Genomic DNA, 57671 nt, shown 5'->3' on the forward strand with positions numbered 1-57671 from the left:
TTTCTTCGTCGATTACATTGTACTAAAGTGAGCTATATATGGCTCTTATTTTATTACACAATTATATGGACATATTCAATTTATCGACCTGGAATAATCCCAATTATCATAATAGCGCCATACTACCACTCTATAAACTTCAAATATTAATTTATCCAATAAATCCACTAAAACTTTCATTACAACTTATCTACGACTTTTATACGATGTCAATTTACTTTTCTATTTACACTTTTATAGATATAATTAATATAAATTTAAGAAGGAAGTTGCATGACATGTTATTTCAAGACATTATAAATTGGTTCACTTATGAAAATATTACTGAATTAATTGAAACGTTTAGATCTTTCGGGATATTTATTGCGTTTTTATTACCATTTATTGAAGCATTTATTCCATTTTTACCTATTATTTTGTTCGTTATAGCTAATGTAAATGCATATGGTTTATTTTTAGGATTTATAATTTCGTGGGCTGGAACTGTTGCGGGAAGTTACCTTGTCTTTTTATTTTTAAGATTAATTTCTAAAAAGCCATTTATGAAAAAAATTGTTGAACAACCAAGAGTTGTAAAGTTTATTCACTGGATTGATGATCACGGGTTTGGTCCATTGTTTATTTTACTATGTTTCCCATTCACACCTGGTGCATTAGTAAATATGGTGAGTGCTTTTTCAAATATTAGTAAGCAAGTGTATTTAATAGCATTGATTTTATCAAAAGCGATTATGATATTTACTTTGAGTTTCATCGGGGCAGACATAAATTCCTTTTTTGAAAGTCCTAAAAAGAGTATAATAGTATTCGTGATTATATTTATGCTATGGTTAGTAGGTAAAGGATTTGAAAAATATTTTGACAAACGATTGAAAAACAGGAGTTAGCGATGAAAAAATTATTCGAATGGGCAATTGCAATTATTATCGCGTTAGTATTATTATTTATAGTGAGAACTTTTTTATTTATAGGTTATATTGTTGATGGTGATTCAATGGAGCCAACTTTCCATGATGAAGACAGATTAATTGTTAACAAACTTGTTAAAAATATTGGACAGATAGATAATGGAGATGTTATTGTTTTTCATGCTAATAGAGAGTCTGACTTTATAAAAAGAGTAATTGGTTTACCAGGTGACACTGTTGAAATGAAAAACAACAAATTGTATATTAATGGTACACAAGTTAACGAGCGTTATTTAAATGATAATATAAAAACGGATGATTTCAGTACTAGAACAATTCAAGGTTCTAAAAGTGACGTTATTCCTAACAATGAATACTTAGTATTAGGAGATAATCGCGGTAATAGTAGGGACTCAAGAGAAATTGGGTTTGTTCACGAGAAAGATATTGTTGGAGAAGTTAATTTAAGATATTATCCATTTGATAAAATAGATGTAAATTTCGATAAATAATAATAATGAGGTGGCATTTTTGAAAAAAGAGATATTTGAATGGGTCGTAGCAATTGCAGTCGCAGTTGTATGTGTATTATTAATACAGAAATTCTTATTTGTAACTTATACAGTTTCTGGTGATTCGATGCATCCAACTTTAAAAAATGGTGAAAAAGTAATTGTAAATAAAATTGGATACAAAGTTGGAAATATTGATAACGGAGATGTCATTGTATTTCATGCAAATGAAAATGATGATTACGTAAAGCGTGTTATCGGTAAACCAGGTGATACAGTAAAGTATGATAATGATCAATTATATGTAAATGATAAAAAAGTACCAGAAGAATACTTAAAAGCAAATAAAGCAAATAAATCTCGTGATTTACTAACTGAGAATTTTGAAGTTAAAGACCTCGTTAATTCAAACGGCGTTAATAAAATTCCAAAAGGTGAGTATCTAGTACTTGGAGATAATCGTGAAGTAAGTAAAGATGGCCGTTCATTTGGACTAATTAATGAAGATGTCATTGTCGGTGAAGTAGCACTTAGATTCTGGCCAATCAATCAATTCCATTATGATTTTGACCCATCTACAAATTAGTAATATAAATAGGTTGAACACCTCACTTAAAATTAAGTGAGGTGTTCTTTTTATGTTAAAATATATACATGAGAAATTGCCAAGGAGGTCGAATTAATGCAACTAAATGTATGGACTGGTCGAAGTGGCACCGGAAAAACTAAACAAATGATTGAACAAATGACAGAAGCTATGATAGAGAACCCATTAGGTGACCCAATTATCTTTTTAACACCTACTCAAAATACGTTCCAATATGAACAAGCATTTGTTCGAAATCCAAAATTAAAAGGAAGTATAAGAACCTCAGTATTTGGCTTCGAAAGACTAAGCTGGAGAGTCTTGAGTGATGAGGGCGGTTTAATAGAACAGCAAATATCTGATGAGGCATTAGAAATGCTTACTTATCATTTATTACATACACACAAACAACAATTAAATTTATATCAATCTACAATTCAACATTATGGATTTAGTCATAAGATGATGAATGAAATTAAAGATTTCAAAAAATATAATGTACAACCAGAAGATATCTCAGTATATATTGAAAATAATGATAATATACCAAAAAGAATGAAAGATAAATTAAGTGATATTGAAACGATTTATAAAGCATTAGAAGGGCAACTCGATGGTCGCTATGTGCAAGCTGAAGATGTATTGTACAAATTAATAGAGAAAATTCCAAATTCTGATTATATCAAACAAGCTGATATTTATATTGATGGATTCCATAACTTTTCAACTTTAGAATATCGTGTTATTGAAACACTTGTAAAATACAGTAGGTCTGTAACGATAGGATTAACGACCGACGGGGATAAAGATCCGTTTAGTTTATTTAGAAAGACTTCTGAAACATTAAGTCATATAGAAGAAGTTGCGCAATCATTACATACTACAATAAATAAAAAGCATTTTAGTAATGCTACAAGATTTAACAATAACCAAGACTTAAAACATTTAGAAAGTCAGTTTGATGCGTTATTACCAAACAAAATTGATAGTAAAAATTTAAAGGTTATTGAAGCATCAAACATGAGAGAAGAAGTTCAATATGTAGCTAGAGAAATCTTGAGACGATCTCGTGAAGACAATTTATCATTTAAAGATATTGCCATACTTTATCGTGATCCGAACTATGAACAGCTAATTGAAACAGTTTTACCTCATTTTAATATTGCTTTTAATCATGATGCTAAAAAGAAAATGGCATATCATCCTTTTATAGAATGTTTAAGGTCAATGTTAGAAGTGATTCAATCAGGTTGGAGATTTGAACCTGTCATGAGAATGCTGAAAACAGGTATATTAACGAGTCATATACCAAACGATTCTTATTTAATTGATATTCTTGAGAATTATGCTTTTGAAAGAGGTATATCAGGTAAAAGATGGACTAATCCAGAATTTTTCACTATTGAATCATTTGAAAAATTAGGAAAAAAATCGTTGAGAAAAGAAGAAGATACTTTTGTTGAAGAAGATATTAATACAATTAAAAGTGTAATCAACTTAAAAGATTATATAGTTAGTCGAATTGAAAAGTTAAACAATGCTTTATCTGAAAGTAAAACAGTTGAAGACTTTACGGTTAGATTATATGAAGTGATAGAGAAATTTGAATTACCAACTCATCTAATGACGATGAGAGATGAGTTAGAAATAAAGAGTCAATTTGAAGAAGCTGAACAAATAGACCAAGTGTGGGAAGGTACAATTCGAATATTTGATGACATTGTAGAAGTATTAGGAGATGTTACTTTATCACTTAATGAGTATATTGAAATTCTTGATCGCGGTTTAGATGAATTAGAATTTTCAATGATACCTCAAACATTAGACGAAGTAACAGTTGGTAATATGGATTTAGCTAAAGTAGATAATAAAGAAACAGTATTTTTATTAGGTATGAACGATGGTGTCTTACCAAGTGTATCCAATCAAATGCTTTTACTTACAGATGATGAGAAAAAGGAATTGGTAGAAACAAGTGGATTGGAACTCAGTCCGACAAGTGATATTTTACAAATGGATGAAGCGTTTGTATGTTATATTGCGATGACACGTGCTAAAAGAGAAGTCGTATTTACGTATAGCCTTATGTCTGACAGTGGAGAAGTAAGAGAAAAAAGTCCATTTATCAATACAATTCAATCATTATTTACAAATTTAGAAGTTAAATCACTTAAATCAAGTATTGAGAATAATCCTATTCAACTTTTAGAACATGAACATCAAAGTCAAATGCATATATTTGAACACTTAAACGATTGGTTAAATGATGAAATCGTTAATGATATTTGGTTAGATGCTTACTATGCAGCTCAAGATATACATTATTTAGACAATACAATTCAATTTTTAACATCAGCTTTAACTTATAAAAACGACACAGTTCAGCTTAATACAGAAGTATCAGAACAATTATATGGTAAAAAAATAAACGCAAGTGTTTCAAGATTTGAAACATACAATCAATGCCCATTTAAACATTATGTATCACATGGATTAAGGTTGAACGAACGATCTAAATATCAAATTCAGAGTGTAGATATTGGTAATATATTCCATCAAACTTTAAAATATATATCTGATGAGGTTAACGGAGATTTTAGTAAATTGTCAGCTCAAACGATGACAAAATTAATTAATGAAGCCATTGATGAAAGTTTGCCTAAAATTCAGTTTGATGTATTACACCGAACAGCACACTACAGATATTTAAAATTAAGAATACAAAATATACTTAAATCAACATTAGAAGCAATGAAATATCAAACAGGTCATTCAAAATTTAAAGCCTATCAATTTGAATTGAATTTTGGTGCTACATCTAAGCATCAATTGAAAACAACGCCGCTTGCGACTAAACGTCAAATACCGATTAATATAAGAGGGCAAATAGATAGATTAGACGTTTATAAAGGAAAAGATAAAGACTATGTTTCAATAATTGACTATAAATCGTCTGAAACCAATCTAGATTTAACAAAAGTTATGTACGGAATGCAAATGCAAATGTTTACTTATCTAGATGTTGTATTACAAAACAAGACAATTTTAAATCTACAAGATGAAGTGTCGCCAGGGGCACTATTATACTTCCATGTACATGAGCCAGAAATAAAAGCAAAAAGCTGGGGAGAAATTCCTGAAACTGATGATATATATCAACATACAATTGAAAAGTTTAAAATGGATGGTTATGTTAACAAAAATCCTGAAGTAGTAGATGCACTAGATGATAAATTAAATGAACAACTTAAATCGGATATGATACCAGTTGCAAGAAAGAAAAATGGAGATTTATACAGCTATAGTAAAGCATTGGACGAAGATTTATTCTATAAATTAATGAACAAAAATAGAAATAATTTTGTTGAAACGGCTACACAAATTATGGATGGTCATACAGAAGTTACACCTATGAGATATCAAAAGAAACTACCTTGTCAATTTTGTGAATATAAGTCAGTATGTCATATTGATCCTATTACAGATACTGACCAATATAGAGAAATAGACCATACTTTAAGTAAAGATGAATTGATTAATATGTTAAGAGAGGAGGAAGAAGAATAATGTCATTACCTGTTAAGCCATTTGATGCACAATGGACAGACGATCAGTGGAAAGCTATTTATACTGAAGGAAGAGATATTCTAGTTGCTGCAGCTGCAGGAAGCGGTAAAACTGCTGTATTAGTTGAGCGTATTATTCAAAAAATCATGCGTAATAAACAAGATGTGAATAAATTACTTGTTGTAACATTTACGAATGCGAGTGCTAGAGAAATGAAAGCAAGAGTGAATGCTGCTATTCAACAAGAAAGTTTAAAATATCCTGAAGATGAACATTTAAAATCCCAAAGAATAAAAATTCATCAAGCACAAATATCTACACTTCACAGTTTTTGTTTATCATTAATTAAATCACATTATGATGAAATAGATATAGATCCAAACTTTAGAACAGCAAATGAAGTAGAAGGTATCGTACTTTTAGAACAAGCAATTGATGATGTATTAGAAATGTATTATGAAAAAAATGAACAACCGTTTTTAGATATAGTTGAACATTTGTCAAACGACCGATCTGATGAGCCATTAAGAGATACTCTGAAACGGTTATATCGATTTAGTATTGCACATGCCAATCCAATTGCCTGGTTAAATCATTTAGATAAACCATATAAAGAGATAGATATAAAACATCCATATTTCAATATGTTGAATCAATTAATCAATCGTAAATTAGATAGTGCTATGCATGCTTTATATCAATCATTGGATTGTTATCAACATTTGAATGACGTCGACAAGCATATGACTTATCTTGAAGGTGAAAGAATTTGGATTGAACAAGTTATAAATGGAACTAAATCACTTGATAATCTCCATCTAGATGTCGCTTTAAAAAAATTGCCAACTAATACTGCCAAAATTAAAAGTCAAAATGAAGGTGACGAGCAGTTATTAGAACTTGGAAAGAATTATCATAAAGATTATATTGACCATTTAAAAGCGTTATCAGAAGGTTATTTAAGTCGTGATAGAGAAGAGTTAGTTCAAGATATGCATGAGATGCATCCAAGAGTAAGGGTAATTGCTGACATTACAAAAGACATCATTAAGTATTTCAAAAGTTTAAAACAGAATAAACGTATTATCGATTTTTCTGATTATGAACATTTAGCTTTAGAAATTTTAACTGATGATGAAGGTAAACCATCAGAGATTGCACTCCAATATAGAGAGTTATTCGATGAAATATTAGTAGATGAATATCAAGATACTAACAGAGTACAAGAAGCAATTATAAGCTGCATTAAACGTGGTGAAGAATATAATGGTAATTTATTTATGGTTGGAGATGTAAAACAATCCATTTATAAATTTAGACAAGCAGAACCAGAATTATTTATAGAAAAATATAAACGCTTTAATCAGGCAAAGCATGTATCAGGAGAAGTCATCGATTTATCTAAAAACTTTAGATCTAGAAGAGAAGTATTAGATAATACGAATTATATATTCACACACATGATGGATGAAACTGTTGGTGAAATTGAATATAATGATGAAGCCAAATTGTATTATGGCGCTGATTATGATGAGCAAAACACACCATTAGAAATGGATGTTTTAGTTCAAGATTCATTTGAAGAGGAAGACAATAATCTTATAGAAGCGAAATGTATCGTAGATAAAGTTCAACATATTCTTGATAATAAACAAGTATATGATAGAAAAACACAAAGCTATCGTCCGGCCACTTTTAAAGATATTGTCATTTTGGAAAGAAGTTATAGTAACGCAATGCATTTACAGCAACAATTTAAAGATGCCAATATACCTTTTTATGTCGAATCGAAGAAAGGTTATTTCGAACAAAATGAAATTCGCTTAATGCTTTCATTTTTACGAGTTATCGATAATCCTTTACAAGATAAATATTTAGTAGGTTTAATGCGTTCAATTGCTTTTCAATTTAAAGAAGATGAGTTAGCAGAAATTAGAAATAAAGCACCACAAGAAATTTATTATTTCGATTCAATATATAAATATATAGCTGATTCTGAAGCAGATACACAACTAGTTGAAAAGCTTAATAATTTCTTAAAACAACTGAAAAGTTACCAGTCTTATAGTAAGGCTGTTCCTGTTTGGCAATTGCTAGATAAATTATACAACGATTACTATTTAATTTCTTATTTCAGTGGACTTACTGGTGGCGTACAAAGAAGACAAAATTTATACGGATTATTAAATAAAGCAATTCAGTTTGAAGCGTCTAGTTTACGAGGGATTTTTCAATTTATAAGGTTTATAGATGAGTTAATAGAACGTGGCCAAGATTTTGGTCAAGAAAGTGTTATTGGTCCGAATGATGATGTCGTACGTATGATGACAATTCATAGTAGTAAAGGATTAGAGTTTCCATTTGTTATATATTCTGGTATTACAAGAGAATTTAATCGTGCAGATTTAAGAAATCATGTTATATTAAACAATCGCTATGGTATGGCTTTATCTTATTTTAATATTGATAAGGCATTAACATACCCAACGTTAGCGTCTATTATCTTTAAAAATATAAATGAAACTGAAATGATATCTGAGGAAATGCGTTTAATTTACGTCGCACTAACAAGAGCTAAAGAAGGTTTATATCTAGTTGGTCGAGTTAAAAATGAAAAAGCAGTCGAAAATTTAGGATTAGTAAATGCAGATAAATTTGAAATGATTGATCCTGAATATAGAGTGAAAGCTAAATCAGCATTTGATCTCATTTCTACTATTTTGTCTAAGTCAAAATCTCATGGCTTATCAAATGCAATTACATTTAATTCAACTCATAATGAATCATTCAATATCAATATCATTAGAGAAGAAGAAAGCAATGAAGAAGATGATGTATTAAATGACAAACCTACTATTGAAACACTATTAAATTATAAACCATCAGATAAAAAAGATGAGATATACAATCAAATGGTGTACTCATATCCTAATGAGAGCCTATTAAATATAGCAGCAAAACAGTCAGTATCAGAAATTAAGAGACAGCGAGAAACTGAAGAAGCGGGAACAGATTATCAAATCGTAAGACAATATCAGCTAGGTACAAAATCATATGACAAACCTAAGTTCTTATCTAATCAAAAGAGACAAAGTGCTGAAATAGGTACTTTAATGCATGCAGTGATGCAACATCTCCCTTTGAAAAGCGGTGGCTTAAATATTGACCAACTAAAAGATCTTGTGAATGAACTCATAGAGAAGGACATTTTACCAGATGACACGTTAGATGATATCGACTTATCACTTATTCAAGGATTTATTCAATCAGACTTATATACTCGATTAGTAAATGCTGATAAAGTGTTTAGAGAAGTGCCTTTCGTAGTTGGTCAAGATGATATTGATCAAGGATTAACTTTTAATGTTTCTGAGGATGACAATAAACCTATCATTCAAGGGATGATTGACTGTATATTTGTTGAAGGAGATAAAGTTTCTTTCATCGATTATAAAACAGATACATTTATTGTACGAAGAGGTAAGACTGAAGAAGAAGTGGCAGAAACAATGAAGCAAAAATACGAAGTACAAATGCAATATTATAAAAATACTTTGGAAACAATTTTACAACAACCAGTTGAAGGGTATTTATATTTCTTTCAATATGGCACGAAACACATCAAGGAGAATAATTAATGGCAAAACAAAGAATATTTAGTATTGATGCATTAAGAGGATTTAGTTTATTAGGCATATTACTTATGAACATCTTAACATTTGCTTTTCCATATCAAATCATCAATCCATTTGAATTTTTTCAACAACAAGATGGTGCATTATTTAAAATAAGCTCACTTTTTATTATTGCATCATTTTATCCAATATTTGCATTTTTATTTGGGTATGGCTTATCCATAATGTATCAAAATAGTATAGAAAAAGAACTGAATTATTATCCAATGATAATAAGAAGATTGTCATTTTTATTACTAATTGGAATGATCCATGGCATATTTATATTTTACGGTGATATTTTAGCTACATATGCATTGTTAGGATTTATTGCGATTATTTTCGTGAGACTAAAGCCACAACATTCGTTAGTTGCGCTAACTATTGGTTTTGGTATTTTAATTCTTTTGTATATTTTACCTATGGTTTTATTACAAGATGCTACTCAAGTTGAAAATTTTGTAGGGTTACAAGAATTAGAAAGAGTCAATAATATATTAGCAAGTGCAGACTATTTATCAATTATAGGTGTTAACTTGAAGTACTTTGGCATGAATGTAGCAAATACTATTTTAGTTGGTCCTTTTAGTATATTACCAATTATGTTATTCGGAATATATGCACATCAAATAAATTGGTTGAATAAAATTCGTAATCATAAAAATTTATACACAGTAATTGGACTCGTTATTTTTATTTTAGGATTAGCAATTAAAATGATTCAAATCGTCTTAGAAGGATCAATGACATCTCAATTAATTAGTCAATTGCTTGGTGGGCCAATTGTTGCGCTAAGTTATATTATCTTTTTTGTACTACTATGTGAAGATGCAACAGCCAGAAAAGTGTTAAATCCGCTACAATATATTGGTAAATTAAGTTTAACGACTTATTTAACACAAAGTATAATTTGTATCTTTATCTTCTATGGTATTGGGCTGAACTATTATGGTAAATTACCAGTACTCACAATATACACAATTGCTATTGTTATATATTTAGTTCAATTGTTATTGAGTTATTTATATTTAAAGAAATTCAAACAAGGTCCAATAGAGAAATTGTGGAGAAAAGTGACATATTTAAAATAATAGTTTGAAAATAATGCGATTTATCAAAAAATTCGTTATAATTAAGGATAAGAACAAGAAGGAGCTGACAGAGTGGATGAAATTTTTAACTTTTAAATACAAAGATATTACTTCTTATGGTGTGAAAGTAAAACGCGAAGAAGCAGTTTGGGACTTACGTAAAGTTTTCGCAGACTTTGGAGAAGAGGCATTCAATCCTAAAACATTACTAGAAGGCTTACAATTTAATATTAACGTTGACTTTCAAGAGGCAGTTCGTAAAGCAGTAGTCAAAGTAGAAGAAACTGCTGAAAAAGACGATTATAAATATAGCTTCGAAGATATCGAATTTTTACCACCTGTAACACCTACAAATAATGTTATAGCTTTTGGTCGTAATTACAAAAAACATGCTGAAGAATTAAATAATAAAGTTAATAGACTATATGTATTTACTAAAGCAGCATCTTCATTAACAGGAGATAATGCAACAATTCCTAATCACAAAGACGTAACTGACAAATTAGATTATGAAGGTGAACTAGGTGTTGTAATTGGTAAATCAGGAGAGAAAATACCACGCGGTCTAGCATTAGATTACGTATATGGTTATACAATTATCAATGATATTACAGATAGAAATGCTCAAAAAGAACATGATCAAGCATTTTTATCAAAATCATTAACTGGTGGTTGCCCAATGGGACCTTATATCGTAACAAAAGATGAATTACCTTTACCAGAAGACGTTAATATTGTGACAAAAGTTAACAATGAAATTCGTCAAGATGGTAACACTAACGAAATGATATTAAAAATTGATGAACTAATTGCTGAAATTTCTAAATATGTTGCTTTACATCCAGGAGATGTTATCGCTACAGGTACACCAGCTGGAGTTGGAGCGGGTATGAACCCAGCTCAATTTTTACAACCTGGAGATGAAGTAAAAGTAACAATCGATGGAATAGGTACTTTAACTACTTTCATTAGCGAAAAATAATAGTATTAGTAGAATATTAAGTTGATGAGCTGGAGATAATGAAACTTTTTGAATAAATTAGATTTCAGTCTCTTACTCATCTTCTTTTTGTCGTTATATTAATAAAATTTTGAATAAATTGTGAAATATAAGCAAACATGATTATTTGGTATGTAAAAAAGGCTTATTCTAATAATGCATATGTTATAATGCTATTGGAAAACAAATATTATTATTTAGGGGGAACTGAATATGATACATTTCCATATTTTTAGCTGGTTAGTAACGATTATTCTATTTTTCGTAGTTTATATGAAAGTTACAAACAAATCAGTTCATATGGTATTAAGGTTATTCATGGTGCTTACATTAATTTCTGGTTTTGTTATTTTTATACAAGCCATGGGTATTAATGGTATGTTATATGGCATCAAATTTATTCTTGGACTGGCAGTTATTGGATTAATTGAAATGACAATTGCTAAGAAGAAAAAGAATAAAAATAGCCAAGGATTTTTCATTGCAACAATAGTTGTTATGGTATTAACAATTTTATTAGGTAGTTATTTACCAATGGGCGTATTACATTTTGGTTAATTACTAACGTTAACAAATCCATTCATAACTTTATTCAATAAAGTTATGAATGTTTTTTTATGTGAAATAATTTATGACAATTTCATGTAGTTCTATCAGTAAAGTAAACGTTTTAGTATAATAGAGATAATTGGGTAATAAAGAGGGTTGAATATATGAATAAATGGACAAAGTTAGTAATAGCAGTAATTTTGATGGCACCACTTTTTAATGGTTATGCTTTTGCGAAAGATAAGGAATTTGAAGATGTGAAATATCCTAGAATATATAGTCTAGTTGTCGATCGTTTTATGAATGGTAATAATGATAATAATAAAATGATTAAAAACAATGACAAATCTGAAAATTTACCACTTGGGGGAGATTTCCAAGGGATTAAATCTAAATTAGATTATATTCATGATATGGGCTTCAACACAGTACATATTTCTCCAGTCTTTTCACACGAACAAAATGACTTTTTAGGCTATAAAGTCAATAATTACGATGAAATTGATAAAGTATTAGGTGGGGAAAAGGCTTTTAAATCACTCATTAAAGAAGTGCATAAAAAGGACATGAAAATTATAGTTGATATGCCTACTACTTATACTGATACATTTAAGCAATCAGTTAACGGTGATTTAAATAGCGTGCAAAAGTCATATTTTAAAAATGACAAATTTATAGATTTAAAAAATAATGAAAACCAAGGTATTTATAAATCTAAAGTTAAAAAATTTATAGATCAATATGAAGTTGATGGAATATCAATGAATATTGTACAGGATGGCATAGATGCTCAAGCATTTTTACCTGAAGGTATAGATACTTATGGCATCATTAACAAAGACGGCATTGATGCCAAGAACTTTAAACATTTATCTACTAACAAGAAACGTACTGCTCTTCAAGATGCGTTTAAAACGGTAAATACAAACATTCCATCATATAAAGAAGATGGAGAGGTACTTTTAGCTGATACATGGTTTACAGAAAGATTTACTAAGCATGCAGCTGATGAAAATATGTTTCCAGGAACACGTATCAAACAATTAATGACTTATATGTGGGGATATAAAGGTCCTATAATGATGAATTATGGTACTGAAATAGCAGTTAATGGTTCTAATATCGAAACGATAAATCAACTACAGAATTTCAGAACCGATAAAGAAGTAATTGATTATTTAGAAAAAATTTCAGATACATTCAAACAATATCAAGAATTATTTGAAGGAGAAGTGAAAGTTCTACCTCATAATAAAGGAACTAATGTATTTTATTATGATACGAACACGATTGATTATATATTGAATGTTAATGACTCAAGTAATTCAAAAAAAGTAACGTTAACAGACAAAGTAATTGAAAAAAACAAAATGCTCTCAGGGTTAATTTTGGGAGATAATATAAAGAAAAAGAATAATCAATATGATTTAATCACTGATAGAGAAGAAAGTGAATTATATGCAGTGATTAACGAACGAGGATTAAATAATAGTTACTTTATTGCAGCTATTTTAGTGGTATTATTATTCGGATTATTTATATTCCTTGTTTCAAGAAGAAGCAAAAGACAAAGAAATAAATCTTAAACATAGAAAAGGCTGAGACAATTAAATTGTCTCAGCCTTTTAGTTATAGAGTATCTATATTCACACAAGTTGGTAGAAGTGCAAGCAAGGGTATCTATGTTCATACAAGTTGGTAGAAGTGTAAGTATGGGTATCTATATTTACACAAGTAGGTAGAAGTGTGAGTATGAGTATCTATATTCACACAAGTAGGTAGAAGTGTGAGTATGGGTATCTATATTTACACAAGTCTATAGAAGTGTAAGTAAGAGTATCTATATTCACACAAGTAGGTAGAAGTGTAAGTATGAGTATCTATATTCACACAAGTAGGTAGAAGTGTGAGTATGGGTATCTATATTTACACAAGTAGGTAGAAGTGTAAATATGGGCATCTATATTCACACAATTTGGTAGAAGTGTAAGTATGAGTATCTATGTTCACACAAGTTGGTAGAAGTGTAAATATGGGCATCTATATTCACACAAGTTGGTAGAAGTGTGAGTATGGGTATCTATATTTACACAAGTCTATAGAAGTGTAAGTAAGAGTATCTATATTCACACAAGTAGGTAGAAGTGTAAGTATGAGTATCTATATTCACACAAGTAGGTAGAAGTGTGAGTATGGGTATCTATATTTACACAAGTAGGTAGAAGTGTAAATATGGGCATCTATATTCACACAATTTGGTAGAAGTGTAAGTATGAGTATCTATGTTCACACAAGTTGGTAGAAGTGTAAATATGGGCATCTATATTCACACAAGTTGGTAGAAGTGTGAGTATGGGTATCTATATTTACACAAGTCTATAGAAGTGTAAGTAAGAGTATCTATATTCACACAAGTTGGTAGAAGTGTAAGTAAGATTATCTATGTTCACAAAAACCTATAGAAGTGTGAAATATTTGTATAAGAAAAAAGAGCAGAATTTAATTTTTACAATAAATTTCTGCTCTTTTTAATTTTCTAAGATATTTATATCCTGGACTTTTCTAATCTATTTTTATTTTGATTGTGCTTTGTAACCAATCATATTGACGATATCTTTTGGACTTGAGAAAGGAGGGGCATAAGCAATTTCTATGTCTCTCATTTCATCTATAGTCAATTCACCGATAATAGCAGTTGATAAAATATCGATTCGTTTATCTGCGCCGTCTTTTCCTACTGCACATGCACGTAATATTTTACGCGATGATTTATCGAAATAAACACGTAAGGTGATTGGTTCTGCGTTTGGATAATACCCAGCATGTTGTTTTTGAATTTGTTCAACGACACCGTAATTGTAGTCCTTCAATTCTTGTTCTGATATGCCTACGCTTCCTAACGCGTAATCAAATATTCGTACAATATTAGTTCCAAGTAGACCACGAAAAGCTGATTTTTCATTAGGTGATTTCACTGCAAGGTTTTCAGCTATTATTGCTGCTGCTCTATGCGCTCCCCAAGCTAATGTAATACTTGTAGGTTTTTTTGTATGTCTATAAAATGTTTCAATTACATCACCTAAAGCGTAAACACTGTCTAAATTTGTTTCGAAATATTCATTGACAGGTATATAGCCTTTTTCATTTAATTGTAGTGATGATGACTTTAACCAGTCACTATTAGGCTCAATTCCAACACCTGTGATGATTATGTCATATTCTTCAACGTTACCAGATTTAAAAGTAACTTTACGGTCTGAAATATCTGCAATTTCTTCATTTAATCTATATTTGATATTTCTTTTATCTAACTCATCGAAAATGACATTATTTAAATCTTTATCCATACTTTTATTTATATGGTCACTTCTGTGAATTAATGTTGGTTCTATACCTCTAGCATAAAAATTTTCTAAAATTTCTAAACTGACATATCCGGCACCAACTATTAATGCAGATTTTACATTTTCATTTACGATAAAACTTTCGATTTCATCAGTATCAACTAAGTTTCTTAAAGTAAATAACCTATCAGATTGGAGTGGTAAGTGTCTTGCACGACACCCAGGACTTAAAATAAGTGTGTCATAATGATCATCAAAAGTTTCTCCAGTTTGATGATTTTTTACTGTAATTGTTTTATTTTTATCATTTAATGCAATAGCTTCATGAAAAGGTTTTACAGTTATATTCTTTTTATCATGAAATTTTTGAGGTGTAGCAGATAGCATTAAATTTCTGTCTTCTACAACATCTCCTAAATAATAGGGTAGGCCGCAATTGGCGAAACTCATATCTCTATCTTTCTCGTATACTACAATTTCACTTTCTGAATCAAGTCGTCTAATTTGTGATGCAACTGTGGCACCACCAGCTACTGCACCAATAACGATAATTTTATTCAATATTATCACTCCTTATAATAAAAAATTGCTACCGTGCCACTACCTGTATGAGAACTAATAACTGGACCAATGTCTGAAATAATAACATCTTTTGGTGATAAAGATTGGTGCATTAATTCTTTTAGTTTTTCAGCGTCTTCGATATCATCAGCATGAGTTATATAGATTGTTTCACTTGAAAAGTCGCTATTTTCATTTTTCATTTTATCTATAATAGCATGCCATAGTTTTTTTGAACCACGATATTTCTCGATTGGAACGAGTTTTCCTTCTTCTACATGTAGCAACGGTTTGATATTTAATAAATTACCTAAAAATGCCTGACCTTTAGACAATCTACCGCCACTTGCTAAATAATTTAAGTCTTTTACTGTGAATAAATGTCTTATTTTATCTAGTTTATTTTTAATATATTTATCTAATTCTTCGAAACTATAATTCTGTTCGATTTTATCTTGTACATCGAGTATAAGCTTGCCACATCCCATAGAAGCACTTAAAGTATCATAGATTGTTAAATCAAGATTAGGATAATCCTCTTTAACTTGTTCTTTTACTAGACAAGCAGTTTGATATGTTCCACTTAATGCACTACTAAAAGCTAAATAAATAGCTTGTTCATTATTTTCAGCAATTTCAGTGAATACTTTAGTCATTTGTTCCATAGTTGCTTGGTTAGTCTTAGGGTGTTTATTATTTTTAATAGCAGCTAATACTTCATCGTTTGATATTTCATATTGATCAACTTTACTTTCATTGTCGATGACTATTCCATAAGGTAAAAAGTAGAATCCGTATTTTTCAATTTGAGATAATGTTAAATCTGATCCACTGTCTACTATCATTTTCATTTGAATAACCCCTTACATATTTAGTCCAAAATGTTTGTTTAAGTATTTTCCGATACCATCATTATTATTAGTGTCTGTAACTTCGTTTGCTATTTCTTTAAGTTCAGGTATAGCATTACCCATAGCAATTCCATAATTAGCAAATTGAATCATTTCATTGTCATTATCTTCATCGCCAAATGCAATAATATTATCAAAATCTACATTCAAATATTCAGCAACATATTTCACAGCTTTACCTTTATTAATACCCTTTTTAACAATTTCAATAACTGGAAATGGTGCTCCCCAACGACGATGTTCAATAAATTCAGCATAATGTTTGTTTAAATGTTTTTTTATGTTAGGAATTTCATCATCTTCTGCTTGAATCAATAAACTTGTAGGTGATTCCGTAAGTAACTCATTTAATTTACCATATTTAATTTCAGGATTACCCATGCTGAAACCTTCAAATAATGTTTGGTCATAGTTATTAATATAAACTTGATCTCTTACTTCTGCTATAATATTTTTAACATTAAGTTGGCTAATATCTTGAAAAATTTTAGAAGCTATACGTGCATCAAATTGTTCATGTTTAGGTTCAAATCTATTGTCAGTCGGATGATGAATATATGCGCCGTTAAAATTAATAATAGGTGTATTCATATCCATTGCTCTATAATAATCTACACTTGCTCGATATGGTCTACCAGTTGAAATAATGATTTCATGACCAGCTTTTTTTAAATATTGTAGTACTCTTTTTGTATAAGGTGAGATGTGCTTTTCATCGTTTAATAATGTGCCATCTAAATCTAAACAGATTAAATGTTTTTCCATATCGATAACTCCTTAGTCATTTTCTTTTTGATACATACTATAATATCATATCATTTTCTTTAACCAATGCTTTAAATTTGATATATTATATGTAGTAACTTTTAGAATGAGGTGAAAATATGGAAGAAGCAATGAAAGATAGTATCATTGGTGCACTTGAAAATGTAATTGACCCAGAACTAGGAATTGACATAGTTAACTTAGGTCTTGTATATAATGTAGACTTAGACGACGAAGGATTATGTACAGTAGAAATGACATTAACTTCAATGGGTTGTCCGATGGGGCCACAAATTATAGATCAAGTTAAAACAGCATTAGCTGAATTACCTGAAATTAAAGAAACAGAAGTAAATATTGTCTGGAATCCACCATGGGGCAAAGACAAAATGTCACGATACGCTAAAATTGCATTAGGTGTAAGCTAATAGAATAAAGAAAAAGCCTAGGAGAAATCCTTGGCTTTTTTTTGGTTTAATTCAATAACAACGCACGAAGACTCCAGAGATATCGTACGATTCAGCGCAAATCCGTATCAAATCTAGCTCAAATCCAGCTCAATATATGTTATAGCTCTATTCAATCCTACAAATTGATAAAGGACAATTTTCACAGTTTATGGATTTTTTTAAGTATTCAAGGTCGTGTATTGTAATTCTTTTATGATTGACGGATACGATATTTTCTTTTTTTAAATAGCTCAACATTCGATTTACACTTTCTCTTGTGACGTTGCAAAAATTAGCTAATTCGTGATTTGTTAAATCGACATTAATCAATATACTATCTCCAACTTGAATACCGTATGTGTTTGATAACTTTATAAGTATAGAATAGAATGCGCCAGTTTTTCCTAATGTATAAACATCTCTTATTAAATATTCATTCTTTTCATTTTCGTTTTGTACCCACAATAACCATTCGTATTTAAGTACTTCATCATTTAAAATCGCTTCTTCAAATTGAATTTTGGGTATGCTATATACGATGGCTTCTTCTTTTACTCTAGCTGATAGGGTATGTTTTTTTCTACCGCAAAATAAAGTGGTGGATCCAAAGATGCTATGACGTCCAAGTAGTTTAGTGTTAAATTCTTTACCATCTTCCATCACACGATGTGTAATAACTTTTCCTTCAGAAATAACGTAAATATGGTTACATAAGTCCTCAGTATGGTATATATAATGGTGAGTATGAAAATGTAACTTTTGTCCATGTGTTTTAATGTATTCAATAACTGAAGCTGCTTCTGTATATGTAGTTTGCAAAAGATCACTTCCCCGTTTATTTTCATTTATATTTTACCATAAAATGTAAGTGAAAAGGTTTGTAATTTTGATGCTTTATATTTGTCAAAGAAGGTCAAACGGTATATAATCAAATTAAGGTCAAAGATAGTCAAACTATTAGACTGATGAAAAATTTAAAGAGGTGATACATTTGGATATTAATCAAATGACTTATTCAGTTCAAAGTGTTATCGAGAAAGCGCAACAATTATCACAATCATATGAACTACAAAATATTGAAATAGAAGCTGTATTATTATCAGCATTAAATGAAGATGAAAGTATTTTCAAAAGAACATTAGACAGAGCTCAAATTGATACAGACGAATTAGAAAGTAAATATAAACAAAAGTTAAATCAATATTCAGTAGTTAAAGGCGATAACATCCAATACGGACAATATATTTCTCCTAAACTTAATGAATTATTTAACAAAGCTAATCAAATTAAAGAAGAAATGCAAGACGACTTTATGTCTATGGAGCATATTTTAAAAGCATCTATAGAAGTCGATCAAACAACTAAAGATATAGTTGGTAATAAAAAAGAAGTTATAAATGAAATTATTAATAAAATAAGAGGGGGTAATAGAGTGACATCACAAAATCCTGAAGTACAATATGAAGCATTATCTAAATATGGAAGAGATTTAGTTGAAGAAGTTAGAAAAGGGAATATGGATCCAGTTATTGGTAGAGATGAAGAAATTCGAAATACTATTCGAATATTGAGCAGAAAAACTAAAAATAACCCAGTATTAATTGGTGAACCTGGTGTAGGTAAAACAGCAATCGTTGAGGGATTAGCACAACGTATAGTTAGACGAGATGTTCCAGATTCACTTTTAGATAAGACAATATTTGAATTAGATTTATCAGCATTAGTAGCTGGTGCTAAGTTTAGAGGTGAATTTGAAGAAAGATTAAAAGCTGTCTTAAAAGAAGTAAAAGAGTCTGAAGGTAGAATTTTACTTTTCATTGATGAAATTCATATGCTAGTTGGTGCAGGTAAAACGGATGGTGCAATGGATGCAGGTAACATGCTTAAACCGATGTTAGCTAGAGGTGAATTGCATTGTATCGGCGCAACAACGTTAAATGAATATCGACAATACATTGAAAAGGATTCTGCATTAGAAAGACGTTTCCAAAAAGTGAATGTTAAAGAACCAGACTTAGAAGATACGATTTCAATTTTAAGAGGTTTAAAAGAAAGATATGAAGTTCACCACGGTGTACGTATACAAGATAGAGCATTAGTTGCAGCAACAGAACTATCAGATCGATATATAACTGATCGATTCTTGCCAGATAAAGCGATAGACTTAGTAGACCAAGCTTGTGCAACTATTAGAACAGAAATGGGCTCTAATCCTACAGAATTAGATGCTGTAAACAGACGTGTTATGCAACTTGAAATTGAAGAAAATGCACTTAAATCTGAATCTGATCAAAGTAGTCAAATTCGATTATCAGAACTTCAAAAAGAATTGGCAGATGAAAAAGAAAAACAACAACAATTACAAAGTAAAGTTGAACAAGAAAAAGAACAAATCAAATCTCTTCAAGATAAAAGAGCAGAGTTAGACGAAAGTAAACAAGCGTTAGAAAATGCAGAAAATCAATATGATTTAGGTAAAGCTGCCGAACTTAAACATGGTAGAATACCTCAAATAGAAGCTGAATTAAAAGAACTTGAAAATGAATTTGCAGAAGAAACAGGTTCTGATCATGATAGATTAATTAGAGAAGTAGTAACAGATGAAGAAATTGGTTATATTGTAAGTCAATGGACAGGAATCCCTGTTTCAAGATTAGTTGAGACTGAAAGAGAGAAATTGCTTAAACTATCAGATATATTACATGAGAGAGTTGTAGGTCAAGACGAAGCAGTAGATTTGGTCTCTGACGCAGTAGTTAGAGCAAGAGCAGGTATTAAAGATCCAAATAGACCAATTGGTAGTTTCTTATTCTTAGGACCAACAGGGGTTGGTAAAACTGAACTAGCTAAGACATTAGCCGCAACTTTATTTGACTCTGAGAAACATATGATAAGAATAGATATGAGTGAGTATATGGAAAAACACTCAGTTGCAAGATTAATTGGTGCACCTCCAGGCTATGTAGGTTATGAAGAAGGCGGTCAATTAACAGAAGCAGTAAGAAGACAACCTTATTCAGTAATTCTTTTAGACGAGATAGAAAAAGCTCATAATGATGTATTTAACGTATTGCTACAATTATTGGATGAAGGTAGATTAACAGATGCAAAAGGTCGAAGTGTTGACTTTAAAAATACAATCATTATTATGACAAGTAATATAGGTTCCCAATATTTATTAGATGGTGTAACAGATGAAGGTGAAATCGATGAAGCAGCTAAAAAACAAGTAAATGAAAGTTTACATGCATACTTCAAACCGGAAATATTAAATAGAATGGATGACATCGTACTATTTAAACCATTATCAATTAAAGATATGAGCTACATTGTCGACCACATTATTACTAATTTAAATATTAGATTAGAAGATCAACACATTAAAATTAATGTAGATCAAGAAGTTAAAGAATGGATCGCACAAAAAGCATATGAGCCACAATTTGGAGCAAGACCTTTAAAACGATTTGTTCAAAGACAAATTGAAACACCATTAGCGAGAATGATGATAGGTCAAGAAATGAAAGAAGGCACTATTATAGATGTACATCTGGTTGAAGACGAAGTGAAATTTGAAATAAATGAATAAAAAAATTCCCGTCAACTAAAATTGACGGGAATTTTTTATGAATGTTGTGCGTTTTGTTTGTCTGAAGAAGATTTACCAACTAAAATATCTAGTAGAATAATAACTACTGTAAAGACAATAGCATAAACTGTAGGACTAACAAAATTCAGCGATTCTGTTGAGCCACCTAAACTATGTAAAACAAAGTTAATCATTTGTGATAATACGAATGCCCAAATTAATGTTAAAATGTAATGCATGACTCATCCTCCGTAACTTTTTATATCATATCTTTCATTATAATTAACTTTTTATAAATTGTATACCTATTATGATGAAAACGATTTAAAATATTTCATAAAAGAACTCAGCGCTTGTGCATTAAGGCAAAAGTGTGTTAAATTAGTACCTGATAATAACAACAGATTATAAGAAGGTGTCAATATAATGGATATTGGTATAAAAGGTTTTGGTGCATATGCGCCGAAGCAAGTGGTAAAAAATGATCATTTTGAAAGTTATTTAGATACATCAGATGAATGGATAACTAAAATGACTGGTATAAAAGAAAGACGTTTTGCTGCAGAAGATGAAGATACAAGTGATTTAGCATATGAAGCGGCAGTTAGAGCGATAGAAGATTCAGGTATTGATAAAGAAGAAATTGAAATGGTCATTGTAGCAACATCAACAGGTGATAAACCATTTCCAACAGTTGCAACAACTTTACAAAAAAGATTAGGCTTAAACAAAGTACCATCAATGGACCAACTTGCAGCATGTACTGGGTTTATTTACGGTATTGTTACTGCACAACAATTTGTAAATTCAGGTTTATATAAAAACGTATTAGTAGTTGGTGCTGATAAGTTAACAAAAATTACGGATATGAATGATAGAAGTACTGCAATTTTATTCGGTGATGGAGCCGGTGCTGCCATAATTGGTGAAGTATCTGAAGGTAGAGGTATCTTAGGTGTTGAACTTGGTTCAGATGGAAACGGTGGACCATACCTATATCAAGATATGGATGAACATACTATTCAAATGAATGGACGTGAAGTGTTCAAGTTTGCAGTAAGAATTATGGGTGAAGCTTCTACTAAAGTAGTGGAAAAAGCAGGTTTACAATCAAGTGATATTGATATGTTTGTACCACATCAAGCCAATATTAGAATTATGGAATCTGCACGGGAAAGATTAGGTATTGAAAAAGAAAAAATGAGCGTAACGGTAGATAGATTTGGGAATACTTCTGCTGCATCAATACCCTTAAGTATTGCATATGAATTAGAACAAGGTAAAATAAAAGACAATGATACAATAGTCCTGGTAGGATTTGGTGGTGGCCTGACTTGGGGTGCCATAACGTTACGCTGGGGTAAATAGGAGGAAATTGAACAATGACAGAAAATAAGCGTGTTGTAATGACTGGTTTAGGGACATTAAACCCTTTAGGTAATGATGTACCTACAACTTGGAAAAATGCAATTAACGGTGAAAACGGCATAGACGAAGTAACAAGAATTGATGTTTCTGAATTTCCAGCTAAATTAGCAGGTGAATTAAAAGATTTTAGCATTGACGAACATATACCTAAAAAAGATGCTCGTAAAATGGATAGATTTACTCAATATGCTATTGTAGCCGCTCGTGAAGCTTTAAAAGATTCCAAATTCGAAATAACAGATGAAAACAGTCATCGTATTGGTGTTTGGATTGGATCAGGTATTGGCGGAATGGAAACATTCGAATACTCACATAATATGTTATTGAAACGTGGTCCTAAAAGAGTAAGTCCATTTTTCGTACCAATGATGATTCCAGATATGGCTACTGGACAAGTATCAATCGATTTAGGTGCAAAAGGTCCAAACGGTTGTACAGTTACAGCTTGTGCAACAGGTACAAACTCAATAGGTGAAGCCTTTAAAATCATTCAACGTGGCGCTGCTGATTTGATGTTAGCTGGTGGGTCAGAAGCACCTATTACAGAAATGGCAATGGCTGGATTTAGTGCTAATAAAGCATTATCTACAAATCCTGATAAAAATACTGCATGTCGTCCTTTCCAAGAAGGTAGAGATGGTTTTATCATGGGAGAAGGTGCTGGAGTAGTTGTTCTTGAATCACTTGAGTCAGCTGAAGCTCGTGGCGCTCACATATATGCTGAAGTAGTAGGTTATGGATCAACGGGTGATGCATACCATATTACAGCTCCTTCACCAAATGGAGAAGGCGGAGCACGTGCTATGCAAGAAGCAATTAAAGATGCTGGAATTAAACCAGAAGATATTCAATATTTAAATGCTCATGGTACAAGTACACCAATCGGCGACTTATATGAAGTATTAGCAATTAAATCTACTTTTGGTGAAGCTGCTAAGAACTTAAAAGTAAGTTCGACTAAATCGATGATGGGTCATTTACTTGGTGCAACAGGAGCAGTTGAATCTATTCTGACAGCATTATCAATTGAAAATAGTATTGTAGCACCAACAATCAATGCTGATTCACCTGATCCAGAAATAGATTTGGATTATACACCAAATGAAGCTACTAAATTAGATATCGAGTACGCTATGAGTAATAGTCTTGGTTTCGGTGGACATAACGCAGTATTAGTATTTAAAAAGTATCATAAATAATAAAGCTAGATAGAAGTCTAACTAGAAATATATTATAATTTTCTACATAAAGCACCTCGTTAATTTGATTTTTATTAATTAAATTATACGAAAGTGCTTTATTTTTTTGTGAAAATAGATATTGGTACGATTTTGTAAAGTGCTGACGCCTGAGGGAATAGTATGCGTGAGAGACTACAGGCTCGAGCCATACCCTAGGCAAGCATGCACGTACAAAATCGTAAGTTTGTATAAAAAATAAGCATATCACTGTAAACTTTAAAAAATCAGTTTAGTGATATGCTTATTTATTTACAATCATTGAATTTAAACGATAAAGCCAAGAATAATCGAAACGATGAAAAATAAAGTACTCAGTACGACAAAAGAGAATATCCAATTATATTGTTTTCTTTCTTTTAAATGTAATTCTTTCATACTTGGATTCATCATCTCATCATCTTTCAAATAATCTTGTGATGCTTTTGACTTCATATGGAAATTAAACTTCCTAATAGCTTGTCTTGATACAGTACCAACACCATCCTGTTTCATAGCCAAAACCCAACTCGCAGCAAAAAGCAAAGTCATAATATAAAAGTATATATTAACCGCTTGATCAATATCTTTTAAAAAGATAAGACAAAGTAATAAAAATAAACCAATATAACTAATTGTAAAAATACTCCAATATTTCATAATTACCTACCTCAACTAATTAGAATTACTTGTATTATAACAGATTGAAAAAAATTTTTTATGTTTTGCGGAACTTAATAAAAAAAATGGTGTAATATTACTTATGTATATTTTGTGTATGTTGCTACATAGTAAATGACAGAAAATTAGCAAAAATAGGTAATCAATACATTGCTTATGAATAAATATACGTAATATATGTATATAACTGTCGCGTTGTCGCTTTATTGTAATAAAATAATTGCGTATTTCAAATAGTTTCATATTCAAAATTCAGAATATTCGTGTTGATTTACATTGTATAAATTATGTATAATGTATATAAATATTTCTGAATATTAAAAAGAAATATGAAATAGATAAGGGGATTGGAGGCAAAACAATGGTTAGGTATACTTTGAAACGTATTATTTATATGTTCATATCATTGTTTTTAATTATGACGATAACATTTTTCTTAATGAAATTGTTACCGGGTTCACCGTACAACGATGAGAAATTATCAGAAGATCAAAAGGTTATTATCAACGAAAAGTATGGTTTGAATGATCCTGTACCAGTACAGTACGCAAACTATTTGGGCAGTGTTGCAAAAGGGGATTTCGGTATTTCATTTCAATACGATAACAGAGAGGTTTGGAGTTTAATTAAACCAAGACTTGGACCATCTGTAGAAATGGGTACATACGCAATGATTTTAGGAACTATAACAGGATTATTACTTGGTATAGTTGCTGCAATTAGACAGAATACAATTATAGATTATGGGGCCACCTTCCTATCGGTAATATTTATATCTGTTCCATCATTCGTTCTAGCAGTACTACTACAATATGTATTTGCAGTTGAATGGCAAATATTCCCTGTAGCAGGTTGGAGTGGATTCATGACAGCAGTACTACCGTCGATTGCTCTAGCAGCTGGTGTAACAGCAACAATTGCACGTTACATTCGTTCTGAGATGATTGAGGTCCTTGGTTCTGATTACATAGAATTAGCGAGAGCTAAAGGGATGTCTAGCGCTCGAGTTATATTTGGACACGCAGTTCGTAATGGTTTAATTCCAATTATTACGATTATCGTTCCAATGTTAGCAGGTATTTTAACAGGTACTTTGACAATTGAAAATATATTCGGCGTACCAGGTCTAGGTGACCAATTCGTACGTTCAATTCAAACTAATGACTATCCAGTTATTATGGCTTTAACATTACTATTTAGTTTCTTATTTATTATTTCAATCTTTATAGTAGATGTACTTTATGGATTAGTTGATCCAAGAATTCGTGTTGAAGGAGGTAAAAAATAATGGCTAATAATGAAGATAACAAATTAAATAATAGCGGTTATGATAATGCCTCAGTCACACATTCTTCACAAGGTATACCTGCTGAAAAGTTTGTGTTACATGGTAGAGACAAAGTAGTAGAAGAGAAATTTGAAAGGCAAAGTCGTACATTTTGGCAAGATGCATGGAAACAATTAATAGGTAATAAATTAGCTGTAATAGGGCTAGTTGGATTATTAATCATGACTTTATTATCACTTGTTGGTCCATTAATGAATGATCATAAATTTAGTGACCAAAATGTATCACACGCAAACTTACCACCTAAAATTCCAGTATTAGATAAAGTTCCTTTCTTACCATTTGATGGTACTGATAGAGATGGCTTTGATTTATATGAAAGTCAAAGTGTAAATGAAAATTACTGGTTTGGTACAGATGAACTTGGACGTGACTTATGGACACGTACTTGGAGAGGAACTCAAGTATCATTATTCATCGGTTTAGTAGCAGCAGCATTAGATATCTTTATCGGTGTAATATACGGTGCAGTTTCAGGGTACTTCGGAGGTAGGATTGATGATATTTTACAACGTATAGTTGAAATTCTTTCTTCAATTCCTAACTTAATTGTCGTGATTTTATTCGTATTACTATTCGATCCATCAATGTGGACGATTATATTAGCCATGTCAGTAACAGGTTGGCTCGGTATGAGTCGTATCGTTCGTGGTCAATTCTTAAAACTAAAAGAACAAGAATTCGTAATGGCTTCTAGAACATTAGGTGTTTCAAACTTTAAATTAATCTTTAAACATATCCTGCCAAATACACTTGGTCCAATAATTGTAACTTCAATGTTTACAGTTCCAAGTGCGATATTCTTTGAAGCTTTCTTAAGTTTCATCGGTTTAGGGATTCCTGCACCACAAGCGTCACTAGGTTCATTAGTTGATACAGGAAGAAAGATGTTATTAATCTTCCCACATGAATTATTCGTACCAGCTGTTGTACTTAGTTTGTTAATCTTATTCTTCTACTTATTCAGTGATGGTTTAAGAGATGCATTCGATCCTAAAATGCGTAAATAATAAGGAGGAAATTAAATATGGCTAAGAGAATATTAGAAGTAAATAACTTACATGTTTCCTTCGACATTGACGCGGGGGAAGTACAAGCAGTAAGAGGTGTTGACTTTTATTTAGATAAAGGTGAAACACTAGCTATTGTTGGTGAATCAGGTTCGGGAAAATCAGTTACAACAAAAGCTTTAATGCAATTACTACCTAAAAAAGTAGGTAGAATTAAAGACGGCTCAATCTTATTTGATGGGAAAGATTTAGCTAAATTAAGTGAAAAAGAAATGCAAAAAATTCGTGGTAAAGAAATCGGGATGATATTCCAAGATCCAATGACTTCGCTTAATCCAACAATGAAAATTGGTAAGCAAGTAATGGAACCACTTATTAAGCACCAAAAATTATCAAAAAGCGATGCCAAAAAAAGAGCGTTAGATATCTTGAACTTAGTAGGATTACCGAAAGCTAAAGAAAGATTTAATAACTTTCCTCACCAATTCTCTGGTGGTCAAAGACAAAGAATTGTTATTGCGACAGCATTAGCTTGTGATCCTAAAGTGCTAATTGCAGATGAACCTACAACAGCATTAGACGTAACGATACAAGCACAAATTTTGGAGTTAATGAAAGAATTACAACATAAAATTGACACATCTATTGTTTTTATTACGCATGATTTAGGTGTTGTAGCAAACGTTGCTGATAGAGTTGCAGTTATGTATGGCGGTCAAATTATTGAAACAGGTTCAGTTGATGAAATTTTCTATAATCCGAAACATCCTTATACTTGGGGGCTATTATCTTCTATGCCAAGTTTAGAGACATCACATGACACAGAACTATTAGCAATCCCTGGTTCTCCACCAGATTTAATTAAGCCTCCAGTAGGCGATGCGTTTGCGAGACGTAGTGAATATGCGTTAGATATTGACTATAAGGAAGAGCCACCTTGGTTCCAAGTGTCTCCGACGCATTTCGTTAAATCTTGGTTATTGGATGATAGAGCACCTAAAGTAGAATTGCCAGAAGCTGTTAAATTAAAACAAAGAGAAACACCAGAACAATTTGACAAGCCAAAACGTGTAGAAAGGGTGACGTTCTAATGGCTGATAATAAAGAAGTATTAATTGATGTTCAAAATTTAAAGCAATATTTTAATGTTGGTAAGAAAAATGAAGTTAGAGCAGTTGATGATATCTCCTTTAAAATCTATAAAGGTGAAACATTAGGTTTAGTAGGTGAATCTGGTTGTGGTAAGTCCACAACTGGTCGTACACTTATCAAATTATATGATGCTACTGACGGTAAAGTGGTATTTGATGATGTTGATATACAGAATATTAAAAAGAGAAAAGATTTATTAAGATTTAATCGACGCATGCAAATGATATTCCAAGACCCATATGCCTCATTAAATCCAAGGTTAAAAGTTATGGATATCATTGCTGAAGGATTAGATGTACATAAACTTGTATCAAGCAAAGAAGAAAGAAAAAAACGTGTCTATGATTTATTAGAGACAGTTGGTTTATCTAAAGAGCATGCAAATAGATATCCACATGAATTCTCTGGTGGTCAAAGACAAAGACTGGGAATTGCACGTGCATTAGCTGTTGAACCTGAATTTATTATTGCAGATGAACCGATATCTGCACTAGATGTATCTATTCAAGCTCAAGTAGTTAACTTAATGCAGAAGCTACAAGATGAAAAAGGTATAACTTTCTTATTCATAGCGCATGATTTATCAATGGTTAAATATATTTCAGATAGAATTGGTGTAATGTACTTTGGTAAGTTGGTTGAACTTGGACCTTCAGATCAAATATATAAACATCCACAACATGAATATACAAAATCATTATTATCAGCTATTCCATTACCAGATCCTGATTCTGAAAGAACAAGAACAAGATCATCATATAATCCGGAAATACATAAATATGAAGATGATGATAAATTGGAATTAAGAGAAGTAGGACCTGATCATTACGTTTATTGTTCTGAAAAGGAATTTGCTGAGAAAAAAGAAAACTATAACAAAACTTTTGATTTATCAGAAGCGTAATTTTAACAAACCTTAAAATTGCTATTACTTGTTATAAAATTATTTTGTAGTATAACTATTGTTTGAAAATTGTGTGAAATACTATTGTCTTTCATACATTTTTAAAATATAATAAAATTAACAATCTTCTGAAAATTCAGAAGAAAGTAAACAAGGGGGAAAAGCTATATGAGGAAAAGACTTTCGGTTTTATTGTCAATATTAGTTGCAGCTGTTTTAACGTTAGCAGCATGTAGTGGTGGCGGTTCTAAAAAAGATGAGGGAGGTAAAGGCGGCGTTAAAAGTGAAAAATCTGAAAACGTCTTAAACTTATCTTCAACATCTGATATTCCTACGATGGATTCATCGTTAGCAACTGACCAAGTTTCATTTATCAACTTTAACCAGACATTAGAGGGATTATATGTACTAGATAAAGATGATAAGGCAGTACCAGGTGTTGCTAAAGGGGAACCTGAAAAATCAGAAGACGGGAAAACATGGACAATTAAATTACGAGATGATGCAAAATGGTCAAATGGTGATCCAGTTACTGCTCATGACTTCGTATATGCATGGCAAAGAACGGTAGATCCTAAAACAGCTGCTGAATATGCATACATGTTTGAAAATATCGAGAATGCTAAAGAAATCTCAGCAGGTAAGAAAAAACCTGAAGAATTAGGTGCAAAAGCAATTGATGATCAAACATTAGAAGTCAAATTAGTGAAAGATGTACCTTGGATGCAAAGTTTATTCGCTTTCGGTTCATTCATGCCTCAAAATGAAAAATTCGTTGAAAAACAAGGTAAAAAGTTCGGTACTACAGCTGAAGCTACTTTATCTAATGGACCATTCCAATTAAAAGAATGGAAAACAGAAGATAACTGGAAACTAGTACCTAACAAAGAATATTGGGATAAAGACAAAGTTAAACTAGACGAAGTAAACTATAAAGTCGTAAAAGAATCTCAAACAGCTTTAAACATGTATCAAACAGGTAAGTTAGATTCAGTAGGATTAGACCCACAAAATGTTAATAAATATAAAGATAAAGAAGATTTTACAACTGAATTAAACACTTCAAATTACTTCTTTAGAATTAACAGTACGAAAAATAAAGATTTGAAAAATGAAGATTTAAGAAAAGCATTTGCAAAATCAATTGATAAAGATGAATATGTAAAATCATTATTAAATAATGGTTCAACTGTTTCAGATAAATTAATGGTTAAAGATTTTGTTAAAGATAAAGATGGTAAAGATTACATCGATGGCGTGAAATCTCCATTAAATTATGATAAAAAAGAAGCGAAAAAATTATTAGAAAAAGCTAAAAAAGATACTGGTAAAGATAAATTCGATATTGAATTATTAACTTATGATGCTGATGAATCTAAAAAAGCAGCTGAATTTGTAAAAGAACAAGTAGAGAAAAACTTACCAGGCGTAACTTTAAAAATTAAACAACAACCGTTCAAACAAAAATTAGCTTTAGAATCTAAAGGCGACTATGATATTTCATTCGCTGGTTGGGGTCCTGACTATCCTGATTCAACGACTTTCTTAGACTTATTCAAGAAAGATAGTCCTCATAACCAAACTGGATATTCAAATCCTGAATATGACAAAGCTTTAGAGGAAGCTAACTCTGATGAAATGTTGAAAGAAGAAAATAGTGCTAAACGTACTAAAATATTACAAGATGCAGAATCTAAATTCTTAGATTCAGCATCTATTGGACCACTATATCAACAAGGTGTTGCACGTTTACGTCAACCATATGTTAAAAACTGGGAACCACATAAATTCGGTGGAGACTACTCACTTAAACAAGTAGAAATCGCTGGAGCTAAATAAAAGTGAATGAAAGCAATCAATGTAAACATTGATTGCTTTTCTTTATATCAATTTCTATGTTTTAAAAATTAAAAGGGGGATTATCAATATGCATAAAAGATTAAAAATAATTTTTGTAATGTTAGTGTCTCTTGTAGTGATCTTGTCTGCGTGTAGTAGTGATAATAAGGAGAAGAAAGATAATAATATTAAACAATCTAAATCCAAAAACGAATTGAATTTATCATCTGGTGATGATATTCCTACAATGGATCCTTCATTAGCAGCTGACCAAGTATCATTTACGACTTTTGCTCAAACTCTAGAGGGCTTGTATGTACTTGATAAAGATGATAAACCAATTCCAGGAGTTGCAAAAGATAAGCCTAAAAAGTCGAGTGATGGTAAAACATGGACAATTAAATTAAGAGATAATGCAAAATGGTCTAATGGTGACCCAGTTACAGCTCACGATTTTGTATTTGCTTGGCAACGTTCAGTAGATCCTGAAACTGCAGCAGAGTTTGCATATATGTTTGAAAACATTGAAAATGCAAAAGAAATAACTGCTGGAGATAAGAAACCTGAAGAACTTGGTGTGAAAGCAATTGATGATCAAACGCTAGAAATTAAACTTATTAAAGATGTACCATGGATGGAAAGTTTATTAGCATTTGGCTCGTATATGCCTCAAAATGAAAAGTTTGTTAAAAAGCATGGAGACAAATTTGGAACAACAGATAAAACGACTTTATCAAATGGTCCATATAAATTAACAGAATGGAAACCAGAAGATAGATGGAAATTAGAAAAGAATGATGAATATTGGGATAAAGATAAAGTGAAAGTTAAAGAAGTTAATACTAAAGTAGTGAAAAACACACAAACTGCTATTAATATGTATCAAACAGGCAAATTAGACATGGTCGGTTTAGACGCTCAAAATGTTAAGAAATATAAAGAGAGAAAAGACTTTTCAACGGAGTCTACATCGGGTAGTTACTTCTTTAGAATCAATAAAGAGAAGAATGAAAATCTAAAAAATGAAGATTTAAGAAAAGCTATAGCTAAATCAATTGATAAAAAATCATATGTTGATTCATTATTAAATAATGGTTCTAAACCTTTAGATACTTTAATGATTAAAGACTTTGTAAAAGATAGTGATGATAAAGATTATACTAAAGGTGTTAAATCATCTTTAAACTATGATAAAGATGAAGCTAAGAAACATCTAGATATAGCTAAAAAAGATTTAGGAAAAGATAAATTTACAATAGAATTACTGACTTATGATGAAGATGAATCTAAAAAAGCAGGAGAATTTGTAAAAGAGCAAATAGAGAAGAACTTACCTGGTGTTACTTTAAAAATTAAGCAACAACCATTTAAACAAAAACTTGCATTAGAATCTAAAAAAGATTTTGATATATCATTTGCAGGTTGGTTCCCGGACTATCCAGATCCAACAACATTCTTAGATTTATTCACATCTGACTCACCACATAACCAAACAGGATATGCGAATAAAGAATATGATAAAGCATTAGAAGAAGCAAATTCAGATGAAATGCTTAAACCAGAGAACAGCGATAAAAGAATTAAAGCGTTACAAGACGCAGAAACTAAATTCTTAGATTCAGCCTCTATTTCGCCATTATTCCAGACAGGCTCAGCAAGATTGAGACAACCATATATTAAAAATTGGCAAAATCATAAATATGGCGGGGACTATACATTGAAAGGTGTAGAAATAGAAGGAGCTAAATAATTATGAAAGACTGGGACAAATTAATTGTCTCAGTCTTTTTTTGAGTTTGATTATAAGTTTATAACACCTTATAAGAGAGGACTTAAAGAGTGGACTTAAAAACAGAACTCAACGAACTTATTATAAGTGCTACTTTATAAATGAATTTTCATAACCGACACGCCTGAGGAAACAGTACAAGTCGAAGACTACAGGCTAAGACTGTACCCTAGGCAAGGGAGGTTATGAAACCTTTTTTAGTATAAACGAAGAAGCATGACGCATATAAGTTGTACTTCTTTTTGATGAATAATAATAATATTTAAAATTAAACAATATATTTTAAGTATATAATGTTAAGTTATGTTGCGACAAATGGAAAATAACATTATAATTGAAGAAAGTTCAGAAATGACTGAATTTTCAAAAATTGAATAAGGGGAAATGTTTATGAATAACAAGCATTTTAGGTGGAGTTTTTTAGTTTTATTGTCGGTTGTATTAATTTTATCGGCATGTAGTGGTGGAAATGGAAAGAAGGATAGTGACTCTTCTGCAGGGGATGGCAAAAAGTTACGATTAATTTCAATTTCTGATATTCCATCAATGGATTCAACGTTAGCAACAGATGCTGTTTCATTCGATGCGTTAAATAATACAATGGAAGGATTGTATAAGTTAGACAAGAATGACAAGGCAATACCGGGAATTGCGAAAGGTGATCCTAAAAAATCCGACGATGGTTTAACGTGGACAATCGAATTGAGAGATGCGAAATGGTCTAATGGCGATAAAGTTAAAGCTGACGATTTTGTATATGCTTGGCGTAAGCTTGTAGATCCAAAAAACGCTTCTGAATATGCATTTATCATGTTTGATATTGAAAATGCAGAAGATATTAACAAAGGAGATAAAAAGCCTGAAGAATTAGGTGTTAAAGCGATTGATGATAAAACACTAGAAATTAAACTTAATCGTGAATTACCTTATTATCAAGAACTATTAACATTCGGATCGTTCTTACCACAAAATGAGAAGTTCGTTAAAGAAAAAGGCGATAAGTACGGTACAACAGCAGAAGATACATTATATAACGGTCCGTTCACATTATCAGATTGGAAAACGGAAGATAATTATACATTGACTAAAAATAAAGAGTACTGGGATAAAGGTAACGTGAAGTTAGACAGCGTTAACTTTAAAGTAGTTAAAGAACCTCAAACAGCTTTAAATATGTATAATGCTGGTGATGTTGATGAAGCTTTAATACCAGCTGAAAATGTTAAAAAATATAAAAAAGATAAAGCTTATAATACAGAACTTGAATCACGTGTTTACTTTATGAGATTGAACCAAAAAGATGTACCTGAATTTAAAAACAAAGATTTAAGAATGGCTATTGCACAATCAATTGATAGAGAACAATATGTTAAGAGTAATTTAAATAATGGTTCTAAAGCAGCAAAATCATTAGTACCTACTGAATTTGTAAAAGATACTAAAGGTGAAGATTATACTAAAGGCGTTAAGACTGAAAATAAATTTAACAAAAAAGAAGCTAAGAAACATTTAGAAGCTGCTAAAAAAGATCTTGGCAAAGATGAATTTACTTTTGAACTGTTAACGTACGATCAAGATAATGCTAAAAAAGATGCAGAATATTTCAAAGAACAAATTGAACAAAATCTACCTGGCGTTAAAATTAAAGTTAAACAACAGCCATATAAACAAAAGTTAAAGCTTGAATCAAGTATGGATTATCAAATTGCGTTCGGTAGATGGGGCCCAGATTATCCAGATGCGATGACATTCCTAGAATTATTTACAAGTGATAATGTAATGAATGAAACAGGTTGGAAAAACAAAGAATATGATAATAAAATTGAAGACGCAGGAAATAAATTACTAGATAAAGAACAAAAACGTGTTGAAACAATGCAAGATGCTGAAACATTGCTGTTGGATGAAGCTGCAATTGTTCCAGTCTATCAACAAGGTAATGCGAGGTTAACACAAAGTTATGTAAAAGGTATTGAAAGACATAAGTTTGGTGGAGACACAGATTTAAAACATGCATATATTCAAAAGTAACAGATCGATAGTTTATATAAATAGAAAACTAGGGGGATGAGGTTACATGTCGAAAATGTTCAAATTTTTAGCAATGATGTTAACTGCAGTACTAGTATTAAGTGCTTGTTCATCAGGTGGAGGTAAAAAAGACTCTAAAAGTGATGAAGCCTTAGATTTACAAATCAATGGTGACGTTCCAACAATGGATTCAGCAATGGCAACAGATGGTTTATCATTTGATATGTTTTTCCAAACTATGGAAGGACTATATACATTAGATAAAAACGATAAAGCAATACCAGCTGTAGCAAAAGGGGAACCTAAAATCACAAATGATGGTAAGAAATGGACTGTAAAATTAAGAGAAGATGCTAAATGGTCAAACGGAGATCCAGTAACTGCCAATGATTTTGTCTTCGCTTGGAGAAAAGTAGTGGATCCAGACACTGCATCTGAATATGCATATATTTTATATGATATAAAGAATGCTGAAGACATAAATAATGGTGACAAAAAGCCAGAAGAACTTGGCGTGAAAGCTGTAGATGATCATACTTTAGAATTTGAACTTACAAAATCATTACCATATTATAAAGAACTATTGTCATTCGGTACATTTATGCCACAAAATAAAAAGTTTGTTGAAAAACAAGGTGATAAATATGGTACAACTGTAAAATCAACTCTTTATAATGGTCCATTTAAAATGAGTGAATGGAAAACAGACGATAAAGTTACTTTAGAAAAAAATGATAAATATTGGGACAAAGATAAAGTTAAATTAGATAAAGTAAATTATAAAGTAGTTAAAGAAGCATCAACAGCTGTAAATTTATATGAAACTAATAAATTAGATATAGTAGATTTACCAGCTGAACAAGTGAAAAAATACAAAGATGATAAAGCATTTAATACTGAGTTAGATACTGTGACTTATTACTTTAAATTAAATGAAGATACAGTACCTGAATTTAAAAATCAAGACTTTAGATTAGCATTTGCAAAAGCAATTGATAAAGAAGCTTATGTAAAAAATAATTTAAATAACGGTTCAATTCCGAGTGATAATTTTGTGCCAAAAGACTTTGTTAAAGATAGCAAAGGTAAAGAATATCAAGATGGTGTGAAAAATACAAATCAATATAATGTTAAAGAAGCAAAAAAACATTTTGAAAAAGCTAAAAAAGCATTAGGTAAAGATAAATTCACTATAGAATTAATGACTTATGATAAAGATACAGCTAAAAGAGATGCTGAATACTTTAAAGAACAACTTGAGAAAAATTTAGAAGGCGTAACAATAAAAATTAAACAGCAACCATTTAAACAAAAACTTGATGTAGTATCAAAAGGACAATATGAAATGTCATTAGAAAACTGGATTCCAGATTATCCAGACCCAATGACATTCTTAGAGTTATATGTAACGGATGGCTCGCACAATAATACAGGATGGTCTAATAAAGAATACGACAAAATTATTAAAGCAGCTGATTCATCATTAGCAAGCAATCCTGACAAACGACTTTCTGAACTACAAAGAGCAGAAGGTATGTTATTAAATGAAGCGGGTATCGTTCCACTTTATCAAGTAGGCGTAGCTCAACTTCAAAAACCAAATGTTAAAAATGTAGTAAACCACCAATTCGGAGGCGTTTCTACTTTAAAAGAAGCATACATTGAGAAATAATAAATTAGAGAATCCACAGCGACATTGTTTATGTCACTGTGGATTTTTGTTTATTTATCAAGACATGGTCAACATGATAAATAGAAAGGCTGAATGTTGCTAGTGGAGACCAACATGATAAATAGAGCGGCTGAATGTTGCAAGACAGGCTAAACATGATAAATAGAAAGGCTGAATATTGCTAGACTGGCCAAACATGATAAATAGAGTGGTTGAATGTTGCTAGACTGGCCAAACATGATAAATAGAGTGGTTGAATGTTGCAGACTGGCCAAACATGATAAATAGAGTGGTTGAATGTTGCTAGACTGGCCAAACATGATAAATAGAGTGGTTGAATGTTGCAAGACATGGTCAACATGATAAATAGAGAGGCTGAACATTGCAAGACAGGTCAAACATGATAAATAGAGCGGTTGAACATTGCAAGACAGGCCAAACATGATAAATAGAACGGTTGAATATTGCAAGACAGGCCAAACATGATAAATAGAACGTCCGAATATTGCAAGACGAGTCCAACATGATAAATAGAACACATCCAATTACTACAATTTAATAATCTGATATATTACGACAAAATAAAGAAGATATTGAAACAATTAATTGCCCCAGTATCTTCTTTATTTTAATATTTACTTTCTTTTACGACCTAGACCCATAGCATTTTCCATCTTCTTCAATGTTTTATTAGCTACAAAGCTTGCTTTATCTCTACCTTTATCAAGGATTTCATCTAATACTTCTTTATTTTCATAGAAGTAATTAAATTTCTCTTGGAATTCTAATAGGAATTTTTTAACTTCTTCAGCTAAGTCTCCTTTAAAGTCTCCGTATCCTTTATCTTCATATTGAAGTTCAAGCTCTTCGATTGATTTGCTTGTAATACTTGAGTAGATGACTAATAAATTACTAATACCCGGTTTGTTTTCTTTATCATATTTAATGATGCCATCTGAGTCTGTTACCGCACTTTTAATTTTTTTGGCTGCAACGTTTGGTTCGTCTAGTAAAGAAATAAAGTTTTTTTGATTGTCATCACTTTTACTCATTTTTTTAGTAGGGTCTTGTAAACTCATTATTCTAGCGCCAAATTTAGGCATATGAATAGCTGGTTTTGTTAACACGTCATTGTATTTAGAATTAAAACGGTCGACAACATTACGAGTTAGTTCTATATGTTGTTTTTGATCATCTCCAACAGGGACGATGTTTGTGTTATAGAGCACGATATCTGCTGCCATTAATGGTGGATAAGTTAATAAACCAGCAGGGATACCTTGTGTTTGCTTTTGTGCTTTATCTTTATATTGTGTCATTCTTTCTAATTCACCAATTGAAGTAATCGTAGTTAAAATCCAACCTGCTTGAATATGGGCTGGTACTTCTGATTGGATGAATAAAGTTACCTTTTCATGATCTAAACCTGATGCTAAATATATAGCAGCTAATTTACGCGTATTTTCTCTTAATTTAAGTCTGTCTTGAGGTACTGTTATAGCGTGTTGATCTACAATACAAAAAAAGCAGTCATAATCATGTTGAATCTCATTAAATTGTTTTAAAGCGCCAATATAATTACCTAAAGTTGGAATTCCACTTGGTTGGATGCCTGAAAATAAAGTTTCCATTAAATGTTGCCTCTTTTCTACAAAATTTCTTTATATCATTATAACAGTATTTTATTCATTTGTAAGTTGTGTTATTCTTAGTAGTAGATAAATATATTGTTTAAAGTAAATTCATCTATATTTTATGTGCTTTTTAATGAATTATTAGAAATTTCTCATTTAATTTTAATCTTTGAGTTATATAATATATTTATAGCAATTAGAAAAAGATTAAACTAAGTGAGCAACATATGTTTAACCTAGGGCTATATGGGGTATACATAACTAAGTGCATTTTATCTTATAAGTTCACTGACGTTTAACATAAATAATATTCAATTAGGAGAGTGAGATGTATGGTAACATTATTTACTTCACCAAGTTGCACATCTTGCCGTAAAGCGAAAGCATGGTTACAAGAACATGACATTCCGTATACGGAGCGTAATATTTTTTCAGAACACTTAACATTAGATGAAATTAAATCAATTTTAAAAATGACAGAAGATGGAACAGACGAAATCATTTCTACTCGTTCTAAAACTTATCAAAAATTAAATGTAGATATCGATGCATTACCTCTACAAGAATTATATACAATTATTCAAGATAATCCAGGTTTACTACGTCGTCCAATCATTTTAGATGACAAACGTTTACAAGTTGGATATAACGAAGATGAAATTCGTCGTTTCTTACCTAGAAAAGTACGTACGTTCCAACTATTGGAAGCACAACGTATGGTTGACTAATTTAGTCTAATATTAAATTTGTAGCTCCTGTTTACAGGGGCTATTTTTGTATAAAAAATTAAATGCGAATAGTTTAAACAAATTACTGTTAAAATGTATTTGTTTATAATACAATGAATGTACTATTCCTAGAGTAAGGGAGTGTGACATTATGAGAATAGAACGAATTGATGAAACAACTGTAAAATTATTTATAACTTATCAAGATATCGAAGCAAGAGGATTCAAACGAGAAGATTTATGGACAAACCGTAAACGAGGCGAAGAATTTTTCTGGTCTATGATGGATGAAATTAACGATGAAGAAGAATTCGTTGTTGAGGGGCCTTTATGGATTCAAGTGCATGCGTTTGAAAAGGGTGTTGAAGTAACAGTTTCTAAATCTAAAGGTGATGAACTGTTAAATATGACTGACGAGGAATCTAATGAGCAATTAGAATATCAAGTCAATGATTTCTTATCTCAAGCACTCGATTCTGACCAGAATATCGGAGAACTCTTAAATGATGGCAAAGAAGATGAAGAAAAACAATTTATTCCTAAAGACATCGGATTACTTGTTAGGTTTGAAGAGCTAGAAGATATTATCGAATATGCACATTATAATGAACATAAAGATATTGTATTTACAGACTTATTATATATGTTAGATAACAAATATTATTATTATGTACAATTTGATCAAATAGATAGTGAAGAAATTATTAATGATTTCTATGGGCAACTACTTGAATATGCAAATCCAACTCAAGTATCTAAATTATATCTAGATGATTATGCAAAAATTGTCATGAGTTATAATGTTATGGGTCAAGTAACAAGATATTTTGAACCGAAAAATTAAATAAGTAATTTTAGCACCTCTTTACGTTTTATATAGTAAAGAGGTGTTTTTATGTTAATAGGACTAAATCAAAATAGCGAACTCATATATGCGCAACATGCTAAATCACAAGAAATATATAAATGTCCTGAATGTTTATCAGAACTTATTTTGAAAAAGGGCAAACATATGGTAACCCATTTCGCACATAAAGCAAATAGTTATTGTATGAGAAATAGCTATAAGAAAGAGTCTTTAATGCATTTAGCCTCTAAACATCACATTTATTCACACTTGAATAATAAAGTGACAATAGATATGGAATATTATTTACCAGAAATTGATCAAATACCTGATATTATAATTAATAGAAATTTAATAGTTGAATTTCAATATTCTTCAATTAGTCTTGATTTATTAATGGATAGAACAGAAGGATTTAAAGCACTAAATATGAAGGTGATTTGGATAGGGAAAGATATAGATTATCGTAATGGAATAATGCATCTAAGTTATTTTGAAGCTGCATTAATCAATCACTGTGAAAGAACATTGGTTACTTATAATCCTAATAATCAAATGTTAATTAGATATGAAAGGATTCAATCGCTTGATAAGCATACATTTATTGGTTTTAAAAAAGAAATTAAATGGGAAGACTTATTGAATAGCTATCATGTACAAGACGTTCCTAATTTATATTTATCAGATAGGGCATATGATAATTATTTATCTAAATGTAGAAAAAGTAGAAATGTGTTAGAACCTACACTTTCACTATTATATAACGCAAGGTTAATACATAAGAAGAGGCTACAAATAATAGGGGTAATTGTACCTGAACAAATATATTTCTTAACACATTGTATAACTTGGCAATCATATTTGTTTTATGAAATGGAGAAAAGAACTTTTACTTTTGAGAAATTCTATAATTTTATTGAATTTAGAACTTTTCATGATTATAGTTTTTCAAAAAAAGAAATACTATTAAAGGCGTTAAATTCATATATATCGATTATTCACCAATAGGCTATATCACGTGCAAATTTGATTATTTAATGAGAAAATTATAAATATGAAATTCAAAGGAGGCTATTAATATGGCTAAGTTAATTACAAGGGAAGAACAGCAAGAACAATATACATGGGACCTTACAACTATTTTTGATTCAGATGAAGCATACGAAGAAGCTTTTAAAGAATTAGAAACATATTTAGGTAAAGAAGAACAATTCAAAGGACATTTGAAAGATAGTTCTGATACACTTTATCAAGCTTTATTATTGGATAGTGAAATAGATGAGAAACTAGGTAAAGTTTACGTGTATGCACATTTAAAGCACGATCAAGATACGGCTAATGATAAATATGCTGGCTACGAAGCAAAAGCAGCTACATTAGCGAACAAGTTTGCTAGCGCATGGAGTTTTATATTACCAGAATTAATGTCTATAGATGAAGCAACATTGAATGAATTTGTCGCTTCTAATGATAATTTAAAGAGATATCAATTTGATATTGAGAAATTAAACAAAAAAAGACCACATATTTTAAGTGATAAAGAAGAAAAAATACTTGCAGAAGCAGGCGAGGCATTACAAACACCAAGTAACGTATTCGGCATGTTTAATAATGCAGATTTAGAATTTAAACCTGCTGTTGATAAAGATGGAAATGAACATGAATTAACACAAGGTACATATACTAAGTTGTTAGAGTCTGAAGACCGCATTTTAAGAAAGTCAGCTTATGATAACGTATATGATGCGTATGGTAGCCATAACAACACTTTAACTGCTACATTAAGTGGTAAAGTTAAGACTGCAATATTCAGTTCTAAAGTACGTCAATATCAATCAGCTAGGGAACAAGCATTATCCAACAACTTTATCCCTGAAGAAGTATATGATAACTTAATTGAAACTGTACATAAGTATTTACCATTGTTACATCGCTACACTGAACTTAGAAAAGAGTTGTTAGGTTTAGATGAAATGCATATGTACGATATGTACACTCCACTAGTTAAGAACTCATCATTTGAAATGCCTTATGAAGAAGCTAAAGACTGGATGGTTAAAGCTTTACAACCGATGGGTAAAGAATATATCGAAGTTGTAGAAGAAGGACTAAATAATAGATGGGTAGATGTGTATGAGAATAAAGGTAAACGTTCAGGAGGTTATTCTTCAGGCGCACATTTAACAAATCCTTTCATATTATTAAACTGGTCAGATTCAATTTCTGATTTATTTACACTTATTCATGAATTTGGACATTCAGCTCACAGTTACTTTAGTAGAAAGCATCAACAATCAAATGAAAGTGATTATTCAATTTTTGTTGCTGAAGTTGCATCTACAACAAATGAAGCACTATTAAGTGAATATATGGATAAGAATTTAGAAGATCCAGAAAAACGTAAATATTTATTGAACCAAGAGTTAGAAAGATTCAGAGCTACATTATTTAGACAAACAATGTTTGCTGAATTTGAATATTTAATACACAAAATTGTAGAAGATGGTGAACCTTTAACGTCTGAACGATTAAATACTGAGTATGCTGAACTAAATAAAAAGTATTTTGGTGATTCAGTTGTAACAGATGATAATATATCTAAAGAATGGTCACGTATACCTCATTTCTATTATAATTTCTATGTTTATCAATATGCGACAGGCTATAGTGCTGCACAAGCATTAAGTAAACAAATATTAGATGAAGGTGAGCCTGCAGTTAAAAGATATATTAATGAATTCTTAAAAGCAGGTAGTTCTGATTATCCTATTGAAGTATTGAAAAAAGCAGGAGTTGATATGACTTCTAAACAGCCTATAGAAGAGGCGATGGAAGTCTTTGAACAAAAATTAAATGCTTTTGAGAAACTCGTAAAAGAGAATTAATTTTATGTACACGTTTCCAATATGACAACTGTGTGACAAATAAAAAAAACCGATGTTTTTTGTTGAATTTAGTGTCCATAGCATGTTATATTTTATACATGAAATTAATCACATAACAAACATACCCCTTTGTTTGAAGTGAAAAATTTCTCCCATCCCCTTTGTTTAAGCACCGTGTAATCAGACACGGTGTTTTTTTATTTATTTGTTCATAGTTAACATCCCAAAAGTTATCTATTAAATGCTAAATAGAAGTCAATTGGACTTTTATTTAGACAAGTAGTGTATGAAAGTTAAATTTATACACATAAAAATCCCAATCCGTTAAATTTTCGGATTGGGATTTTTTTTATTTTATTTAGTCTTCTTGAATTTCCAAAAGTCACCATGTGCAGAATCTTGTTGTTCGATATAATTTTGTAATTGTAGTTTTTTTAATTCTCTTTTAACAATTTTTTCTGGCCATTCATATATTGTCGCTATTTCTTGTTCAGAAATAATGCTTTGCGATTGTATATAATCTATTAGCTTAGGAGGTAGTTGTTTTTCAACTTCGGTTCCAATAAGTTCTTGAATAATATACGTATATATATGATATGGGTAAATACCTTCTACTTTGAGTCCTTCTGAATGCACATCTTCATTAAAGAAAACAAGTGATGGTGTCATATTAATATCCATCTCTCTAGCGATGTGTAAATCAGTTTGTAAACTTTCAGTAAGTGAGTGCTCTTTTAAATCTTTAATAAATACCGGTAAGTCAATTCCTGATTTATATGCACACTTTCTAATTAATTCCGATGTTATGATTTTTTCATGAGGTATGATTTCATTCTGAACTAAATTTAAAAATCTACTCGCTCTATTATGTCCTTGTAATTCTGCTGCTTTAAAAGCTAAAGCTACATTATCAAATTCACATGTACTTTGAGCCTGACATTTAGTTAAAACTTGGAGAGAGGGGTTCAAAATCTGACGAATTTTAACATATTTTTGATATTCAATTTTTAACTTTGCTAATGTAGATGATAGATTAAAACAGTCTTCGCAAAATGGATCGAAAAATGAATAAATTTCGATTTTGCTTACTGGTGATAAATCTATGTTATTTTGTTCATTAGCATGGATTAATCTTAATTCTTCGGCCATATTATCCACCTTCAACTATATTAAGCGTTAACCATGTGATTTGCAGTTAGCTTGAGTCTTTCATATAAATATTCTTGTACATCTTCATTTAACTGAGAGCTGGTAATTGCTTCTCGCATATTTTCTAACCAAGCATCTCTTTCTTTATCCGTAATTCTGAAAGGCAAGTGACGTTGACGTAACATTGGATGACCATGTTCTTCAGTATATAATGAAGGACCACCCAGAAATTGTGTTAAAAATTGCTTCTGTTTACGACTCGTTTCTGCAAAGTCACCAGGGAAAAGATGATTAATCCGATTATCTTTTTCAACTAGATAATAAAAGTGATCAATCATGTCGTACAAATCTTGGGGGTTGATTACTTCATATGGGGTCATAATTTCACCTTTTCTTGCTTATTTCAATATCGATAATATTAATATAACATGTTCATAAATTTTTAAAAGTATTTCGACTTGTAACGAAAATGAATTCATGTTGTTCTGCTTTGCGCATCAAAGAACCGTTTCACTTTATTATCAGGGACTTCTCTGGATATATTCAAGGTTCCTAATATATCGTTGAAAGCGATTTCGCCTTGAGTAAAGTCTGTTACTTCAAATTCAAGTTCATAATCCTCAATTCCTAAATAAATACTATGATCTAAGACTAATAAACCAGATTTCAATTTCTTTTCAAGTCTATAAGTTGTTAAATCACCAAGAAGACGAAGTTCAGATAACGGTATATTATGCTCAGTTAATATTTTAGTAATATTTTCTGGAAGAATTTGTATGTCTATTGGACGGTTTTGTTCGGGTAAGCTATCTATCACTTCATTATATTCTAATAGACCGACTTCTTGCGGAACTTTTAATGTTAATTCATAATCATTGTTTTTTTCACGAATCCTTAAAGCCATTTTATTTGAAATAATTTCATGATTTGGTGTGTCTATATAGTAATTAGTTTGTTTAAAGGGTTCACTTTGTTTAAAATAATATTGTTTGATTAGTTTATATTCATCAATAGTTAGTAAATTTTTGAATTCAATCTCTAATTCTTGTCCCATTTTTAAATGCACTTCCTTTTATACTATTATTATAGAAGATTTACGGATAAACAAGTAATTACATAAAATTAACTTGATGATATGAACGTTTAAATTAAAATGTGTTAAAATAGATTGGAATAAGGAGGAACAGCAATGCGTATTTATGTGAATGAAATTAAGATAAATGATAATCAAATCAAATGTTATACTGATCAATCAACTGAGGGGTTAGAACCAGCAGAACATATGATTGTAGACAGTGATAATCATGCATTTGTATATATGCTAGATAACGGTGAAAATTATAATTACTTATTATTTGTAGAAGAAACATGGTCAATGATACACGAACATTTTGATAAAGAAATTATCGTCAACGACCATTTAGTATTAACTTCATTTAAAGAGGAAATGGAATTTTTATTAGACAATATTGCAGATAATCACAATTATGGAAAAGAGTTTGTGGCTTCTGTAGAGAAAGCATTTGAATTAAACAAAGCGGAGTGATAGCTATGAATCAATGGGAAGAATTTTTGGCTCCATATAAACAAGCAATTGATGAATTAAAGATTAAATTGAAGGGGTTACGTAAACAATATGAATCTTCAGATAGACCTTCGCCAATTGAATTTGTTACTGGTCGAGTTAAGCCGATTTCAAGTATTATTGATAAAGCAAACCAACGTAACATTCCTTTCGATAGATTAAGAGAAGAAATGTATGATATTGCTGGTTTAAGAATGATGTGTCAGTTTGTAGATGATATTGATGTGGTCGTAGAATTATTAAGACAACGACAAGACTTTGAAGTTGTAGAAGAGCGTAATTACGTTGAATATACAAAAGAAAGTGGTTATCGTTCTTACCACGTTATTATCAGTTACCCAATCGAGACATTACATGGTCAAACAAATATTTTAGCAGAAATACAAATTCGTACTTTAGCAATGAATTTTTGGGCAACAATTGAACATACTTTGAGGTATAAGTATGATGGCGATTATCCTCCTGAAATTAGAAATAGACTAGAAAGAGCTGCAGAAGCGGCATTTTTACTGGATGAAGAAATGTCAGAAATACGTGAAGAAATACAAGAAGCTCAAGAGTATTATTCAAGACAAAAAAGTAATAAACATAAACATGATTAAGGGGTGAATGCTTTGAAGTATAATATATTATCTAAAGGAGATTCAAAATCTAATGCTTTAATGTATAAGATGAAAAATCATATGAATGACTTTAATATGATTGAAGATAAAGAATCCCCAGATATCGTAATTTCAGTTGGTGGTGACGGTACTTTATTACAAGCATTCCATCAATATAGTCATATGTTAGGTGATGTAAGTTTTGTAGGTGTACATACTGGACATTTAGGATTTTATGCTGATTGGTTACCTCATGAAGTTGAAAAATTAATAATAGAAATTAATAACTCAACATATCAAGTAATTGAATATCCATTATTAGAAGTAATTATTCGTTATAAAAAAGGTGGATATGAAACAAGATATTTAGCATTGAATGAAGCGACGATAAAAACAGATAATGGTGCTACATTAGTAGTAGACTTAGTATTAAGAGGTGAGCAATTTGAAAGGTTTAGAGGAGATGGATTATGCGTCTCAACTCCTTCAGGCTCAACAGCTTACAACAAAGCATTGGGTGGAGCATTAATACACCCTTCACTTGAAGCTATGCAAATAGCGGAGATAGCTTCTATAAATAATAGAGTTTTTAGAACTGTAGGGTCCCCATTAGTATTACCTAAACATCATGTGTGTCATATACATCCTGTTAATCATGATACGTTGCAAGTTACAATTGATCATGTAAATGTAAAACATAAAAATATTGAATCTATTCAATATAGAGTTGCTAATGAAAAAGTTAGATTTGCTAGATTCAGACCATTTCCATTTTGGAAAAGGGTACATGATTCATTTATATCAAACGAGGAATAAGAAATGAAAGCAATACAATATAAAGCGACATCGTCTATGACATTAAAAGAATTTTTATATGATAAAGGCATTTCTAGAAAGAGTTTAAGCGCCATTAAGCAGAATGGCGCTTTATTAGTTAATTCAGAAAATATGACCGTAAGAAGTTTAATTCAGGAAGGTGATAAAGTAACAGTTTGTTTGCCGAATGAATTACCTAGTCATAACCTTAAACCTTTTAAAATGGATTTGAAGGTTTTATTTGAAGATGAATGGTTTATAATAGTTTCAAAACCGGCATTGATAAATATTGCTCCTTCAAGAGAACATCCTCATCATAGCTTAGTTGAAGCGGTATTGTATCATATGAATAAAAATGAAGAGCAAACAATTCCGCATATTGTGACACGTTTAGATAGAGGAACAAGTGGTATTGTAATATTTGCTAAGCATCAGTTGTTACATCATATGATTTCAAAGACTACATTAAATAAATATTATTTAGCAATTGTACATGGAATTGTAAAACAAAAATATGGACAAATTGAAGCGCCGATAGGTAGAGCTAAACATTCAATTATTGAACGTGAAGTATCTGAAGAAGGCAAATTTGCGCATACGGAATACGAATATTTAAAAGATGATAAACGAAATAGCCTGCTTAAATTGAAACTGTTAACTGGAAGGACCCATCAAATTAGAGTTCATCTTGCGCATATAGGTCATCCAATAGTTGGAGATAGTTTATATGGATATGAAAATAAAGAAATTTGTCATCAACTATTGCAATGTTACAACGTTGAATTTAAGCACCCAATAACTATGGAAAAAATAAATATAATTGATGAAATACATTATCACTTAGAAGGTATAGGTATGCTATAATAAATTGTATTTTTATGAGGAGGTGGCAAAGTTGGTTAACGAGAATAATGATCAATACATCGAAGACGAAGCGTTTGATAAAGAACAATTAGATACATTATTAGCAAATGGTGAAATTGACCAATTTCGAGAAGTTTTTTTAACAATGCATACATACGATCAAGGTGAATACTTTGAAATATGTGATAATGATATAAAACAAAAAATATATCAATATCTTTCTCCTGAAGAAGTTGCAGACTTTTTCGAAACGACTGAATTAGATGATGAGGAATACGAAGAAATTTTTCAAAATATGAATGCCAATTATGCTAGTCAAATGTTAAGTGAAATGTCTTATGATAATGCGGTAGATATGTTAAGCGTATTATCTAAAAATAAAATAGCCACTTTACTTGCACTCATGAATCGGGAAGATGCTCGAGAAATAAAAGCATTATTACATTATGACGAAGATACTGCCGGTGGTATCATGACCACTGAGTTTATTTCAGTATATTCGACTATGTCTGTCAAAGAAGCGATGTTCTATGTTAAAGAACAAGCTCCACAAGCAGAAACAATATATGTCATTTTTGTAGTGGATGAAAATAAAAAATTAGCTGGCGTTATCTCACTTCGAGATTTAATCGTTGCTGAAAATGATTCATATATAGAAGAAATTATGAGTGAACGTGTCATTAGCTCTAACGTAGCTGATGACCAAGAAGATGTAGCACAAACAATGCGTGACTATGACTTAATTGCTTTGCCTGTTATTGATTATCAAGATCATCTGTTAGGTATTATTACAATCGATGATATTTTAGATGTTATGGATGAAGAAGCAAGTGAAGACTACTCTAAATTAGCCGGTGTTTCTGATATCGATTCTACAAACGATTCAGTCTTCCAAACAGCTATGAAACGTTTACCATGGCTATTAATTCTAACAGTATTAGGTATGATAACAGCTTCAATATTAGGGCAATTTGAAGAAACGTTATCACAAGTGGCGTTACTTGCCGCATTTATACCTATAATAAGTGGTATGAGCGGGAATTCAGGTACACAATCACTTGCTGTATCAGTACGTAATATTTCTACAGGTGAAATTAATGAGCAAAGTAAATTCAAGCTTGCTTTACGTGAATCAGGGTCAGGGTTACTAACTGGTTTCCTTTGTGCAATAAGTTTATTTCTTATAATTGTATTGTTATATCGTGAACCTGTATTAGCATTAATCGTATCTGTCAGTTTAACAATTGCAATGACTGTAGGTACACTAATGGGTGCAATCATCCCAATGTTTATGAATAAAATGAATATCGATCCAGCCGTTGCTAGTGGACCGTTTATTACAACGATAAATGACATAGTAAGTATGTTAATATATTTCGGTTTAGCAACAGCGTTTATGTCTTATCTAATATAAGGAGAATAATATGGAGCATTCTAGTTTTACATCTCTTGTTATCGTTGTTATAGCTGCATTTTTGACACCTATACTTGTTAATAGACTTAAAATTTCTTTCTTACCTGTAGTTGTTGCTGAAATTATAATGGGGATCATTATTGGAGATTCATTATTTGGTTTAGTAAAAGAAGATGCATGGTTATCTATACTGTCAACATTAGGTTTTATATTTTTAATGTTTTTGAGTGGATTAGAAATAGATTTTAATGCTTTTAAAACGAAAAAACACTCTGACGAAGATACGAAAAATATACCGAGTAATATATATTTAACAACAGTTGTCTTCTCAGCAATTATGGTGTTATCTATTTTAGCAGCTTATATATTTAAATGGACTGGTTTAATAGATGATGTATTATTAATGGTCATAATTATTTCGACAATCAGTTTAGGTGTTGTAGTACCAACGTTAAAAGAAATGAATATCATGCATACTAATATTGGACAATTCATCTTATTAGTAGCAGTAGTAGCTGATTTAGCTACTATGTTGTTATTAACTGTTTATGGCACAATTTATGCAAAAGGAGATTCACCATTATGGTTGATAGGAATATTGATAGTATTCAGTATTGTCTTCTATATAATGGGAGGATTATTTAAAAAATCACCATTTTTAAAAAATTTAACATCAGGAACGACACAAATTGGTATACGTGCAGTATTTGCTTTAATAATTTTACTAGTAGCATTAGCTGAAGGTGTAGGAGCTGAAAACATACTTGGTGCTTTCTTAGCAGGGGTAATCGTTTCATTATTAGGTCCTGACCAAGATATGGTTGAAAAGTTAGATTCCTTTGGATATGGTTTCTTTATACCTATATTCTTTATTATGGTCGGTGTGAATCTCAATATACCTTCACTTGTTAAAGAACCGAGTTTACTAATTATTATACCGTTACTGTTTATTGCATTTTTAATTACTAAGATTATCCCAGTGGCTTTTATTGGTAAATGGTATGATAAAAAAACAACGATTTCATCAGCATTTTTATTAACATCAACATTATCACTAGTTATCGCAGCAGCAAAAATAGCTGAACAACTTGGTACAATTAGTTCTGAAATTTCAGGTATTCTAATTTTAAGTGCAGTTATAACTTGTGTATTTGTTCCAATTGTATTTAAGAAAATGTTCCCAATGCCTGAAGAAACGAAGACGATTGTTAAAGTGAGCTTTATTGGTAAAAACCAACTGTCTATTCCAGTGGCTCAAAGTATACACTCTCATATTTATCAAACAACTATGTTCTTTAGAAAAGATCTTTCTGATAATAGAAAATTAGATCAAAGTATTAAAACATATGAACTTGATGATTATATTGAAGAAGAATTAGTTGAATTAGGTTTATTCGATTCAGATATTATAGTATGTTCAGCAAATGACGATGATATAAATAAAGAAGTTGCTTTAATGGCACATAATCATGGAGTTAAAAGAATCATTTGTAAACAAGAGAATGGTTCTGAAGATGTAGAATTTGATGGTAAGAATATTGAATTCTTTAGTAGTTTCTTAAGTAATAAAATATTGCTTAAAGGTTTAATTGAATCACCAAACATGTTGAACTTATTAAGTAATGTTGAAACATCATTATATGAAATTGAAATGAAAAATCATAGCTATCACAACGTATTGTTAAGATCATTCCCATTCGCAGGAGATGTAATCTTTGTTCGTATTATTAGAGGAAAAGATTCAATCGTGCCTCACGGGGATACGGAGCTACAATATGGTGATAAATTAATTGTAACTGGTTCGAAAGAATACGTTTCACAATTAAAACAAGATATGGAATTTATATAATAATTTAGTAAAAATGAGGAGGTACAAATAATCCTCATTTTTACTTTTTTTAAAATTTAAAATGAAAGTATAATGCTTGTCAGGTGGTCTGACCAGTGGTATCATAACGAGTGAATGTTATGAATAATATACATATTAAAGGAGTATAACTAATGTTTAATTTAGAAGGTAAAACATATGTAATCATGGGTATTGCAAACAAAAGAAGTATTGGCTTTGGTGTAGCTAAAGTGTTAGACGAATTAGGTGCTAACTTAGTATTCACATATAGAAAAGAACGTAGTAAAAATCAATTAGAAAAACTATTTGAAGAATTAAAAAATCAAAAAGAGCAACATATTTATGAATGTGATGTTCAACAAGATGATCACGTTGTAAATGCTTTTGAACAAATTGGTAAAAAATTTGGTCATATCGATGGTGTATATCATTCAATCGCTTTTGCTAACATGGAAGACTTAAGAGGTAGATTTATAGATACATCTCGCGAAGGCTTCTTATTAGCTCAAGATATTAGTTCATTCTCTTTAACAATTGTAGCTAGAGAAGCTAAAAAACTTATGCCTGAAGGTGGAAGTATTGTAGCGACTACTTATTTAGGTGGAGAATTTGCAGTACCTAACTACAATGTAATGGGTGTAGCAAAAGCAAGTTTAGAAGCAAATGTAAAATATTTAGCACGTGATTTAGGTGAAGATAATATTAGAGTTAATGCAATTTCAGCTGGACCAATTCGTACATTAAGTGCAAAAGGAGTAGGCGGATTTAACTCAATACTTAAAGAAATAGAAGAACGCTCACCATTAAAACGAAATGTAGATATAATTGAAGTAGGTAAAACAGCAGCTTATCTATTAAGCGATTATTCAAGCGGCGTAACAGGCGAAAATATCCATGTAGACTCAGGTTATCACATCGTAAGATAATAGATTTGAGCATATAAAGAAATAGTATTAATAAACTCCATTCATAATTAGCTTATATAAACATAAGTTATAGTATGAATGGAGTTTTTGTCTAGGATAATGAGAAAGATTTGGAAATAAATTAGGATTCGTGATCAGTAATAGAGACGTTATGAGTATTTCTTGGAAAAATGAGTGAAGTTGTAGATTAATTGAGTAGTTAATCGAAGAGATAGGTGAAGTTGTAGATTAATTGAGTAGTTAATCGAAGAGATAGGTGAAGTTGTAGATTAATTAGAGAGTTAATCTAAGAGATGAGTGAAGTTGTAGATTAAGTCAGAAGTTAATCTAAGAGATTCAAAATTCATATTAAAAAAACTGAAACCAGTATTGGTTTCAGTTTTTTATTTTAAATCATTATCTAGAATTGGATCGTCTTCTACTGTTCTACTTGCGGTTGAACTTATTGATTGTCTATGTGTATATACATTTCTTACAATTGTCTTAAGGACTGCATATGTTGGTACCGCTATTAATATAGCTACGAATCCGCCTAAATTACCAGCTGCTAAAATAACAGTGATGATTGTTAATGGATGTATGTTTAGTGATTTACCCATTATATTAGGTGTAATGACGTTACCTTCTAGTTGTTGACAAATTAACGTTATAATACTAACCCACACAAGCATTACTGGATCTTGTATTAATGCAATTGTTGCTGCTGGTATAAAAGCTAACCATGGTCCTAAGAATGGTATCATGTTTGTTAATAAAGCTAATAGTGCTAATAACAAAGCATAATCTAAATCTACAAATGTATAACCTAAATACAATAACACACCTAGAATAACACTGACTGTAACTTGTCCTTGAATGTATGATTGTAAAGTTTGGTTAATATCTTTACTTAAGTTTACTACGAACCATTTTGTACGTCCTTTAAATGGTTTTGCAATAAATGGAATAAATCTTTCGTGATCTTTTAACATATATATTAAGAAGAATGGCACTAAGATTAATAAGAACATTGTTGATACAAATGAAGAAATATAACTGAATAAGTTAGTAATCATGTCTGTAACTATGCCACTTATACTTTCAATAGAATCATTGATTTTTTGAGATATATTATCTGGTAATCTGTCTCTTTGTTGTAATGCGTAATCGACGACGTTTTGTATTTCTCGTTGTATATAAGGTAGATTTTTAATCAAGTTATTAATTTGATCAGTTAATACTGGCACTATTATTGAAATAAATAATATGACTACAAGCATTAAGGCAATTAATATAATAGAGATACTACCCCATCTAGGTACTTTTCTTTTTTCTAACATTTTCTGAAAAGGTAAACAAATATAGAACAAGAATCCACCTAATAGTAATGGAAGTAAAATTGATTTTACGACGATAATGACCGGATAAAATATTTCATTTATTTCCATAAATATTTTTATAATTAGAAATGTTAGGAGAATGGCAATTCCTGTACGAAACCAAGCTTTATTTAACAATAGTAGTCCTCCTTATCAAACTTTCTCATACTTTTATATTATAAGGGAAATTACAGATTAAACAATGATAAATCATATTGTTGAAAAATATAGATATATATAATTTTTTTAAGTTGTGCGGATTAGAATAATTATTAAGTAATTATGAATATAATATTAACGCGAGATTTTAACGTATTAATGAAGAAAAGCTTTTTGATAATGAAGTAAGCGCTTACAAAAAATGTGTGATTCACTTTAAAAAATGATTGATTGTGTATTTATACATGGTATAATCATAACAAGGTAATTTCGAAATTTTCTGAACAAGGGGTTATCTTAAGGCTTACAACAAAGGGGAGATTGATTATGGAGTCTATTGTTAGCTTTGCAAATGACATTGTTTGGAGTAAAGCGTTGGTATACGGTTTATTGCTGACTGGTATTTTATTTACATTTATGATGAGGTTCTTCCAAGTTAGACACTTTAAAGAAATGATAAGGTTAATGTTTCAAGGGGAAAAATCACCAACTGGTATATCCTCATTCCAAGCGATAGCAGTATCATTAGCGGGTCGTGTTGGTACAGGTAATATTGTCGGTGTAGCAACAGCGATTTTCATCGGGGGTCCTGGTGCTGTATTCTGGATGTGGGCTACTGCGTTTCTTGGAGCAAGTTCGGCATTTATAGAGTCAACACTTGGTCAAATTTATAAAAAAGAAATTAATGGTCAATATCGTGGTGGACCAGCATACTACATAGAGTCAGGTATTAAAGGTAAGACTGGTAGAATATATGGTATCGTTTTTGCACTTGTTACAATTCTATCAGTGGGCTTATTGTTGCCAGGTGTACAATCAAATGCCATCGCTTCATCTATGAAGAATGCTTTTGGTTTAAATCCGTGGATTATTGCTATCGTATTAGCAGTATTGTTAGCCTTAATTATTTTCGGTGGTATTAAAGCGATTGCGAATGTTGCAACAGCAGTTGTACCGTTTATGGCCATTGTATACATAGGTCTAGCATTTGTAATAATTATTATAAATATTGATGCAGTTCCAGGTTTAATAGCAATGATTTTCAAATCAGCATTTGGTGTTGAAGCTGCCTTTGGTGGTATATTTGGTGCAATGATTGAAATCGGAGTTAAACGTGGATTGTATTCAAATGAAGCAGGTCAAGGTACTGGACCACATGCTGCTGCAGCTGCAGAAGTATCACACCCAGCTAAACAGGGACTTGTACAAGCATTTTCAGTATATATTGATACTTTATTAGTATGTACTGCTACAGCATTAATGATCTTAATGTCTGGTACATTTAATACAACAGATGGTGGGACTAATAAAGATGGTTCGCCTCATTTAATGCATGATAACGGTATATATGTACAAAGTGCCGATGGTAGTAAGGATGTCACAGGTACAGCAATGTACGCTCAAGCTGGTATAGATAAAGCTTTTAAAGGAGATAGTTATACGTTTGATCCAGGATACTCTGGATTCGGTTCGTACTTCATTGCTATTGCATTATTCTTCTTTGCCTTTACAACTATTCTGGCATACTATTATATTGCAGAAACCAATGTGAGTTATATCATTCCTTCCGATAAGCAGAAAATATGGATTATTTTAGTCAGACTTATCTTAATAGCTGCTACGGTTTATGGTTGTGTAAAAACAGCTGATGTTGCCTGGGCAATGGGTGATTTAGGTGTAGGTATGATGGCATGGTTAAACATCGTAGCTATATGGATACTCCATAAACCAGCTTTACGAGCATTACGAGACTTTGAGAACCAGAAAAAACAAAAAGGTACTGGTAAATATGCAATTTATAAACCAGCACCAGACGAAGTGCCTAATGCTAAATTCTGGCATGAAGATTATCCAAAACGTTTAAAAGAATTTGAATTAGAAGATAAGTAATTAAACAATATCAAACGCTTTCAAATATACGCTCTCTACTGTACAATAGTCTTATATGTACAGTTGGGAGCGTTTTATATGGAGAAAAAAATAGGTCTAGTTGACCAAATAAAACTTGAAAGTAAATTTTTAAAAAGGGAAGTGACGATCTCAATTTACTTACCTAAAGACTACACTGATCTATATAAACATCATGTTGTGATTACATTTGATGGCAGAGACTTTTTCCAATTTGGACAAATACATCGAGAATATGAAAAGTTAAGAACTGCAGAAATGGTAGAAAGAGCGATTATCGTTGGTGTTCACTATGAAGATGTAGAACTTAGAAGAAAAGAATTTCATCCTGATGGAGAGCACCGAAAAGAAATGTCACAATTTGTTGTAAAAGAACTATGTCCTTATATTGATAAAACATTCTCAACTTTAAAAGTAGGAAATGCAAGAGTATTATTAGGTGATAGTCTTGCAGCAAGTGTAGCATTGGTTACTGGTTTAGAATATCCACATCATTTTAGTCAACTTGGGCTGTTTAGTCCATTAATAAATGATACGGTAACTGAAAAGTTTCAAAATTGTTTATCTAAAGATCTATTAACAATTAAACATTATATTGGTAAAGAAGAAGATTCATTTAAACTGATTAGTGGAGATCTAGCAGATTTCTTAACGCCTAATAGAGAATTTAGTGAACGTGTTAAACAAGCTAACTTAACATATGAATATGAAGAATTAGATGGTGGACATACTTGGAAAACATGGAAACCTGAATTGGGAAATATATTAAGTTACTTTTTAAGTCATCAAAATCAGAAAAATTTGATATAATAAAAAGGAAGACAAACAAAGGAGGAAGTATCATTATGAAATTAGGCATCGTACTTATTCCATCAAAACCATTCCAAGAAGCAGTGAACGCTTATCGCAAAAGATATGACAAGCACTACGCATTAATCACACCACATATTACAATTAAAGAAAAATTTGAAGTTGATGATAATATGCTTGATGAGGTTAAGTCTAAACTTGAAGAAACAGCTAAAGAATTCGAACCAGTGGAAATTCAAGTTTCAAAAGCATCAAGCTTTGCACCAACTAAAAATGTAATTTATTTTAAAGTTACTAAAACTGATGAATTAGTTTCTTTATACAGTAAATTCAATAACGGTGACTTCTATGGTGAAAGTACTCATCCATTCGTTCCACACTTCACAATTGCACAGGGGTTATCAAGTCAAGAATTTGAAGATATTTATGGACAAGTTAGAATGGCTGGAATCGATCATTCAGAAACAATCGACACAATTAAATTAATGAAACAAAATGAAGACGAAACATGGTCAGAAGCAGCTTCTTATACTTTAGGCTAATTTCATGTTTTCAAAATGCCAACAAAGCTCAAACTTTGTTGGCAATTTTTTATGCATGCTTTCCGCGGGCATATAAGTGTAGTGTTAAAAGCAATACTAGGCAAAACTGCTGATAAGTGTAGTGTTAAAAGTAGTTCTAGGCAAAACTGCTGATAAGAGTAGTGTTAAAAGCAGTACTAGGCAAAACTGCTGATAAGAGTAGTGTTAAAAGCAGTACTAGGCAAAACTGCTGATAAGAGTAGTGTTGAAAGCAGTTCTAGGTAAAATTGTTGATAAGAGTAGTGTTAAAAGCAGTACTAAGTAAAATTGCTGATAAGAGTAGTGTTAAAAGCAGTACTAAGTAAAACTGCTGATAAGAGTAACCATAAAAGTAGATTTGATTACAAATTAGAGCTTAAGACATAAATATCCTAAAACTTTAAAAAGAGCAGAAATTCATTATTAAAATTGAATTTCTACTCTTATTTTTTTAAAATCATTCACACTACTTCCGACTAGTGTAAATATAGCTACTCATGCTTACACTTCTCTCAACTTGTGTAAATATAGATACCTTTGCTTACACTTCTCTCTACTTGTGTAAATATAGATACCTTTGCTTACACTTCTATAGAGATGTGTAAATATAGATACCTTTGCTTACACTTCTATAGAGATGTGTAAATATAGATACCCTTGCTTACACTTCTATAGACTTGTGTAAATATAGCTACTCATGCTTACACTTCTCTCAACTTGTGTAAATATAGATACCTTTGCTTACACTTCTATAGACTTGTGTAAATATAGCTGTTCTATAACTAAGAGGCTGAGACAATTAATTTGTCTCAGCCTCTTAGCATTGTATTAAAATAGATATTGTTAACGATTTTGTAAGTGCTGACGCCTGAGGGAAAAGTATGTGTGAGAGACTACAGGCTTGAGCCATACCCCTAGGCAAGCATGCACGAACAAAATCGTAAGATTTTATAAAAAAATAGGCTAGCATGCACATACAAAATCGTAAGATTGTTATAAA

General features: G+C 30.9%; 46 protein-coding genes. 35 read left to right on the plus strand and 11 right to left on the minus strand.

All coding sequences use genetic code 11. The annotated features are described in order from the left end of the window. The first annotated feature begins 278 nt into the window (after nucleotides 1–278). The 9 genes from B2G86_RS03010 to B2G86_RS03050 all read left to right on the plus strand — a co-directional run bounded on the left by B2G86_RS03010 (nucleotide 279) and on the right by B2G86_RS03050 (nucleotide 13473). A complete protein-coding gene (locus tag B2G86_RS03010) occupies nucleotides 279–887 on the plus strand; it encodes a TVP38/TMEM64 family protein (protein ID WP_078356662.1) in 609 nt (202 codons plus the stop codon). A gap of 2 nt (nucleotides 888–889) precedes the next feature. Continuing rightward, nucleotides 890–1420, plus strand: coding sequence for a signal peptidase I (gene lepB / locus B2G86_RS03015; protein ID WP_078356663.1), 531 nt, complete (start codon nucleotides 890–892; stop codon nucleotides 1418–1420). A gap of 19 nt (nucleotides 1421–1439) precedes the next feature. Further along, a complete protein-coding gene (lepB, locus tag B2G86_RS03020; RefSeq protein ID WP_078356664.1) occupies nucleotides 1440–2006 on the plus strand; it encodes a signal peptidase I in 567 nt (188 codons plus the stop codon). A 96-nt stretch (nucleotides 2007–2102) separates the two neighbouring features. Beyond that, nucleotides 2103–5573 (plus strand): helicase-exonuclease AddAB subunit AddB, encoded by a 3471-nt coding sequence (gene addB / locus B2G86_RS03025; protein ID WP_078356665.1) that lies wholly within the window; start codon nucleotides 2103–2105, stop codon nucleotides 5571–5573. After that, nucleotides 5573–9211, plus strand: coding sequence for a helicase-exonuclease AddAB subunit AddA (gene addA / locus B2G86_RS03030; protein WP_078356666.1), 3639 nt, complete (start codon nucleotides 5573–5575; stop codon nucleotides 9209–9211). The genes addB and addA overlap by 1 nt, the downstream gene beginning before the upstream one ends. Next, entirely contained in the window at nucleotides 9211–10338 is a 1128-nt protein-coding gene (locus tag B2G86_RS03035) for a DUF418 domain-containing protein (protein ID WP_078356667.1), read from the plus strand. The genes addA and B2G86_RS03035 overlap by 1 nt, the downstream gene beginning before the upstream one ends. 76 nt (nucleotides 10339–10414) lie before the next feature. Beyond that, entirely contained in the window at nucleotides 10415–11320 is a 906-nt protein-coding gene (locus tag B2G86_RS03040) for a fumarylacetoacetate hydrolase family protein (RefSeq protein ID WP_078356668.1), read from the plus strand. 231 nt (nucleotides 11321–11551) lie between these two features. Then, a complete protein-coding gene (locus B2G86_RS03045) occupies nucleotides 11552–11896 on the plus strand; it encodes a YisL family protein (RefSeq protein ID WP_078356669.1) in 345 nt (114 codons plus the stop codon). A gap of 155 nt (nucleotides 11897–12051) precedes the next feature. Further along, the gene (locus B2G86_RS03050; protein ID WP_078356670.1) at nucleotides 12052–13473 is read left to right on the plus strand and encodes an alpha-amylase family protein; all 1422 of its coding nucleotides are present in this window, start codon (nucleotides 12052–12054) and stop codon (nucleotides 13471–13473) included. A gap of 987 nt (nucleotides 13474–14460) precedes the next feature. Here B2G86_RS03050 and B2G86_RS03055 read toward each other — a convergent pair. From B2G86_RS03055 to B2G86_RS03065, 3 genes are read right to left on the minus strand one after another with little or no spacing between them, the layout of a single operon-like run. Then, the gene (locus B2G86_RS03055; RefSeq protein ID WP_078356671.1) at nucleotides 14461–15792 is read right to left on the minus strand and encodes a CoA-disulfide reductase; all 1332 of its coding nucleotides are present in this window, start codon (nucleotides 15790–15792) and stop codon (nucleotides 14461–14463) included. Between the two features lie 5 nt (nucleotides 15793–15797). Continuing rightward, the gene (locus tag B2G86_RS03060; RefSeq protein ID WP_078356672.1) at nucleotides 15798–16643 is read right to left on the minus strand and encodes a DegV family protein; all 846 of its coding nucleotides are present in this window, start codon (nucleotides 16641–16643) and stop codon (nucleotides 15798–15800) included. A 12-nt stretch (nucleotides 16644–16655) separates the two neighbouring features. Then, the gene (locus tag B2G86_RS03065; protein WP_078356673.1) at nucleotides 16656–17468 is read right to left on the minus strand and encodes a Cof-type HAD-IIB family hydrolase; all 813 of its coding nucleotides are present in this window, start codon (nucleotides 17466–17468) and stop codon (nucleotides 16656–16658) included. A 119-nt stretch (nucleotides 17469–17587) separates the two neighbouring features. On the opposite strand from B2G86_RS03065, the gene B2G86_RS03070 reads away from it, so the two are divergent. Further along, nucleotides 17588–17896, plus strand: coding sequence for a metal-sulfur cluster assembly factor (locus B2G86_RS03070; RefSeq protein ID WP_037588867.1), 309 nt, complete (start codon nucleotides 17588–17590; stop codon nucleotides 17894–17896). Between the two features lie 147 nt (nucleotides 17897–18043). Here B2G86_RS03070 and B2G86_RS03075 read toward each other — a convergent pair whose 3' ends face one another. Then, nucleotides 18044–18736: a Crp/Fnr family transcriptional regulator gene (locus tag B2G86_RS03075; RefSeq protein ID WP_078356674.1), complete on the minus strand. Its 693-nt coding sequence runs from the start codon at nucleotides 18734–18736 to the stop codon at nucleotides 18044–18046. A 172-nt stretch (nucleotides 18737–18908) separates the two neighbouring features. On the opposite strand from B2G86_RS03075, the gene clpB reads away from it, so the two are divergent. Continuing rightward, nucleotides 18909–21506, plus strand: a complete 2598-nt coding sequence (gene clpB, locus B2G86_RS03080) for an ATP-dependent chaperone ClpB (RefSeq protein WP_078356675.1) — start codon at nucleotides 18909–18911, stop codon at nucleotides 21504–21506. A 35-nt stretch (nucleotides 21507–21541) separates the two neighbouring features. Here the strand turns inward: clpB and B2G86_RS03085 are convergent, their stop codons facing one another. Continuing rightward, nucleotides 21542–21745, minus strand: a complete 204-nt coding sequence (locus tag B2G86_RS03085; RefSeq protein ID WP_078356676.1) for a YjzD family protein — start codon at nucleotides 21743–21745, stop codon at nucleotides 21542–21544. A gap of 187 nt (nucleotides 21746–21932) precedes the next feature. Between B2G86_RS03085 and B2G86_RS03090 the strand changes: the two genes are divergently transcribed. After that, entirely contained in the window at nucleotides 21933–22874 is a 942-nt protein-coding gene (locus B2G86_RS03090; RefSeq protein WP_078356677.1) for a beta-ketoacyl-ACP synthase III, read from the plus strand. A gap of 14 nt (nucleotides 22875–22888) precedes the next feature. Beyond that, nucleotides 22889–24133, plus strand: a complete 1245-nt coding sequence (fabF, locus tag B2G86_RS03095) for a beta-ketoacyl-ACP synthase II (RefSeq protein ID WP_078356678.1) — start codon at nucleotides 22889–22891, stop codon at nucleotides 24131–24133. A gap of 306 nt (nucleotides 24134–24439) precedes the next feature. Here fabF and B2G86_RS03100 read toward each other — a convergent pair whose 3' ends face one another. Continuing rightward, nucleotides 24440–24811, minus strand: coding sequence for a DUF3899 domain-containing protein (locus B2G86_RS03100; RefSeq protein WP_078356679.1), 372 nt, complete (start codon nucleotides 24809–24811; stop codon nucleotides 24440–24442). 382 nt (nucleotides 24812–25193) lie between these two features. Between B2G86_RS03100 and opp3b the strand changes: the two genes are divergently transcribed. The 8 genes from opp3b (at nucleotide 25194) to B2G86_RS03140 (ending at nucleotide 36577) form a co-directional block, all read left to right on the plus strand. Further along, entirely contained in the window at nucleotides 25194–26120 is a 927-nt protein-coding gene (opp3b, locus tag B2G86_RS03105) for an oligopeptide ABC transporter permease (protein WP_078356680.1), read from the plus strand. Further along, nucleotides 26120–27190 (plus strand): oligopeptide ABC transporter permease, encoded by a 1071-nt coding sequence (opp3C, locus tag B2G86_RS03110; RefSeq protein ID WP_078356681.1) that lies wholly within the window; start codon nucleotides 26120–26122, stop codon nucleotides 27188–27190. The genes opp3b and opp3C overlap by 1 nt, the downstream gene beginning before the upstream one ends. A 17-nt stretch (nucleotides 27191–27207) precedes the next feature. Further along, complete coding sequence (locus B2G86_RS03115; protein WP_078356682.1) at nucleotides 27208–28281, plus strand: ABC transporter ATP-binding protein; 1074 nt, start codon at nucleotides 27208–27210, stop codon at nucleotides 28279–28281. Continuing rightward, a complete protein-coding gene (locus B2G86_RS03120) occupies nucleotides 28281–29246 on the plus strand; it encodes an ABC transporter ATP-binding protein (protein WP_078356683.1) in 966 nt (321 codons plus the stop codon). Before B2G86_RS03115 ends, B2G86_RS03120 begins: the two co-directional genes overlap by 1 nt. 168 nt (nucleotides 29247–29414) lie before the next feature. Further along, complete coding sequence (locus tag B2G86_RS03125) at nucleotides 29415–31085, plus strand: peptide ABC transporter substrate-binding protein (RefSeq protein WP_078356684.1); 1671 nt, start codon at nucleotides 29415–29417, stop codon at nucleotides 31083–31085. Between the two features lie 88 nt (nucleotides 31086–31173). Next, entirely contained in the window at nucleotides 31174–32835 is a 1662-nt protein-coding gene (locus B2G86_RS03130; protein ID WP_078356685.1) for a peptide ABC transporter substrate-binding protein, read from the plus strand. 429 nt (nucleotides 32836–33264) lie between these two features. Next, the gene (locus B2G86_RS03135; protein ID WP_078356686.1) at nucleotides 33265–34905 is read left to right on the plus strand and encodes a peptide ABC transporter substrate-binding protein; all 1641 of its coding nucleotides are present in this window, start codon (nucleotides 33265–33267) and stop codon (nucleotides 34903–34905) included. A 46-nt stretch (nucleotides 34906–34951) separates the two neighbouring features. Beyond that, nucleotides 34952–36577, plus strand: coding sequence for a peptide ABC transporter substrate-binding protein (locus B2G86_RS03140; protein ID WP_078356687.1), 1626 nt, complete (start codon nucleotides 34952–34954; stop codon nucleotides 36575–36577). 635 nt (nucleotides 36578–37212) lie between these two features. Here B2G86_RS03140 and trpS read toward each other — a convergent pair. Beyond that, the gene (gene trpS, locus B2G86_RS03145) at nucleotides 37213–38208 is read right to left on the minus strand and encodes a tryptophan--tRNA ligase (RefSeq protein ID WP_078356688.1); all 996 of its coding nucleotides are present in this window, start codon (nucleotides 38206–38208) and stop codon (nucleotides 37213–37215) included. 335 nt (nucleotides 38209–38543) lie between these two features. Between trpS and spxA the strand changes: the two genes are divergently transcribed. The 4 genes from spxA to pepF all read left to right on the plus strand — a co-directional run bounded on the left by spxA (nucleotide 38544) and on the right by pepF (nucleotide 42671). After that, nucleotides 38544–38939 carry a transcriptional regulator SpxA gene (gene spxA, locus B2G86_RS03150; protein ID WP_016999380.1) on the plus strand — a complete coding sequence of 132 codons (396 nt, stop codon included), beginning with the start codon at nucleotides 38544–38546 and terminating at the stop codon, nucleotides 38937–38939. A 151-nt stretch (nucleotides 38940–39090) separates the two neighbouring features. After that, nucleotides 39091–39783, plus strand: a complete 693-nt coding sequence (gene mecA, locus B2G86_RS03155) for an adaptor protein MecA (RefSeq protein WP_078356689.1) — start codon at nucleotides 39091–39093, stop codon at nucleotides 39781–39783. Nucleotides 39784–39834: 51 nt separating this feature from the next. Further along, a complete protein-coding gene (locus B2G86_RS03160) occupies nucleotides 39835–40794 on the plus strand; it encodes a competence protein CoiA (RefSeq protein ID WP_078356690.1) in 960 nt (319 codons plus the stop codon). Nucleotides 40795–40865: 71 nt separating this feature from the next. Beyond that, on the plus strand, nucleotides 40866–42671 hold the full coding sequence (gene pepF, locus B2G86_RS03165; RefSeq protein ID WP_078356691.1) for an oligoendopeptidase F: 1806 nt from the start codon (nucleotides 40866–40868) through the stop codon (nucleotides 42669–42671). A gap of 354 nt (nucleotides 42672–43025) precedes the next feature. Here the strand turns inward: pepF and B2G86_RS03170 are convergent, their stop codons facing one another. From B2G86_RS03170 to B2G86_RS03180, 3 genes are all read right to left on the minus strand, one after another. After that, the gene (locus tag B2G86_RS03170) at nucleotides 43026–43820 is read right to left on the minus strand and encodes a DsbA family protein (RefSeq protein WP_078356692.1); all 795 of its coding nucleotides are present in this window, start codon (nucleotides 43818–43820) and stop codon (nucleotides 43026–43028) included. A 20-nt stretch (nucleotides 43821–43840) separates the two neighbouring features. Beyond that, nucleotides 43841–44200 carry a truncated hemoglobin YjbI gene (locus B2G86_RS03175; RefSeq protein WP_078356693.1) on the minus strand — a complete coding sequence of 120 codons (360 nt, stop codon included), beginning with the start codon at nucleotides 44198–44200 and terminating at the stop codon, nucleotides 43841–43843. Nucleotides 44201–44295: 95 nt separating this feature from the next. After that, a complete protein-coding gene (locus tag B2G86_RS03180; RefSeq protein WP_078356694.1) occupies nucleotides 44296–44874 on the minus strand; it encodes a CYTH domain-containing protein in 579 nt (192 codons plus the stop codon). A 135-nt stretch (nucleotides 44875–45009) separates the two neighbouring features. On the opposite strand from B2G86_RS03180, the gene B2G86_RS03185 reads away from it, so the two are divergent. From B2G86_RS03185 to fabI, 7 genes are all read left to right on the plus strand, one after another. After that, the gene (locus tag B2G86_RS03185; RefSeq protein ID WP_078356695.1) at nucleotides 45010–45366 is read left to right on the plus strand and encodes a UPF0738 family protein; all 357 of its coding nucleotides are present in this window, start codon (nucleotides 45010–45012) and stop codon (nucleotides 45364–45366) included. Nucleotides 45367–45371: 5 nt separating this feature from the next. Next, nucleotides 45372–46007: a GTP diphosphokinase gene (yjbM, locus tag B2G86_RS03190; RefSeq protein WP_078356696.1), complete on the plus strand. Its 636-nt coding sequence runs from the start codon at nucleotides 45372–45374 to the stop codon at nucleotides 46005–46007. 12 nt (nucleotides 46008–46019) lie between these two features. Further along, a complete protein-coding gene (locus B2G86_RS03195; protein WP_078356697.1) occupies nucleotides 46020–46823 on the plus strand; it encodes an NAD kinase in 804 nt (267 codons plus the stop codon). 3 nt (nucleotides 46824–46826) lie between these two features. Continuing rightward, nucleotides 46827–47687 carry an RluA family pseudouridine synthase gene (locus B2G86_RS03200; RefSeq protein ID WP_078356698.1) on the plus strand — a complete coding sequence of 287 codons (861 nt, stop codon included), beginning with the start codon at nucleotides 46827–46829 and terminating at the stop codon, nucleotides 47685–47687. Nucleotides 47688–47718: 31 nt separating this feature from the next. Beyond that, nucleotides 47719–49101, plus strand: coding sequence for a magnesium transporter (gene mgtE, locus B2G86_RS03205; protein ID WP_078356699.1), 1383 nt, complete (start codon nucleotides 47719–47721; stop codon nucleotides 49099–49101). Between the two features lie 10 nt (nucleotides 49102–49111). Then, a complete protein-coding gene (locus B2G86_RS03210; RefSeq protein ID WP_078356700.1) occupies nucleotides 49112–50950 on the plus strand; it encodes a cation:proton antiporter family protein in 1839 nt (612 codons plus the stop codon). 152 nt (nucleotides 50951–51102) lie between these two features. Next, nucleotides 51103–51876, plus strand: coding sequence for an enoyl-ACP reductase FabI (fabI, locus tag B2G86_RS03215; protein WP_078356701.1), 774 nt, complete (start codon nucleotides 51103–51105; stop codon nucleotides 51874–51876). A gap of 383 nt (nucleotides 51877–52259) precedes the next feature. Here fabI and B2G86_RS03220 read toward each other — a convergent pair whose 3' ends face one another. Beyond that, nucleotides 52260–53372 (minus strand): AI-2E family transporter, encoded by a 1113-nt coding sequence (locus B2G86_RS03220; protein ID WP_078356702.1) that lies wholly within the window; start codon nucleotides 53370–53372, stop codon nucleotides 52260–52262. 345 nt (nucleotides 53373–53717) lie between these two features. On the opposite strand from B2G86_RS03220, the gene B2G86_RS03225 reads away from it, so the two are divergent. The 3 genes from B2G86_RS03225 to B2G86_RS03235 all read left to right on the plus strand — a co-directional run bounded on the left by B2G86_RS03225 (nucleotide 53718) and on the right by B2G86_RS03235 (nucleotide 56653). Next, nucleotides 53718–55283, plus strand: coding sequence for an alanine/glycine:cation symporter family protein (locus tag B2G86_RS03225; protein WP_078356885.1), 1566 nt, complete (start codon nucleotides 53718–53720; stop codon nucleotides 55281–55283). Nucleotides 55284–55361: 78 nt separating this feature from the next. Beyond that, nucleotides 55362–56111, plus strand: a complete 750-nt coding sequence (locus B2G86_RS03230; RefSeq protein WP_078356703.1) for an alpha/beta hydrolase-fold protein — start codon at nucleotides 55362–55364, stop codon at nucleotides 56109–56111. A 35-nt stretch (nucleotides 56112–56146) separates the two neighbouring features. Beyond that, a complete protein-coding gene (locus B2G86_RS03235) occupies nucleotides 56147–56653 on the plus strand; it encodes a YjcG family protein (RefSeq protein WP_078356704.1) in 507 nt (168 codons plus the stop codon). Nucleotides 56654–57671: the final 1018 nt, after the last annotated feature.

This window comes from Mammaliicoccus fleurettii (assembly GCF_002018435.1).
Classification (GTDB): Bacteria; Bacillota; Bacilli; order Staphylococcales; family Staphylococcaceae; genus Mammaliicoccus; species Mammaliicoccus fleurettii.

Bases quoted from the DNA above. Each gene is read 5' to 3' on its own strand.
- B2G86_RS03230 (WP_078356703.1), top strand. From the start codon at position 55,362: ATGGAGAAAAAAATAGGTCTAGTTGACCAAATAAAACTTGAAAGTAAA.
- fabI (WP_078356701.1), top strand. From the start codon at position 51,103: ATGTTTAATTTAGAAGGTAAAACATATGTAATCATGGGTATTGCAAAC.
- trpS (WP_078356688.1), bottom strand. From the start codon at position 38,208: ATGGAAACTTTATTTTCAGGCATCCAACCAAGTGGAATTCCAACTTTA.
- B2G86_RS03135 (WP_078356686.1), top strand. From the start codon at position 33,265: ATGAATAACAAGCATTTTAGGTGGAGTTTTTTAGTTTTATTGTCGGTT.
- spxA (WP_016999380.1), top strand. From the start codon at position 38,544: ATGGTAACATTATTTACTTCACCAAGTTGCACATCTTGCCGTAAAGCG.
- B2G86_RS03040 (WP_078356668.1), top strand. From the start codon at position 10,415: ATGAAATTTTTAACTTTTAAATACAAAGATATTACTTCTTATGGTGTG.
- B2G86_RS03210 (WP_078356700.1), top strand. From the start codon at position 49,112: ATGGAGCATTCTAGTTTTACATCTCTTGTTATCGTTGTTATAGCTGCA.
- B2G86_RS03140 (WP_078356687.1), top strand. From the start codon at position 34,952: ATGTCGAAAATGTTCAAATTTTTAGCAATGATGTTAACTGCAGTACTA.
- B2G86_RS03060 (WP_078356672.1), bottom strand. From the start codon at position 16,643: ATGAAAATGATAGTAGACAGTGGATCAGATTTAACATTATCTCAAATT.
- B2G86_RS03085 (WP_078356676.1), bottom strand. From the start codon at position 21,745: ATGCATTACATTTTAACATTAATTTGGGCATTCGTATTATCACAAATG.
- B2G86_RS03045 (WP_078356669.1), top strand. From the start codon at position 11,552: ATGATACATTTCCATATTTTTAGCTGGTTAGTAACGATTATTCTATTT.
- yjbM (WP_078356696.1), top strand. From the start codon at position 45,372: ATGAATCAATGGGAAGAATTTTTGGCTCCATATAAACAAGCAATTGAT.
- B2G86_RS03170 (WP_078356692.1), bottom strand. From the start codon at position 43,820: ATGGCCGAAGAATTAAGATTAATCCATGCTAATGAACAAAATAACATA.
- lepB (WP_078356663.1), top strand. From the start codon at position 890: ATGAAAAAATTATTCGAATGGGCAATTGCAATTATTATCGCGTTAGTA.
- B2G86_RS03010 (WP_078356662.1), top strand. From the start codon at position 279: ATGTTATTTCAAGACATTATAAATTGGTTCACTTATGAAAATATTACT.
- B2G86_RS03180 (WP_078356694.1), bottom strand. From the start codon at position 44,874: ATGGGACAAGAATTAGAGATTGAATTCAAAAATTTACTAACTATTGAT.
- B2G86_RS03050 (WP_078356670.1), top strand. From the start codon at position 12,052: ATGAATAAATGGACAAAGTTAGTAATAGCAGTAATTTTGATGGCACCA.
- B2G86_RS03115 (WP_078356682.1), top strand. From the start codon at position 27,208: ATGGCTAAGAGAATATTAGAAGTAAATAACTTACATGTTTCCTTCGAC.
- B2G86_RS03090 (WP_078356677.1), top strand. From the start codon at position 21,933: ATGGATATTGGTATAAAAGGTTTTGGTGCATATGCGCCGAAGCAAGTG.
- B2G86_RS03175 (WP_078356693.1), bottom strand. From the start codon at position 44,200: ATGACCCCATATGAAGTAATCAACCCCCAAGATTTGTACGACATGATT.
- B2G86_RS03065 (WP_078356673.1), bottom strand. From the start codon at position 17,468: ATGGAAAAACATTTAATCTGTTTAGATTTAGATGGCACATTATTAAAC.
- B2G86_RS03070 (WP_037588867.1), top strand. From the start codon at position 17,588: ATGGAAGAAGCAATGAAAGATAGTATCATTGGTGCACTTGAAAATGTA.
- B2G86_RS03125 (WP_078356684.1), top strand. From the start codon at position 29,415: ATGAGGAAAAGACTTTCGGTTTTATTGTCAATATTAGTTGCAGCTGTT.
- fabF (WP_078356678.1), top strand. From the start codon at position 22,889: ATGACAGAAAATAAGCGTGTTGTAATGACTGGTTTAGGGACATTAAAC.
- B2G86_RS03100 (WP_078356679.1), bottom strand. From the start codon at position 24,811: ATGAAATATTGGAGTATTTTTACAATTAGTTATATTGGTTTATTTTTA.
- opp3C (WP_078356681.1), top strand. From the start codon at position 26,120: ATGGCTAATAATGAAGATAACAAATTAAATAATAGCGGTTATGATAAT.
- B2G86_RS03200 (WP_078356698.1), top strand. From the start codon at position 46,827: ATGAAAGCAATACAATATAAAGCGACATCGTCTATGACATTAAAAGAA.
- B2G86_RS03235 (WP_078356704.1), top strand. From the start codon at position 56,147: ATGAAATTAGGCATCGTACTTATTCCATCAAAACCATTCCAAGAAGCA.
- pepF (WP_078356691.1), top strand. From the start codon at position 40,866: ATGGCTAAGTTAATTACAAGGGAAGAACAGCAAGAACAATATACATGG.
- B2G86_RS03120 (WP_078356683.1), top strand. From the start codon at position 28,281: ATGGCTGATAATAAAGAAGTATTAATTGATGTTCAAAATTTAAAGCAA.
- addB (WP_078356665.1), top strand. From the start codon at position 2,103: ATGCAACTAAATGTATGGACTGGTCGAAGTGGCACCGGAAAAACTAAA.
- B2G86_RS03185 (WP_078356695.1), top strand. From the start codon at position 45,010: ATGCGTATTTATGTGAATGAAATTAAGATAAATGATAATCAAATCAAA.
- mecA (WP_078356689.1), top strand. From the start codon at position 39,091: ATGAGAATAGAACGAATTGATGAAACAACTGTAAAATTATTTATAACT.
- opp3b (WP_078356680.1), top strand. From the start codon at position 25,194: ATGGTTAGGTATACTTTGAAACGTATTATTTATATGTTCATATCATTG.
- B2G86_RS03035 (WP_078356667.1), top strand. From the start codon at position 9,211: ATGGCAAAACAAAGAATATTTAGTATTGATGCATTAAGAGGATTTAGT.
- addA (WP_078356666.1), top strand. From the start codon at position 5,573: ATGTCATTACCTGTTAAGCCATTTGATGCACAATGGACAGACGATCAG.
- B2G86_RS03160 (WP_078356690.1), top strand. From the start codon at position 39,835: ATGTTAATAGGACTAAATCAAAATAGCGAACTCATATATGCGCAACAT.
- B2G86_RS03130 (WP_078356685.1), top strand. From the start codon at position 31,174: ATGCATAAAAGATTAAAAATAATTTTTGTAATGTTAGTGTCTCTTGTA.